Below are 57,671 nucleotides of genomic sequence, written 5' to 3' on the forward strand. Positions count from 1 at the left end.
TCCCATTCCGAACTCAGAAGTGAAACGTGTTAGCGCCGATGGTAGTGTGGGAGTTCCCATGTGAGAGTAGGACATTGCTAGGCTTCTATTTAGAGAAACCCGTAGCTAACGCTACGGGTTTTTTGTCTAGACCTTATGACTTAGCTAATTTTTAAATTAATTAACTCATAAAGTTTTTTGTCTGATGACAATAGCGACATGGTCCCACCTGATCCCATTCCGAACTCAGAAGTGAAACGTGTTAGCGCCGATGGTAGTGTGGGAGTTCCCATGTGAGAGTAGGACATTATCAGACTCCTATTAGAGAAGCCCGATTCGAAAGAGTCGGGCTTTTTGCTGTCTACTATTTAAATATTATAATAAGCCAATTTGAAATCAATATAGTGACTTAACTCTAATCTACTTGATGTTCTTCTTGCGGTCTAAGCGTTAACTAATAACTGCTTTATAGCATAGACTTACACAACATTAGTACTTTCGTATGTTGTGTATATAAGTAACTAGAGTTAAAGATGAATTTTTCTCTCTTGATATCAGGTCGTTCAAAGTTATCAATGCTGCCAATACTTTGATGAAACTACTGACCAGTGTAAATTATTATTTGAGCACATTTATACGCTTAAATTAATAGTAAATTTACTTACCCGTTTATCAGACTGTGATTAAACTAGCTTAATTTTAACGTGCTGTATTTTTTGCGGTCTGTATTTATTTCGTTTAAAGTATGGCTCTTTTAAATTCTAAGCTTATAGGTAACTGCATTTATGTCATGGCAACCGAGTATGAATTGGTCACATGCCAAGCAACGGGCACAGGTTTTAGGTCACATAAGAGCATTTTTCCTAGCACGAAATGTGATTGAGGTTGAAACCCCAATACTTGCTCATGCAACCGTAACCGATGCACATTTAGATGCTTTCGTAACTCACTATAATTACTCACAAGATAGCCATTGCGATGAGTCGATAAATTTATTTGCCCAAACTTCACCAGAGTTTGCGATGAAGCGCCTTTTAGCCAGTGGCTATGGTTGTTGCTATCAAATTTGTAAAGCGTTCCGCCATGAAGAGCAGGGTCGTTATCATAATCCTGAATTTACTATGTTGGAATGGTATCGAATTGATTTTGATCATTTCCAATTGATGGATGAAGTTGCCACGTTAATAGAATTAATCTTAGGTTGTGACCAAGCTGAACGTATTAGCTACCAAGCACTTTTTATTCAAGAAGTTGATATTGATCCCCTCATGACCAATAAAGAGCAATTAATTGCTCTTATTACTGACCGTGGTAAGTTGAGTGATTGGCTAGAAAAAGAAGACTCACTTGATACTTTACTGCAATTTGTCATGGCTGAGTTAATAGAGCCCAATATAGGTAAAGATGCGCCTTGCTTTGTTTATAATTTCCCAGCAAGTCAAGCATCGTTAGCTAAGATTAGTTCACAGGATCTGCGTGTTGCAGAACGCTTTGAGTGTTACTTTAAAGGTATTGAGCTTGCGAATGGCTTTCATGAGTTAACCGATGCTAAGCAACAAAAATTACGTTTTGGGCAGGATAATGAAATTCGTGCACAATTAGGTAAAGCTAAGCATATGATTGACGAAAATTTTATTTCAGCACTTGAGCATGGTCTGCCATCCTGTGCTGGTGTTGCTCTTGGTATTGATAGACTGATTATGCTTGCTCTATCAGCGAGCAAAATTGATCAAGTTATTACCTTTTCGATAGCAAATGCTTAACCAACATATATGAATGTAATTGCCAAGGGATTGTGTCGGTATAATTACCGAGTGATTTTGTCGTCAATAGCACATTAGCCATTTGTTAAACTGGCTAATGTGCTATTTCTTTCAACTTACATTATTGTGTTACCCGATTCATTAGCTAATCAGGCAGATTTAATTCTTTTAATTTTCTTGTTAAAGTGTTCCTCCCCCATCCTAAGCGTTTGGCCGCTTCTTGTTTATGTCCTTGGGTGTATTTTAAGGCACTTTCTAGCAATATCTTTTCAAATTCAGGTAGGACTTGTTCGATAATATTACTTTTACCTGATGACAGCTCTTTGTCGAGCCAAGTTTTTAAGTTATCTTGCCAGTTATCATGTGAATTTTTCACACTGAGTGGTTTTACATTAAGTTCACTAGGTAAATCTGACATTAAAATTTCTTTACCACTGGCCATAACAGTGAGAAACCGACATATATTTTCTAATTGTCTAACATTACCTGGCCATTCGCATTGCTCTAAATAGTCTAGGGTACTTTTGTGTAATGTTTTAATTTCAACGGCTAATTCTTTTGCCGCCTGTTTTAAAAAGTGTTGTGCTAATTGATTAATATCTTCCTTTCTTTCGCGCAGGCTAGGTATTTGGATCCTAATGACATTGAGTCGATGAAATAAATCTTCACGAAAGTCACTGCTATTAACCCGTTCTTCTAAATTTTGATGCGTGGCGGCAATGATTCTTACATCCACTTTTATCGGGGAATGACCACCGACTCGATAAAATTGACCGTCTGATAGCACTCTAAGTAGTCTTGTTTGAATATCGAGTGGCATATCACCAATCTCATCTAAGAAAAGTGTACCTTGATGCGCTTGTTCGAAACGGCCATGTCTTACGGCATTTGCGCCAGTAAAAGCGCCTTTTTCGTGACCAAATAGCTCTGATTCTATTAAGTCTTTCGGTATAGCAGCCATGTTTAGTGGTATAAAAGGTGCTGATGAACGTGGACTGTGCATATGTAATGCGTGTGCCACGAGTTCTTTGCCCGTACCTGACTCGCCATTGATCAGTACACTAATACTTGAACGAGATAGTCGGCCAATAGTCCTAAATACTTCCTGCATAGATGGCGCAGCGCCAATTATGCCAACAGTGTCAACAGATGGGGTATTAAGTTGTTTTGTTGACTTTAATTCTCTAGCATGAGTTAAAGCTCTTTTGGCCAGAGTCACTGCGTCAGTAATATCAAAAGGCTTTGGTAAATATTCGAATGCTCCACCTTGATAAGCATTTACTGCACTGTCTAGATCTGAGTGAGCGGTCATTATAATGACAGGAATGTGGGCAAACTGGTCATTGATTTTACCTAATAAGGTCATGCCATCAATATTTGGCATACGAATATCAGAAATAATTACCTCGGGTTGGTGATGTTCTAAAGCAATTAAAAGATCTTCTGGATTATGAAACGTACCTACACTTATATTGGCGTTCGACAGGGCTTTTTCTAGCACCCATCTGATTGAACTATCATCATCGACGATCCATACTTGTTCGGTGATCATTAATTTTTCTCACTTTCAAAAGGTATTAAAATAGTAAACTCTGTATGCCCAGGTCGACTTTTACAGGATAATTTTCCATGATGCTGATGGATAATAGTTTGGCAAATGGAAAGTCCTAAGCCGGTACTCGAAGCACTACCTGACACCATAGGATAAAATAATGTACTGCGAATATGCTCCGGTATACCGGGTCCGTTATCAATTATGCTTATTTCTGCACAAAGCTTGATACGCTTGCCATTAATAGTTTTATTGCTTGCTGCACGAGTTTTTAAGGTGATTTTACCTTCACCATTTAATGCTTGCATGGCGTTATGGACAATATTGATAACGGTTTGTTGGAGCTTGTCTTGATCAAAGGTTAATTCAGGTATGGAGGGGTCATAATCACGGGCTAAAGTAATATCCTTGGGGTTATCAAATTTTGACAGTTGAAATACTTTTTCAATCACGATATGAATATTTTGTAACTTCATTAGAGGCCGGTTGTTAGGCCCTAACAAACGGTCAACTAAATTGGTTAATCTATCGGCTTGTTCTATGATCATTGCGGTGTATTCTTTTTGTTCGAGATTAAGTTCTAAATCCAATAATTGTGCTGCGCCGCGCAGGCCACCGAGGGGGTTTTTAATTTCATGGGCAAGACCACGAATAAGGTCGCGTGCAGACTCCCATTGTTGTTGTTGAAATGCTTCTGCACTGATCTGTTTTTGTTGATCAATTTGTTTAAACTCAAGCAAAATGTGTGGACATTGTTCAAAGGTAACTGAAGAGGCAGTAATTTCAACAGTGATTTGTCGCTGATCAAAAAACTCAATCGTTACATCGCTATCACTAAACTCTTGTCCTGTCGTCAGTAGTTGTTGTAAACGATTATTATTAATTGGGGTATTATAAAAAACTTGGTCAATGGGAAGTCGGTATATTTTACTTAAGCTCTTAACTAGCAATGCTTCAGCAGCAGGATTGACATAGCAAATAGCCAGTTCATGGTCTAACACAACAACAGCTGTTACCATTTGGTTAGGTAACGCTTGTTGATAATGCTTTTTTATTTTGTTTAAATTGATCACATTATTAAACATCACTTTTCCTTGCACTAAGATGGTGCGTTAAGTAACGAGTGTAAATAAAGTTGGTGCAATATGCACTGAAATCCGGTTAGTTTGCCTTGTTAACCGATATTCTGTGCATATAAAACGTTACTGGAGAAGACGTTGCAATAACCTTGCCTTTATCATTAAGTAAGGCCATTTTTATTTGATGTTCACCACGGTCAATATTTCGCAGAACAAACATTGAATGTGTTTGTGGCTTCTTATAGGGCTTGTCATCTAAATATAATTGTATGGTAAGACCAAGCTTGAAAATAGGCTTAACTCGTCCTGAAACATAAGCTGAACCCGTATTATCTCTAATGGTAGCTTTGTCCTCGGGTTGAATGATTTCTACTTGATAATTGTTATCTATGGCTTTGGGTTTTATGTCTAAAATTGAGGTATCGATTGAGGATTTTATGGTGTTAGCTTCTTTGACATCTAATTCTACCGCACCAGGTTTAGGGCTATCAGAAAAAACCAGTACTCCTTGCTCGCTGCGCCAGACATAAACTTGAGCTGAGCCTGCAAATACAGCACAAGCCTGCGTTAGCAAGACAATAAAAATGCAAAAACGTGCGGTATGAATCAAAAATAATATTCCTTTTAAAAATATCCAATCTTAATCTATCCAAATAACACCTAATTTACCACAAAAAAAGCTCACCGAAGTGAGCTTTTTACTTATCTATCTATTTGCAACGTTATACGCTGTAGTACATATCAAATTCAACTGGGTGAGTTGTTAAATTCAATAATTCTACTTCGCTACGTTTGATGCCTATGTAGGCCTCGATCATGTCTTTATCCATAACACCCCCTTCAGTTAAGAAGTCCATGTCATTTTCTAAGGCGTCTAATGCTTCAGTTAACGAAGTGGCCACTTGTGGAATTTCTGCTGCTTCTTCCGCAGGTAAGTCATATAGATCTTTATCCATGGCATCACCAGGGTGAATTTTGTTTTTAATACCATCAAGACCAGCCATCAACATAGCTGAGAAGCCTAAGTAAGGGTTCATTGTTGGATCAGGGAAACGAACTTCGATTCGCATGGCTTTTGGTGATGGCACAATTGGAATGCGAATAGATGCAGAACGGTTACGTGCTGAGTAAGCTAGCATTACAGGTGCCTCGAAACCAGGTACAAGGCGCTTGTATGAGTTAGTAGAGGCGTTAGTAAAAGCATTGAGTGCTTTGGCATGCTTGATGATACCACCAACATAGTAAAGTGCCATCTCAGATAATCCGCCGTATTTATCACCAGCGAATAAGTTAACACCGTCTTTAGCAAGAGATTGATGGACATGCATACCTGAACCGTTATCACCTACTAATGGCTTAGGCATGAAAGTTGCTGTTTTACCGTAGGCGTGTGCAACGTTGTGAACAACATATTTATATATTTGCACTTCATCGGCTTTCAATACCATAGTATTAAAGCGACAAGCGATTTCGTTTTGACCTGCAGTAGCGACTTCATGGTGATGCGCTTCAACGACTAAACCCATTTCTTCCATCACTAAACACATGGCTGAGCGAAGATCTTGTGATGAATCTACTGGTGACGTAGGGAAATAGCCGCCTTTTACGCCAGGACGATGTCCCATATTGCCTTCTTCGTATTCTGTACCCGAATTCCAAGACGCTTCTTTATCATCTATTTTATAAAATGAACCACTCATGTCAGTGTGGAAACGAACATCATCAAAAACAAAAAATTCTGGTTCTGGACCAATTAAAACGTTATCTGCAATACCGGTGCTGCGCATGTAATCTTCAGCACGTCTTGCCACTGAACGAGGATCACGGCTATAGCCTTGCATTGTTGTAGGTTCAAGGATGTCACAACGAACATTCAAGGTAACTGCTTCAGTAAAAGGGTCAAGTACCGCAGACTCAGCAATAGGCATCATCACCATGTCTGATTCGTTAATACCTTTCCAACCTTGAATTGAAGACCCATCGAACATTTTTCCGTCTTCAAAAAAATCTTCTGTTACTTGATGATGAGGAATTGAAATATGTTGCTCTTTACCCTTGGTATCAGTAAAGCGTAAATCAACAAATTTGACGTCATGTTCTTTAATTAGATCTAAAACTGCGTTTGACATTGAATGTCTCCAGTGTAGTTAGTACTTAAATACTCAAAAACTTAATTCTCTATTACTTGTGCTTAAGCGAATACTGTGCCAAAGCTAAAGCCATTGAAATATATGATTTTTATATTTTTTATTAATTTAATCTGCACCATCACAGTGCGTTATTTGCTGTATTTTGGTGCGTGTACTCTAATCTGATCATCGGCAGTATAACAACTGAATAATATTTTGTTGGTTATATTTTTCTATTGCGGTGTATTTGCTGAGACTTGTGCTGTATAATATGCGCCCAATTGTAGCCCTATTCGTTAATTTGCCGAAAGTAGCAATAAACGAAAGTAAAAGCGAGTAACGCCAGTGTTAGATAAATTAAGAAATGTGGCAATTATTGCACACGTTGACCACGGAAAAACCACTTTAGTTGATAAATTATTAGAACAGTCCGGTACGCTAGACGCCCGAGGCGGTCTAGAAGAACGTACAATGGACTCAAATGATATCGAAAAAGAACGTGGTATCACAATCTTAGCTAAAAACACGGCTATTAACTGGAATGGCTACCGTGTAAACATCGTAGATACTCCTGGCCATGCTGATTTTGGTGGTGAAGTTGAACGTGTAATGTCAATGGTCGATTCAGTTTTACTGATAGTTGATGCACAAGAAGGCCCTATGCCACAAACGCGTTTTGTTACCAAAAAAGCGTTTGCTCAAGGTTTAAAGCCAATTCTTGTTATTAACAAAGTTGATAAGCCTGGCTCTCGCCCTGATTGGGTTATGGATCAAGTCTTTGAATTATTTGATAACCTGGGTGCAACTGATGAACAACTTGACTTTAAAGTTGTTTACGCTTCAGCAATCAATGGTTGGGCTACGCTTGAAGAAGGCGCAACTGGCACAGACATGACTCCTTTATTTGATACTATTCTTAAAGAAGTGCCAGCACCAATCGCAGATCCTGAAGCTCCATTTCAAATGCAAATTTCTCAACTTGATTACAGCTCTTACTTAGGTGTAATTGGCGTTGGCCGTGTTACACGTGGTTCAGTTAAGCCGAATCAACAAGTGACTATTAAATTAGCGACTGGCAAGGTTCATAACGCTAAAGTAGGTAAAGTGTTTGGTTATTTAGGCTTGGAAAGACTAGATATCGAAGAAGGTTTTGCTGGTGATATTATTGCACTTACTGGCTTAGGCGAATTAAAAATATCTGATACTGTTTGTTGTCCAACAGCTGTTGAAGGTTTACCAGCGTTATCTGTTGATGAACCTACTATCAATATGACGTTCCAAGTTAATACCTCACCATTTTGTGGTAAAGAAGGTAAATATGTTACTTCACGTAACATCAAAGATCGCTTAGAAAAAGAGCTTGTTCATAACGTTGCTTTACGTGTTGAAGAATTACCTGATGCTGATAAATTTAAAGTGTCAGGTCGTGGTGAACTTCACCTAGGTATTTTAATTGAAAATATGCGTCGTGAAGGTTTTGAATTAGCGGTATCACGTCCTGAAGTTATTATTCGTGAAATTGATGGTGAAATACAAGAACCTTACGAAAACGTAACTATTGATGTTGAAGAGCAGCATCAAGGACCTATCATGGAAAGAATGGGTGTTCGTAAAGCTGAATTAACTGATATGGCACCTGATGGAACGGGCCGTATTCGTATGGACTTCATCATGCCAAGCCGTGGTTTGATTGGTTTCCAAACTGAATTTATGACTTTAACTTCAGGCTCTGGCTTAATTTATCATACATTTTTTGAATACGGACCTCACAAGGGTGGTGATATTGGCCAACGTAAAAATGGTGTAATGATCGGTAATGCTACGGGTAAAGCCTTAACTAACGCTATCTTCAACTTACAATCTCGTGGTCGCATGTTGATCGGACACGGTGTTGATATTTATGAAGGTCAAGTTATTGGTATTCATAGTCGTGACAACGACTTAACCGTAAACGCGCTTAAAGGTAAGCAGTTAACTAACGTCCGTTCATCAGGCACTGATGAAGCACAAACGTTAACGCCGCCTATCGTTATGTCACTTGAGCAAGCGCTTGAATTTATTGATAACGATGAGTTGGTAGAAGTAACACCACTAAACATTCGAATTCGTAAGAAATTTTTGAAAGAGAATGACCGTAAGCGTGAAGGTCGTGGAGCAAAATAACCTGATAAGCTAATATTTATATAAAGCCACCTAAAGAAATTTAGGTGGCTTTTTTTTTCAATGTTGTAAAAAAAGCCTCGAATAGTTCTAAATACCTCTAAATTCTTTCATAGATAACCTTGATGACGTTAGGCCTAAGGTAAAATTATTGAGATTATGACTACCGTTATTTTAGTCATTGCCTTAAAATAAATATAATGGTTCTAACTAGTAATTTATATGCACCCGAGAATAGAAGAAATAAAGCAGCATAGCTACGTCAAATCAATACTTGGCTTTTTGTTATTGTTTTTTAAAAATTTTCAAAAAGAACGTATTCATGTCACTGCCGGCTATTTATCTTATGTTACCTTGATGTCTTTGGTGCCTTTGATGGTGGTGATGTTATCGGTGATGACCGCTTTCCCTATTTTTTCTGAAATAAGAGAATTGATAGAAAATTTTATCTATCAGAACTTTGTCCCAGCTTCTGGTGATGTTGTGCAAGAGCATATTACTGGCTTTGTCAGCAACGCCTCTAAAATGTCGGCTATAGCTATTACTGCGCTATTTATTTTTGCCATGTTACTTATTTCAGCGATTGATCAATGTTTAAATAAATTATGGCGAGTAAATGAAAAACGTCGAATCATCACTTCATTTTCAATGTATTGGATGGTGTTAAGCTTAGGTCCGGTATTAGTGGGGAGTAGTTTGGTCATGACCTCCTATATTCTGTCTTTGGTATCGATAGGGGATTATGATTTATTAGGGCTAAGCAATATTGCTGTTCAAGCTCTGCCGTTAGTCGCTTCAATAGCCGCTTTTTTTATTTTATATATGGTAGTGCCCAATAAGGTAGTTCCTGCTAGATTTGCGCTTGCGGGTGCGACCTTAGCCGCGGTTTTATTTGAGATAGCAAAAAAATCTTTTGCAATTTATGTGACACAACTTCCTTCTTATGAGGCTATATATGGTGCATTATCAAGTATTCCTATTCTATTTTTATGGGTATACTTGAGCTGGTTTGTAGTGCTTGTTGGGGCATTATTTACCGTGTCATTAGAAGATTATGACAGCAAAAAAAAAGCAAAATCATCTTAGCAAGATGCTGATTAAATATAAGTAAACTGAATAGATTATCTATAAGGAGCGGTATATGTCTAGAGTGCTTTTCCCCAATATTGCGGTTTATCAACAACAATGGCTTGATGTTGGAGATGGACATCAACTCTACCTCGAGCAGTCAGGTAACCCCAATGGTATTGCCGTGGTATATCTACATGGTGGCCCTGGCGGCGGTACCAGTAAAGATCATCGCCGATACTTTGATCCCGACAAGTATCGTATTATTTTATTTGACCAACGCGGTTGTGGACGCTCTACACCATCGCCCAGTGTTCGCCAAAATACTGCCGCGCATTTAGTTGCTGATCTTGAGCTAATCCGTCAACATTTAAGCATTTCATATTGGTTAGTTACCGGAGGTTCATGGGGCACAACTTTAGCATTGCTTTATGGCATTCAATATCCTGAAACCGTGTTGGGCTTTATTTTAAGAGGAGTTTTCCTTGGCACAACAGCTGAATACGACTGGTTGTATGGTCAAGATGGCGCCGCCGTATTTTTTCCTGAATATTACCGAGAATTTACCGAGCAACTTATCGACGTTAAAGCTGATAATATTGTTCAAGGCTATTATGATGTACTGACTGGAAGCAATGAAATTGCCGTTATTGCCGCCAGTAAAGCTTGGTGCTTATGGGAGCTTAGGTTGTCAACCATTGAACATCACCCTATTGATATCCATCACATAGAAGATTCACATCAAGCCTTATGTATGGCGAAAATATCGAGCCATTATTTTGTCAATAAATGTTTTATTGAGGAGGGCCTGATTTTAGCGTCGATTGAAAAAATTAAAGCGATACCAGCGATTATTTTACATGGCCGCTACGACATGGTTTGCCAATTGGGTAACGCGGATCAGTTGGTGCAAAAATGGCCGAATGCACAATTACAAATATTACCCAAAGCAGGGCATAGCGGCTTTGAATCTCAAACGATTGATGGCTTTTGCAAAGCAACAGACACTATGGCTAATTTTATTGCAGAACGCAGAGAACTTGATTAAATGATAGCCTTGATGCAAAGAGTATCCGAAGCAAGTGTTAGCGTTAATCATAATGTTGTGGGAGAAATCGAGCAGGGGTTGTTGGTGTTTTTAGCCATTGAGCCTGCAGATACCCAAGCAAAGGCTAAGCGCTTAGCTGAACGTGTTGCCGGTTACCGAATTTTTGCTGATGATGAGGGTAAAATGAATTTAAATGTTCAGCAAGTCGGAGGTGAAATATTAGTCGTTTCACAGTTTACTTTAGCGGCGAATACCACAAAAGGAATGCGACCGAGCTTTACTCGTGCAGCACCGCCAAAATTGAGTGCCGCGCTATATCAATATTTTTGTCAGCAATTGCGCGATCTTGGTTTTAGAACTCCCACAGGAGTTTTTGGTGCTGATATGCAGGTGCGATTATTAAATGACGGTCCGGTAACGATAAATCTGCAAAATTAATACAAATAATACTTACTAGTTAGCGCTCATGTGATGACTAAAAAATTTTCGCCATCTAAGGTATTGTGTTGCTGGTAGGTAGGATGTCTTTGAACGCTTTTTTAGGTTATCTATCACCCAATGCTTTGGCAACAAATGAATAATCACATTGAGATAGCGTGGAATATGAAAGTAGATAATATGATGCGAACTTTGTAGTTGCCTTAAAATGGTCAAGCATAAGTTAATTTCTTGATCGTCAAGGTCAGGCAAATTAAGAGTTAAACAAGCATCCTCTTGTAAGTTATCTATCAGCGCGGTTAACAGCGCAACTCGACTTTGAAAACTATTAGCATGGTGTTGATAAACATCACAAATTAACCAATCAGCGGTTGACTTTGCTGGACATTGTCTTTGTTGCAGCCAAGCTAAGGCTTCGCTATTTTCAATCACTATCTGCTGTTGTTGCGGATTAAAATAATGTTGAAAGCATTCGATCACCGCTTGAGACAGTTCGATACTCGTGACTTGGATATTAGGCTGTAGCGCACTTAAGAATCGACTCAAATTTCCGCCACCAAGACCCAATTCTACCACCTGATTTGGTTGAAAAAACAATAAAGGCATTAAAGCCGCGTAGTGATGAGGCAAGGTTAGTTTGTTGGGACACCGTAAATGCATAACACTTTGAATAACGTCGTCAAATGCTAACCAGCGATAATGGGTATTTTCACTAATGGCTATTCGGTCTGTAGTGTTACTAAGGTACACTAGTTGACCTTGGTTAACATGTTGGTTAAGTTTCACGTGTTGTTAAATTCCTGAAATAAATATATTTCACTTGCCATAAGATGAATAATAGACGATGTACAAATGTAGAGCGCCAAAAAATCAAGCTGAACTAGCACAATATTACCAACTACGCTGGCAAGCACTTCGCCAGCCATCGCAACAAGCTATGGGTAGCGAAAAAGATGAGCTTGAGGAGCAATCATACCATCGGGTCATCGTGGACGATATGGATAACATTGTTGGTGTTGGGCGATTACACAATGTTAGTCAAGCGCAAGCACAAATTCGCTATATGGCGATCAGTGATCCTGTCCGTGGTCAAGGGCTGGGTAAATTACTGATTAGTGAGTTGGAACGGATTGCAGCAGAAGTTGGGGTGAAAACCATAGCGTTAAATGCGCGCGTTAATGCGATTAGTTTTTATCAGCGACTTGGTTATAGTGATGAAGGATATTCACATACACTTTTTGGTGACGTAAAGCACAACAAAATGATTAAGAGCATAGTAAAACCCGATAGTCATTTAGCTGAACTTGCCGACAACTTACAACAACTTTGGCATCAAACTATTCCGCTTAGTAAAGCCATGAATATTAATATTTGCTATTTTGATCAACAAAAACTGCGCACTAATTGTGAGCCAAACTTTAATAAAAATCTTCATAATACGATGTTTGCAGGCAGCATTTATACTTTGGCAACCCTAACAGGTTGGGCTTGGGTGTATTTGGCTCTGCAAGCACAAGCACAGCAAGCTGACATTGTATTAGCGGAAGGAAATATTCGCTATATTGCGCCGCTGCTTGGTGTTGCCTATGCCCAAACGTCGTTAAATCGAGTTACGGGTAGCTTAGAGCCATTACTAGATGGGAAAAATGCTCGCTTTAATATCGAAGTTGAAGTGTGTTGTGATGATAAGGTGGTAGCACTTTTTACCGGAGCTTATGTCGCCATGGCAAAACGACAATAACCTGTTGGCTGTGGTACTCAAGGTAATAACCTTGCTCGCATAACACTATTTCTGAGTTATTATTGAGTGAAAAATTAAAAGTAGATCAATATGTATAAAATTTTTGTCGGATTTATATTTTTCAGCTTCTTTGCCACGGCAACTGTGCCGGTAAACAGCGAACTGAATGCGGTATTAAATAGTTTTCATCAAGCGGCAGGCGAAGCTAACCATAAAAAATATCTTGGCTTATTGGCAGAAGATGCTATTTTTTTGGGTACAGACAGTGCTGAACGTTGGAATAAAAGCGAATTTTCAGCTTTTGTAAAACCTTATTTTAGTTAAGGTAAAGGTTGGTTATATCAGCCAGTTAAACGTCATATAACACCAACTCAAGCGCGTAATATTTTCTTTTTTGATGAGTTGCTGGAAAATAAAAATTATGGCCGGTGTCGTGGCAGTGGTTTGTTAATTAACACTGAAAATGGATGGAAAATATTGCAATATAATTTATCTATTCTGGTGCCAAATGCTATTGCTCTGCAGGTGGTCGCGTCTATTAAGGGCTATCAAGCCACTACTATTACAAAATAAAGTCAGCTTAATCATCACGGTTAGTGGTGTAATTTTATGGAGAGATTTTAATGACCAGTGTTAGTATTATTGGCTGTGGTTGGTTAGGGCAGGCGTTAGCGCAACGTTTACTTGCCAGCGATACCAAGCTTATTGCCAGCTACCAATCAGCGCAAAGCTATGACAAACTTAAGGCGCTTAATATTCCAGCCACTCAGCTTACTTTACCGCTTGTTGATGATGTGATGAGCTGTAAGCAACTAGATAATATTGCTGGCGTTGACCCCAAATTATTTCAACAAAATGTGCTGATTATTGCCATACCACCCCAGTTGAAAAAAGGTCGGGTAGATTATCCCTTGAAAATTCAACAGCTAGTGCATCTGGCTGAACTTGGCAAAACTCAACATATCATTTTATTGAATTCGACAGCCATCTATAATGGTTTAGTGGGTAAAGTAGATGAAGCCAGTCAGTTAAATATGAATGCTGAAAAAGTCGCTAGCTTACTGGCAGCAGAGCAAGCGGTTAAAAGCTTCTCTAAACGAGTGCATATTTTAAGGTTAGCTGGATTGGTTGGGCCTGATCGACATCCAGGTAAATTTTTACAAGCAAAGCGTGTTTTTGAAAATGCTAGTGCGACAGTGAACCTGGTTCACCAAACCGATGTCGTGAATATTCTAGACAATCTTATTCATCTTGATAGTGCTGATAGTAAACAAAGCATTTATAATGTGGTCAGTAATACCAATAGCGATCGCCAAGGTTATTATCAGCTAGCCGCGCAAGCCTTAAATTTACCGATACCACAATTTGCCATCGAGCAAGAGCAAAGCTCAGGTAAAAAAATTATTGGTGTCACATTGCGTGACGAATTGGCTTATCACTATTGGCATGACGACTTATTATCTTGGTTAAAAAAGTCTGCCCCCATCGACTTAGATAGCGCTTAACCTGTGGTTTTGAAGAGATTAAGGTGTAAAAACTATGGCAAATAATGTCATGACCAAAATGTTAAAAGCAATTTATCAATATAAAATGACCTTGTTATTTTTTATTTTGTGGGCGCATGTTTCATTGTTGAATTTATTTTATGTTAATTACCGTGGGCCGATTTTTCTCTGGCAAGAAAATAGCGAATTACGGACTATTCAAACACATTTTTTAATTGCCTTAATCACAACAGTGTTCTTTGTAGCTATCACAAAATTAAGAAAAATAAGCGGTAATAAAGCGTTTAAAACCAATGGAAAATAGCCAATAAAAAACCCGACTTTATTATGTCGGGTTTTTGCCTACTTAAGCTGTGCTAGGGTTTATTGTGAATACCTGCCGTTGTTAGCCATTGTTTAAAATCAAGCAAATTCGCGGGTAGAATAACTTTGGTTGATGGTTGACTCAAGCCTTTCATCTGTTGCAGGTATTGCTCACTTAATTGCATATCTAAAGCTTGTTGACCACCAGGTTGCTCAATAACTGCCGCTAACTTACTAATAGAGTCGCCAGTGGCTTGTGCAATCGCCAATATTTCCGCCGCCTTACCTTCAGCCGAGTTAATTCTGCGCTGCTTTTCACCTTCAGACAAATTAATCAATTCGGTCATTTTTCCTTCAGAACGATTAATGCGGCTGGCTCTATCACCTAAACTTTTGGCTAAAATGGCGCGGCGTTCACGTTCAGCGTTAACCTGCATTTCCATCGCATTGCGAACGGTCATTGGTGGGGTAATGTTTTTAATTTCGTAGCGGTGTACTTTTATGCCCCAGCTTTCGCCAGCTTTATCAAGCACCTCTACGACTTTCGCACTAATGACATCACGCTCTTCAAAGGTACGATCCAACTCTAAAGTACCGATGACTGAGCGGGTAGTGGTTTGGGCAAGTTGCATAGCAGCGAAGCGGTAGTCCGTTATACCGTAGCTTGCCTTTACGGCATCAATTACCTGGATGTAAATAACACCATCAACTTCGACGTAAACTTCATCTTTTGAAAAGCACTCTTGAGGTGGCACATCTATGGTTTCTTCTTTTTGGTCTTGAATAAATGCCACGCGATCAATAAAAGGTAAGAGTAAATGAAAGCCCGCTTCTAAGGTGCAACGATACTTCCCTAAGCGTTCAATAATATAAACTGATTTTGTCGGTACTAAACAAATAGCTTGGAAAAACTTAAAGGCTAGAAACAAGAAGATAAATGCCCAAATAGCCAATACCGCTAAATCGATAGTGTTTGCATCAATAGCTATCATGATTTTTCTCCTTGAATATTTTGTGTTACTTTTTCCATACCTTGAAAAAAGCCTTCTAATTTAGCCACTTCGTTTGGCACGATTGAAACATCAGCATTTTGGAGAATATTACCGGTTTGGGCAATAAACTGTTCTAATAAACGCATTTTTATCGCTTTTTCGCCACCTGGCTGGGCTGCTGCTTTGGCAATGAAGTTAATACCTTCTGCCGAAGCTTGCGTAAGGATCGCTATCTCTTGTGCTCGGCCATGGGCTTCGTTAATTTGTTTTTGTTTATCGCCTTCAGACAAGTTGATCGCTTCTTGGCGGACACCTTCGGATAGATTAATCGTCGACTCTTTTTCCGCTTCTGCTAAGGTAATTTCAGCACGCTTTTGCCGCTCAGCTTCCATTTGTTTTTCTAGGGTATGAATAACATTGTCAGAGGGGGTAATATTGCGCACTTCATAGCGTAATACTTTAATGCCCCAAGGGTCTGAGGCTTTATCAATTTCACGCACAATAGTTTCATTTAGAGTGTCGCGCTCAGAAAATGTTTGGCTTAAGTTTAATTTACCAATTTCAGAACGCATGGTTGTTTGCGCTAAATTAACGCTAGCGCGACGGTAATCTTCAATACCATAACTGGCTTTAGCACCATCCATTACTTGGATATAGACTAAGCCGTCAACATTAATTTGAATATTGTCGCGTGAAATACAACTTTGCGCCGGTATATCCAACACTTGCTCACGGGTTTCATGACGATAAGCGACGCGGTCAATAAAAGGGATTAAAAAATGCAGCCCCGGTGGCGTAATGGCGCGAAATTTTCCTAAACGTTCTATGACACAAACCTCTTTCATTTGCACTATGAGTACTAGCTTGACGACAATAAATAGTAATGCTAGAAAAATAAAGGTAACCGTAGCTAACATAAGGATGCTCCTGCTCTTATTTTATAGTTTTTAAATGGCTTTAAATTGAGGCGTTAACCTCCATGGTCTTATCTGATAGGTTCAACCACTAAAGAAATGTTTTCTTTACAAACAATAGTGGCTTCACTACCCGCTTGGATAATAGAGCCATCACTTAACGCCGTCCATGTTGTGCCTTGATACTCAACTCTACCTGCTTGTGTACCTGGGCCTATTTGTTCGAGTACATGTACTTTTTTACCATAAATATCGACTTCTTCATAAATATTTTCAACAATCGTTTCACCAGCAAAAAATCGCTCGGTAATAAAATAAACTAAAATCAGTAAAAATGTTGCGAGGATGAACCAGGTGGTGAGGGTTAATACCCAAGTATCAAGTATTTGTTGTTGCACACCGACAGCGACAAGCAATGATGCTATGCCTAAATTAAGTAAAATACCGCCTGGAACAAAAATCTCTAAACAGGCGAACAAAATAGCTAGGATGAGCCAAGTTTCAAAAAACAGTATGTATTCCATTGCCACCTCTATGATGTATATGCGGTTAATTTGACGTTAACAGAGATCCATTTAAAGTAGCAAGTACGACATATTATGTCAAGTAATTCAAGTTATAGGTAATTATGTGAAAGAAAGCTGGCGCTAAGTATTATTTGATAAATTAAGTTATCAATCAGGTATAAGTATGGTTTAGTTAATGAAGGAACTAATGCCTGACAAGGCAGGATGTCTGAGAAAAGCCTAAACATCGTCACTCTTTCACATCCATGTGATCGCAACATACCGTTCATCCTGAACATAAAAAAGCCAAACATGGATGTTTGGCTTGATACAGTTAACTTAAATTTAACTAGAACTGGAACTAGAAGCTAGGTAATAAGGCTTCAGGCATGAAATTGTTGAACTCACCTTCAGCAATAATCGACGATGCGTCAGCAATATCTGGGGCAAAGTATCTGTCTTTATCATAAAAACTGACAACTTGACGTAAAATTGATTTAGCCAATTCAACATTTTTAGAACCTTTTAATGGCGCTCTAAAATCTAGACCTTGTGCGGCCGCCAAGTATTCAACAGCTAGCACACCGTTAGTATTTTCAGCCATATCAGCAAGACGACGACCGGCAAAGCAAGCCATTGAAACGTGATCTTCTTGGTTTGCTGAAGTGGGTAAGCTATCAACAGAGGCTGGATGTGCTAATGATTTATTTTCTGAGGCTAAAGCGGCAGAGGTGACTTGTGCAATCATAAAGCCAGAGTTTATCCCGCCATTATCAACTAAAAACGCCGGTAATTTACTGAGGTTTGCATCGATTAATAATGCCATTCTACGCTCTGATATTGAACCAATTTCGGCAATCGCTAACGCTAAGTTATCTGCTGCCATGGCAACAGGCTCTGCATGGAAGTTACCCGCAGAGATAAAGTCACCTTCGTTGGCGAAAACTAACGGGTTATCGGTCACACCGTTGGCTTCAACATGGAGTACTTCAGCCGCTTGGCGAATTTGTGTTAAACATGCGCCCATCACTTGTGGCTGACAACGCAGTGAGTAAGGGTCTTGCACTTTTTCACAATCAAGATGCGAAGAGCCTATGGCTGAGTTGTGGTCTAAGATGTGACGGTATGCGCGAGCGACATCGATTTGTCCGCGTTGACCACGAGCTTGATGTACGCGATCATCAAAAGGGGCGCGAGAACCCATGGCCGCTTCAACTGACATAGAGCCAATAACCACACCAGCAGCAAATAAGTCTTCCGCGTGAAATAAGCCTTCTAATGAAAATGCCGTTGACGCTTGTGTGCCATTGAGTAGTGCTAAACCTTCTTTTGCTGCTAAGGTCATTATCTCAAGACCGGCTATTTTTAAGCCTTCAACCGCTGAAATAACTTCATCGTTATGCGACATTTCGCCTTCACCCAATAAGGGTAATACCATATGAGAAAGCGGTGCTAAATCACCAGAAGCACCAACAGAGCCTTTTTTAGGTACACATGGATAGACTTCTGCGTTTAATAGAGTAATTAACGCTTGAATAACTTCTAAGCGAATACCAGAAAAACCGCGTGATAAGGAGTTGATTTTTAATACCATCATTAAACGAACAGTAGCATCATCCATATACTCGCCAAAGCCGGCAGAGTGAGACAATACGATTGAGCGCTGTAATAATTCTAATTGGTCATTTTGGATACGGGTACTGGCAAGTAAACCAAAGCCGGTATTAATACCGTAAACCACGCGATCTTCCGCGATAACTTTTTGCACCGCTTCAGCACTTTTGTTAATACCTTCAAAGGCACTTTCATCTAAGCTAAATTGTATACCTTCATACTTTGTTACGGCGCGTAATTGTTTTAGTGTAAGCTGGCCTGGAATAATATTTAATGTGTTAATTACTAACATGTTGTCTGTCCTATTTTTAAATTTTTATGAATTCAATGAAAACTGCACCAAGATCATCGTTAAAAAAGGTGCAATTATGCGTTAAGCTAAACAGGTTGTTACTAAACCTTGCCGTTAGCACCATCAATCATAGGTAGGTCTAGGCCTTGTTCTTTTGCACAATCAATTGCAATGTCGTAACCGGCATCGGCATGACGCATAACACCGGTAGCAGGGTCGTTCCATAATACACGACTAATGCGTTTTGCCGCGGCATCGGTACCATCAGCGACAATAACTACACCAGAATGCTGACTAAAGCCCATGCCTACGCCACCACCGTGATGTAGGCTGACCCAAGTAGCTCCGCCTGAAGTTGACAACAAGGCATTGAGCAGTGGCCAATCAGATACCGCGTCAGAGCCATCAAGCATGCTTTCAGTTTCACGATTGGGTGAAGCAACTGAGCCAGAGTCTAAGTGATCACGCCCAATGACAACGGGTGCTGATAATTCGCCAGTTTTTACCATTTCGTTAAAGGCTAATGCTAAGCGAGCACGGTCTTTTAAACCTGCCCAACAAATACGAGCAGGTAAGCCTTGAAAAGCAATACGTTCACGCGCCATATCTAACCAGTTATGTAAGTGTGGATTGTCTGGAATAAGCTCTTTCACTTTGGCGTCAGTTTTATAGATATCTTCTGGATCACCGGATAATGCTACCCAGCGAAAGGGTCCAATGCCTTCACAAAATAGTGGTCTAACATAAGCAGGGACGAAGCCAGGAAAATTAAAGGCATTTTTCACCCCTTCGTCTAAGGCCATTTGACGAATGTTGTTACCGTAATCTGTGGTAGCAGCACCAGCTGCTTGTAGATCAAGCATGGCTTGTACTTGCACAGCCATTGAATGTTTAGCGGCTTTTACAACCCCAGCTTCGTCTTCAAGACGCATTTTTTCCGCTTGCGCCATGCTCCAGCCTTGTGGTAAATAACCGTTGAGCGGATCATGTGCTGAAGTTTGGTCTGTGACGATGTCGGGGGTAACACCACGTTTAACTAATTCAGGGAAAATATCAGCAGTATTACCTAATAAACCCACAGAGATGGCTTCGCCATTTGCTGTGGCATCATTAATCATTGCTAATGCTTCATCTAACGAGGTGGCTTTTTTATCAACGTAGCGGGTCTTTAGGCGAAAATCGATACGAGACTCATCACATTCAACAACTAATGCAGAAAAGCCCGCCATAGTTGCTGCTAGTGGTTGAGCTCCACCCATGCCACCTAAACCACCAGTAAGTACCCATTTACCTTTAGCGTTACCAGCAAAGTGCTGTTTTGCCATGGCGACAAAAGTTTCATAAGTGCCTTGCACTATGCCTTGCGAGCCAATGTATATCCATGAACCGGCGGTCATTTGGCCATACATCATTAAACCTTGTTTATCTAACTCATTAAAGTGCTCCCAATTTGCCCAGTGTGGCACTAAGTTTGAGTTAGCAATTAATACCCGTGGTGCATCGGCGTGAGTTTTAAAAACGCCAACCGGCTTACCTGATTGCACCATCAAGGTTTCGTCATCCTCTAGGCGATCCAATGTTTCTATAATTTTGTCGTAACATGCCCAATTACGTGCAGCACGGCCGATACCACCATAAACCACTAATGACTGTGGGTGTTCGGCAACTTCTTCATCTAAATTATTCATTAGCATGCGTTTTACCGCTTCAGTTAACCAGCTTTTTGCGGTGATTTTACTGCCACGTGCGGCACGAATTTTACGGCTAGTGTCGATTCTATTATTCATTGTCATGGTGGACCTCTACAAATGTAACTTGTTGACTGAAATGAGAATTTTTCTCTCTTCAATATGCGTAAATTAAAAAATTAAATGACTACCTAAACGGTATTTATTTCCTGGTGAGGTTAAGGTGGCTAAACTCACCACACCTTGGCTTGACCAGGTGCGACGTTTAACCTGTAAACAAGGGGTAATATGGCTAATCGCTAATAAATGGCCAATCTCTTGACTGGCTAATATGGCTTCCACCTCATGTGTTGCTTCGGTCAAGGGGGCTTCGGATGATAAATACTCATGTGGCGTTATTTGTGTAAAGTCTTGTTCAAGATAATTAGCCACTAATTTTGGATTAACAAATCGTTGCTCTAACTGTATGGGAGCATTATTTTCAAAATGCAGTACGCTTGAGTAATAGGCGATATCGCCGGCTTTAAGGGCTAATAAAATTGCCACTTCTTCGTTGACTTTAACGGCCTCTAAGATAAGTTGTTGAGCACGATATTGATGACCACGCTCTTGTATTTCATCAGCTATATTGCGAATTTCTAATAATGAAGACTGTGACTTAAAGTTTGCGACAAAAGTACCAGAGCCTTGAGAACGTACCAATAAACCTTGCTCAGTAAGTTCTTGTAAAGCACGTCGAGCGGTCATTCTACTGACCGAAAACTGCTCGGTAAGCTCATTTTCTGAAGGGACTTTACTGTGTTCAACCCACTGGCCAGATTCTATTTTTTCACAGATGTGCTGTTTGATAACACGGTATTTTGCGGTTTTTACTTGTGTCATTGTCATACCTAATACGGGATAATGTGCAGAGTAAACTCTTACTTGTATATACAATCTCATTTTTTCTCTGCGAGGTCAAGAGTTGTATATACAAGCTTGCTTGTTAATTTGCTATCAGTTAAAGTGAAATTATAAATAAACGCTGAGCTTTGTTGGGTCATATTTATATGCCATAAGTCATGGCATATTGAAAAGTATCCTAAAAATAGTATTAAGGTTAGTGATAAATAAGCAATTTGGAATTTTATGTCGACGAAAACACAACACTGGCAAACCCTTTGGACTCATGTCAATTTAGCCACTATGACCGATGGAGCAAAAACTTACGCCGTGATTGAAAATGGTGCTATAGCGATTACGAATGGAAAAATTGCTTGGCTGGGCACAATCACCGAACTGCCTGACTTTGATACTGCTAAGGTAAAGGTAATTGACGGCAAGGGCGCTTGGTTAACGCCCGGCTTTATCGATTGTCATAGCCATATTGTTTATGGTGGCAACCGCGCGAATGAATTTGAAATGCGTCTTGAAGGTAAGGGCTATGAGGAAATTGCCAAGGCTGGCGGTGGTATTATTTCAACGGTTAAAGCAACCCGTGCTGCTAGTGAAGATGAGTTATTTAACAGTGCATTAAAACGTTTAACGGTTTTGCATCAAGAAGGTGTTACTAGTATCGAAATTAAATCGGGTTATGGTTTAGACACAGATACTGAAATTAAAATGCTCAATGTTGCTACTAAACTAGGGCAAACATTACCGGTCACAGTACAAAGAACATTTTTAGGTGCGCATGCGCTACCTGTTGAGTATCAAGGTCGTGCGGATGAGTATATTGATTTGGTCTGTAAAGAGATGATACCGCACATGGCAAAAAGTAAACTAGCTGATGCAGTTGATGTATTTTGTGAAGGTATTGGTTTTAATTTAGTGCAAACCGAAAAAGTGTTTGCGGCAGCCAAGGCGCATAATTTACCAATAAAAGTGCATGCCGAACAGCTGTCTAACCTTGGTGGCACTAAGTTAGCAGCAGAATACCAAGCGCTATCTGCTGATCATATTGAATTTATAGACGAGGCAGGTATCGTGGCAATGAAAGTGGCTGATATGACCGCGGTATTATTGCCGGGTGCATTTTATTTCCTACGTGAAACCCAGTTACCCCCGATTGAGCTATTGCGTAAACACGGCGTGAGTATGGCTATTGCTACCGATGTAAATCCAGGCTCGTCGCCGATTAACTCACTGCAGCTAATGCTCAATATGGCTTGTACATTTTTTAGGTTAACGCCGGTTGAAGTTCTTGCGGGAGTGACCTGTCACGGTGCTAAAGCGCTAGGGATGTCGAGTAGTAAAGGGCAGTTAGCCGTGGGTTATGATGCGGATATTGCTTGTTGGGATATTAATCAGCCGGCTGAGTTATGTTATCAGTTTGGTGTGAATCCGCTGATTCATCTAATGAAAGCCGGGGAAATAGTGATTTAGTCTAGAGCGAGTTAACTTGAAATGGCATGGGTAATTGGAACAGCTAGTGAGCACTCAGCCTACTTAGTCTGCGTAACGGGCACATTAATATAATCGTAATCGTCAAAACCTTGATCACGACAGATAAGGTCTTTGTTTAAAGCAACCACTATAGCAAAGATAAACAAGTATATATTGCCATACAGTTTAAGTATGGCAGCCGAATTATGAATAGTATTTACACATTCAAATTAGATTAAACTAGTCAATATCTAAGGGGTCAGGCGATAAAATAACGCCGGTATTATCGGCATAAATATGATCATCAGGTAAAAAGGTTACGCCGGCAAAGTTTATTGCCAAGTCGCTTTCACCAATCTTGCTGGTACTGGCACCAACGGGGATCGACAATAAACCTTGTATGCCAATATCAATATCTTCTAAGGCGTCAACGTCTCGTACGCTACCAAAACAAATAATGCCTTCCCAATTATTTTTTGCTGCTTGTTCAGCAATACTAATATTAATCAGTGCGCGACGTGTTGAGCCACCGCCGTCAATAACCAAGACCTTGCCGGTACCGTCAGTGTTAGCTAACTCGGCAATTAAGCCATTATTCTCAAAGCACTTTACTGTGACAACTTTACCGCCAAAAGAACTTCTGCCACCATAATTACTAAATAAGGGCTCAAGTACATCGATTAAATCAGTGTATATATCACACAGCTCTGAGGTGTTGTATTCCATAGTCAGTTTTCCCTAGATCGCATTTCTTATTAACTAGTATAACGGTTGAATACACAGGCACAACCGCTAAGCCGCTATAGATGCTAAATAAATCTAGCGAAAGCATAAATAAAAAGTGTGACTTAACCATCGTTATTAGCTTTTAATAAGCGTTATATTTATGCTTGTTAGGAGGGACCTTGTGCTTGATTTTCATCCGAAAGCTATGATAGTGCAGTAAATAAACGGATTATTGTCAGTTCTTAGTAAATCGCTCTTGGTAAATGGCTTTAGCAAAAGTAGGATAAATTTACTAACCATGATGGTTATTAGGTTATATAGCTAGTGATGCTGTTTAAGGGGATTTGATCAGAAAGGTGACTTTACCAGTAAGGCACGAGGCGTTTACTCAGTATCTAAAGCGTAAAAAATTTTAATTAAAATTTTTAAATTTAAAATCAGTGACGCTTTACTGTGCTGGCCGTTATTATAGTGCCTAAGAGTTATTACTTAACTTCTTTAATTTCTATCGAAGCTTCTCGGCTATTTACCGTTGAGCCTGTACTTTGTAAGTAATTTTGCCAACGCTGTTGATATTCCGTGCCGAGTGTTTTTAAGTAATCACTATTATAAACACTGCTATGCTCATCATCAAAAATAAATCGGTAGCCATGTTTGCCCACCGATTCTATTTTTAGCAGACGTACCTGCTTTTTATGATAAACCTTTGGCGCTGAACCTGCAGCCTGACCTTTGTCTGTGGTTGGAGCAAAAACACGTAAATATTCGAATTTTAAATCAATCACTTCACTGTTTTTTTGTTTAATATCTTTAAGCTCAGCCCTACTAAAAGAAACCGATAAACTCGCTGTAGCATTATTGATCACAAAGCGGTTAATTTTACTCATGTATTACTCCTAACCGTATTTTAGCTATTATAAAATAAAGCGACTTAGATCTTCATCTTTAATCAGATCAGACAAAATATTAGCAACAAATTCAGCATCAATTAGAATGCTTTCGCCGGCACGATCATTGGCGGTAAACGAAAGCTCTTCGATTAACCGTTCCATCATGGTATGTAAACGCCGAGCACCAATATTTTCAGTACTTTCGTTAACTTGCCACGCGGCATTAGCAACCGCTTTAATGCCATCTTCACTAAATGAGATATGCACGCCTTCAGTCGCTAACAGAGCAATATATTGCTCTGTTAAAGAGGCATTAGGCTCAGTGAGTATGCGCACAAAATCTTCAGCAGTGAGCGGCTTTAACTCAACACGGATCGGTAGTCGACCCTGTAATTCTGGAATTAAATCAGAGGGCTTTGACATTTGAAAAGCGCCAGAAGCGATAAATAAGATATGGTCAGTTTTAACCATACCGTGTTTAGTGCTAACGGTAGAACCTTCAATTAATGGTAACAAGTCTCGTTGTACACCTTCTCTTGATACGTCAGGACCTGAGCTTTCACCGCGCTTACAAATTTTGTCTATTTCATCAATAAAGACAATACCATTTTGTTCAACCGCGTATATTGCTTTTTCTTTGATGTCGTCTTGATTAACTATTTTCGCCGCTTCTTCTTCTTGCAAGGCTTTGAAGGCATCTTTAATTTTCAGTTTACGTTTTTTGGTTTTATCACTCGACATGCTTTGGAACATGTTTTGTAATTGTGAAGTCATGTCTTCCATGCCAGGAGGTGCCATAATTTCAACGCCAACTTGTGGTGCGGCTAAGTCGAGTTCAATTTCTTTGTCATCAAGTTGACCTTCGCGTAATTTTTTACGAAAAGCTTGACGAGTTGAGCTGTTTTCTGGCTGCTCGTCGTTACCTGAACTGTTGCGAGCTGGCGGTAGTAATATATCTAGAATACGTTCTTCAGCAGCTTCTTCGGCTAAGTGTTTTACACGTGCCATTTCCCGCTCTTTGGTCATCTTAATGGCCATATCAGCAAGGTCACGAATAATAGTTTCAACTTCTTTACCGACATAACCGACTTCGGTAAACTTAGTTGCTTCCACTTTAATAAAGGGTGCATTAGCTAGTTTCGCTAAGCGTCGAGCTATTTCTGTTTTACCAACACCTGTGGGGCCAATCATCAGAATGTTTTTCGGGGTAACTTCATCGCGCAACTCTTCGTTCAGTTGCATTCTACGCCAGCGGTTTCTCAGTGCTATTGCAACCGCTCGCTTGGCATCGCTTTGACCAACAATGTGGTTATCGAGTTCGTGAACTATCTCACGTGGTGTCATATTCGACATATTAATTCCTTACAAATTGGTGGTTATAGTTCATCAATCACATGTTGTTGATTGGTAAATACACAAATGTCACCAGCAATTTTCAATGATTTTTCAACAATCTCTTTGGCAGAAAGGTCAGTGTTTTCAAGTAATGCTGTGGCTGCTGATTGGGCAAAATTTCCACCACTACCAATGGCAATAAGATCGTTTTCTGCTTGGATAACATCACCATTACCGGTAATGATCAGTGAGGCTGTTTCATCGGCAACCGCTAATAAAGCTTCTAGTTTGCGCAGCGCACGATCACTGCGCCAATCTTTTGCTAACTCAACGGCCGCTTTAGTTAAATGGCCTTGATGCATTTCTAGCTTGCTTTCAAAACGTTCAAATAGAGTAAATGCATCAGCTGTGCCGCCAGCAAAACCTGCAAGTACTTTGCCATTATATAAACGGCGCACTTTGCGTGCATTACCTTTCATTACAGTGTTGCCAAGGGAAACTTGACCATCACCACCAATGGCAACTTTGCCATTACGTCGGACAGAAACAATAGTAGTCACAATTAACCTCTTCTATATTGCCAACTGAGATAGTCGGCTTGTCTAATGTAGATTAGATAAGGGGTGGCTTAAGCTTTTTCAAGGGAGCGGTGATGAATAATAGTAAACAGACAACTTTAATAGGTTTTAAGTTTGCTGTTGTCTGTTTAAAAAAATATCGTTCAGAGTTAAGTTAGTTTTTAGCTCTTAGATTAAGTGACTATTTTTATGATTGGCTATCGGTACTTTATTGTTAGCGTTTATCAATATTAATACTGATAAACTGAGCAAGCATTGAGCCAGTTTTTTCAATACATAGTTAGTATTTGTCGCTTTAAATGGGGTGCTAGTTGACCACGCCAAGTTATGCCTTGGAACTGATGGTTTAATACTAATCTAGATACCTTTATAAATTGGCTGAAAAAGGCCTGAAGCAATATATAAAGACATACGTTGCTAAAGTACCAATCTTAAGTTAGTCCCAACCCCAAATTTTACAAGCGTGGATCGCGTTGTTTTTTAATTTATGTTTATCTTTTTCTGCGTTACGTTTTTTATCGTAAGGGCCTAAATAAACTTTATACCAAGTTGACGAGCTACCAACAGATTTACCCACTTGCGCTTCTAGGCCGGTGAAGGCTATTTTTGCCTTTAAGGACTCTGCTTGTTTACGGGTTCTAAATGAACCACATTGCATTTTATAGGGGCCTTTTTTCTTTACTTCGTACTGACCTACTTCAACTTGTTTACTTTTTAGGTCATCAACGTAGGTCCACTTTTCCTGTGGTAGTTCAGGTAATTCAACTACCTCTGTGGTCTTTTTTACCTTGATGATTTTAGGGGCAATAACGACTGCAGGTTGCTTGTCTTTAATGCTCCACAGCAGGTAGCCAAAACTGGGCAAAGCGATCACTAAAAAAGTGGAAATTAATTTTATTTTCAATGAGCTACCTTGAGCTGGTTCAATATTTTTTTTATATGGGCTTTGTTTTTTATTTTTTACTCGAGAGCGGGAAACGTAATCTTGATGTGCCATGAAAAACTTATACTAGAAAACTTTCATCAATTCTAACCAACTACTAAAGGAATATCACCCATTGAGTGCATTAATTGCATAAAACTCACCCTAGGTGGAGCATAAGTTTGGATTAAGAGTAGTTTAAAGACAAGTTTTTAGCTGTCAGCTGTCAGCTGTTAGTAAGTTAAAAGAAGTTTTAAGCTTGGTTTTGCTCCCACTTTACTTCTGGTTAAATAGGCTTGTAAGCTGTGCTTTGCGCAGCATCAATTACCAGCTTAAGTCTACTGGATCGATATCAATTGACCATCTAACTTTTGATTGCCATTCATTTGTGGCGCTATGGTGAATTAGCTTAAATACGGCTTGATGCAGCTGCTTTCTAGACTTGGCTTGTAAAATTAAGTGGAATCTAAATTTACCGGCCTTTTTCCCCATTGCCGCGGGGACAGGCCCAGCAAACTGGCAACCTTCAAAGGCTATTTGGGTCATAGCGCGTAAAAATTTTTCCGGGTAAGAAGGGTAGTTTGCTTCAGCTCTAAACAATGCTTGAAAGCTAAAGGGTGGCAATAAGGCTTGTTGGCGTTCAATAAGCGCTTGTTTAGCAAAGTGTTGATAACCATTTTGTACTAGGTCTTGCAGTAATGGATGATCAGGGAATTTACTTTGTACCATCACTTTACCAGGCTTACTTGCTCGACCGGCTCGGCCTGACACTTGTACTAAAAGTTGTGCCATATGTTCAGCCGCACGAAAGTCGTAGCTAAATAAAGCACCATCAACATCAAGCACAGCAACTAAGGTGACATCAGGAAAGTGATGGCCTTTTGCGAGCATTTGTGTGCCAATCAAGAGTTGATGCTCTTTATTACTTACCTCGGTTAATAACTTGGCTAACGCACCTTTTTTACGCGTGCTATCTCGGTCAATGCGCACGGTAGAGTAATCAGGAAAAAATTCACCAATTTTTTCTTCTAATTGCTCTGTGCCTTGTCCTAAGGGTTTAATGCGAACACTGCCACAACTTGGGCATTGTGGTGGAATGCGTTGTTGACTGGCGCAATGATGGCAAATCAGCAACCCTTGGCCCTGATGTAAAGTAAAAGCTTTATTACAGCGTTGGCAATCAGCAATCCAATGGCATTCTTGGCAGTTAATGGCGGGGGCATAACCACGACGATTAAGAAAAATTAATGCTTGCTCACCACGAGCTAAGGTATTTTTTATGGCTTGTTTTAAGCTACCGGAAAGGCCATGTTCCATTTGTTGTTGCGCCACATCGATTAAGCTGATTTTTGCGGTTGAGGCATTACCGGCACGTTTGCGTAATTGATGATAATGATATTTTCCGCTCAAGGCATTTTGCAGTGACTCAAAACTGGGTGTGGCAGTGCCGAGTATAATGGGAATATCAAGTTGCCTAGCTCTGAGTATGGCAATATCGCGCGCATGATAGCGAAAGCTGTCTTGCTGTTTAAATGAAGCATCGTGTTCTTCATCAACAATGATCATGCCTAAATCATTAAGCGGAGTGAAGATAGCTGAACGGGTACCAATAACAATCGCCGCGGTTCCTCGTTGTGCTTCTAGCCAAGTTTGTAAACGTTCTTTGTTGTTCAAACCTGAGTGATGCAGGCTTATCGGCACATTAAAGCGTTGTTCGAAGCGACTTAAGGTTTGCGGTGTTAAGCCAATTTCAGGTACTAAAACTAGCACTTGTTTGTTGTTGGCCAATATTTGCTCCATGGCCTGCAAATAAACCTCGGTTTTACCACTACCGGTTATACCATCGACTAAGTGACAAGAAAACTGCGCTTGCATTTCCTTCACGGTGGCGACAATTAGCGCTTGTTCCGCTGATAATGCTAGCCGGTTATCTTGCTGTAATGCTTGCTCTTGCCATTGAAATAAAGTTACCGCACGGCTTTTACTATAAATGAATTCTTTTTTCTCAAGGGCATTAAGCTGTGCTTTATTAAAGCCAAGGGTTAATAACTCTGACCACGTCATGCCTTGATGCTGCTTGAGCATAGTGAGTAACTCAGCCTGTTTCGGGGAGCGTTTGGCGGTAGTTGTTTGTTCCTCTTCGCTTAAGTCTGTTTTTGTTAACCAAACTAGCGGTAGTTCAACATCAGGTTGTTTTATTTGTCGCAATAAAACCGGTAATGCTTGCTGGAACACATCGCCAATAGGATGATGATAGTAATCGCTACAGCGTTGAATAAAATGCAGCAATTGGGGTGAAAAACTGAAGTTGTCATTAACGCGACTGAGCACTAATTTTAATTTTTTAGCCGCATATTCAGTGCTTTCATCTATCGACAAAACAATACCAACCACTTGGCGAGAGCCAAAAGGCACAATAACTCGTTCACCTAACTGCACGGCGTTAGTGTTCAGTTCCGCCGGTAGTTTGTAAGTAAACAACTGGCGCATAGGAACGGGTATTGCAACTTGCAGGTATATATCTGTTGAAGTTATTGCCAAAAATACTGCCATATAGAAATAAAATGTTATGCATATTCTACTGCTTAATGACGCAATGCCAAGCTCGAAAATTAGACTAGGGGGATTTTTATGAAATTAAGCGATTTATTGCTCAATTTTTTAGCAATTTTCATTGCCATAGGAAGAGCGATACTATAACATTCGCCTCCATTATTTTAAACTCGTATGGTGCTTGGCAGCAATAATGACTGACCGAGTGGCGATGCGGCCTTAACAGAGGTTTCCCATGAAAGACGGTATCCATCCAAATTATGCAGAGTTCAAGGCAACTTGTTCTTGTGGTAACATTATTACAACTCGTTCAACTGTAACTAAAGACATACATCTTGACGTGTGTTCAGAATGTCACCCATTCTATACTGGCAAGCAAAAATCTGCTGAGACCGGTGGTCGTGTTGATAAATTCAACAAGCGTTTTGGTGCTCTTAGCAAGAAGTAATTCTGCTAATAGACCAGTAGAAAAAAGCACCTTTAGGTGCTTTTTTTTTGTCAAAGTTTAAGTTGGCATGTCATGTTAACTCAACATTTTTATCCTCTTAATGTCGCTTAAAATCAACTTTGTTACTTTATTTAACTGTCAAGAGCGCTTCAAGTTACCCATTATGGCCAAATCAAGTGCTTAATTTAATGGTCATATACCAGAGTTGCTAAATACCCTAAAAAATATAAATACGCCTTGATCTCGACGCTTTTAAATAGCTAAATAGAGGGTTGAATACGCTTAGTCATGCTTGATTTATTGACGTTATAACTAATAAGTTGAATCCTTTTTAGCGTCTAAAATAGTGGGATATTTCTTGTTAATATCATTTTGCTTACGGGGAATTTCTGCTATATTTGCTCTCTTTATTTTCGAATAATTTTATAAAGTTTATTGCGCCAATATGCTCGCCAATAAGCAGAGATTATCGCCAAGCATTCAAGGTGTGATATGGCCGATCGCAAGCCAACCAAGTTTAGTAAAAACAATCAGTTTCCTCGAGACAAGCAAATTGATGAATTAAAAGTTCCGCCGCATTCTTTAGAGGCAGAGCAATCAGTGCTAGGTGGTTTATTGTTAGATAACGAAACTTGGGATCGCGTAAGTGAACGAGTTGTTGCACAAGACTTCTATAGTAGATCACATCGTATAACCTTTGAGACTATTGGTCGGCTAATTGAATTAGGTGAGCCGGTCGATTTGATCACTTTATCTGAAGCACTTGAAAATGATCAAAAACTGGATGATGTTGGTGGTTTTGTTTATCTCGCTGAAATGATGAAAAACACCCCAAGTGCTGCCAATATTACCGCTTATGCGACTATTGTGCGTGAACGTGCAGTAACGCGCGAAATGATCAGTGTAGCCAACGAAATTGCAGAAGCGGGTTATGATCCACAAGGGCGAAGTAGTGCGGATTTACTTGATTTTGCCGAAACTAAGGTTTTTGCGATTGCCGAGCAACGTGCTAATAAGTCGGAAGGCCCAGAAAATATTAATTCAGTCTTAGAAAAAACAGTTGATCGTATTGAGAAACTTTGTGCATCACCGACTAATGGTGTTACTGGCGTTTCAAGTGGCTTTACTGATTTAGATAAAATGACCGCAGGTTTTCAAAAATCAGATCTCATCATTGTTGCTGGCCGTCCGTCTATGGGCAAAACGACTTTTGCCATGAACTTGGCTGAACATGCTGCCATGACTGAAGATAAACCCGCGTTAATCTTCAGTTTAGAGATGCCGTCAGAGCAACTAATGATGCGTATGCTGGCGTCACTTGGTCGTATTGACCAAACTAAAATTCGTACTGGCCAATTAGAAGATGAAGATTGGGCGCGGTTATCATCAACTATGGGCTTATTAATTGAAAAAGGTAAAATGTTTATTGATGATGCGGCGGGCTTAACACCGACAGACGTGCGTTCGCGAGCACGACGTATTGCCCGAGATCATGGCGGTATTAGTATGATCATGATCGATTATCTGCAATTGATGCGTGCGCCACAATTTTCTGATAACAGAACCTTGGAAATTGCTGAAATATCTCGTTCATTAAAAGCGTTGGCAAAAGAATTAGAAGTGCCCGTTGTGGCGTTATCTCAACTTAACCGTGGCTTGGAGCAGCGTTCTGATAAACGACCAATAAACTCAGATTTACGTGAATCAGGCTCAATTGAGCAAGATGCCGACTTAATCATGTTTATTTATCGTGATGAGGTTTATCACGATGATTCTGAATACAAAGGTATGGCTGAAATTATCATCGGTAAGCAGCGTAATGGCCCCATTGGTCGAGTACCTTTAACCTTCCAAGGGCAATTTTCTCGTTTCGATAATTATGCTGGCCCGCACGTATTAGGTGAAGATTAAGCGCCCATGACATTGCACACAGCCACAGCGATTATTGATTTAGATGCACTAAGTGATAATTACCAGCTTATTCAGTCATTATCGCCTAAGGCTAAAGTTCTCACTGTGCTTAAGGCTAATGCCTATGGCCATGGTTTAGAGCTGATTGCTAAAGCACTGCCTAATGCCGATGCTTTTGGTGTCGCACGTATTGATGAAGCGCTCGCACTTAGAGCCGCCGGTATTGTAAAACCTATTGTATTGCTTGAAGGTTTTTTTGCTAAAGAAGATATTGATATATTGGCGGCGAGTAACTTACAAACTATAGTGCATAACGAGCAACAGCTGGCTGCTATTTTGGATGCTAAGCTGGCCACTCCACTAAAGGTTTGGTTAAAAATTGATACTGGCATGCATAGGTTGGGTATTAATCCTGAGCAACTAGCACACTTTTATAAAGCGTTAAGTCAAGCAAAAAATGTCCAGCAGCCAATAGTGCTGATGAGCCACTTAGGTTGTGCGGATGATAAAAACAACTTAGCTACAGCAAAACAAATTTCATTATTTGATCAACTTAGCGCTGATTTACCCCTCGAAAAAAGCCTAGCTAACTCTGCTGGCGTTTTACTTTGGCCAGCAAGCCATTATCAATGGATTAGACCTGGACTATTACTTTATGGTGTTTCACCACTAGCAGCAGATAGCTACATAGACGGTATTGCCCCAGTGATGACTTTGCAATCAAGTTTGATCTCTGTACGTGAAATCGCGGCAGGATCTGCGGTTGGCTATGGTGGTGCCTGGGTGAGTGAAAGTAACACTATTATAGGTGTAGTTGCTATTGGTTATGGTGATGGTTATCCCCGCCATGCCCCTAGCGGTACACCGGTTTTAATTAATGGTCGGCGTGTGCCACTTATTGGCCGGGTAACTATGGATATGATCACGGTAGATTTAGGCGCTCAAAGCCAAGATAGCGTTGGCGATATTGCCACGTTATGGGGCAAAGGTTTAGCGGTTGAAGAAGTGGCTGAATTTGCTACAACTATTCCTTACGAACTTTTGTGTAATATTACCCGTCGTGTGCATATTCAGCTCGCAAAGTAACCATTCACTATTCAAAAGTTATAAAAAGTGACTAGACTATGATAGTAAAGCCGTTCTACATTGCATGTTATGATAGCGCAGTAGTAAGTCGTGCACTTTGCCTTTCGCTATGAGCACAAAAAATAGCGACTACAGCCATGTAGATGGCTTAGTCGCTAGATAAAAAAGCCCGTTACTTGGCTGTTTTTTCCCAAGCGAATGGCTTGAATGCATCATCAACAGGTGTTTCGGCAATATGATTGGTGTAATTGCTGATCACTTTTTGTGATAAACCTAAAATGATCTCCAACAACTGTTGCTCACCGTAACCAGCAGCATAGAATGCCGCTAATTCTTCATTAGTAACATTGCCTCGATTACGAACAATAATTAAGGTCATATCAAGTAAAGCTTGCAGTTTAGCTGTAGGCATTGCTTGTTGATCACGCAAGGCTTGCGTTAAATTAGGGTTTACTTTCATTGAGTGTGCAATGCCGGTATGAGCTGGAACACAATATGTGCAGCCGTGTTCAACATTAATACCTTGCCAAACTACGGTGAGTTCTTCTGCGTCAAATGAAGAGTTAGCAAAAAGCTCATGTAATGTTTGGTATGCGCTTAATAAACTGGGTGATGAAGCTAACACGCCGTGCAAGTTAGGTAACATACCGTATGCACTAACTGATTTTTCTAATAGTGCTTTACTTGCTTCTGGTGCTGATTCAATAGTGTGTGTAGTTAATGTCGTCATATCGAATTTCCTCTATAAAAACAAACACATTGCGGTTGCAACAAGCTTATTGTTATTTAATGATTAAAAAATTGACCAACCAGCTAAGAATATATTTAACATGCCGGTCGGTAAGTAATTGTCTATTATTGTACCGATCGGTATATTTAAGTCAACAGCTAGCTATATAAATAATTTATTTTACAGGAGCTTTGTTGAGTTAAAATCTATTAAGTCGTAAAATCAGATGGTTATGTTTATGCTTGGTGTTTAATGTTACCTTGGCTATTAGCAATGAAAGTTGAGCAAGGAAATAAAGCGTGGGCAACTGTAGAGTTAAGCTGAACTTATAACAATGCATATCAATGGGGATATGACCATCGAATATCAGCCGTAAAGTTGAGGCAGGTAGTAGAGAAGACTATGGTGATTTTGGGCTCGGCGCAGTATGGTTTTTACTGGTATTAAATACGCCAGTCAACATAGTATCAATAACAAATTCAAGTTCTGTTGGCGGTACTTTTGAGCGCGCCATCGACGCGGTGCCTTTCAGTGCTGTGTATAAACTTAAGGCGTTACCGGTTGAATTTTCATTTAAGCCTAAGGATATGGCTTCCTTATCAGTGGAAAATAATTCAGCTAATAAAGTTTTGGGCGCTGCTTCTATTTTGATAAGTAACTTTGCCGCTTCTGCTGGAATATCACCACCAGCGACTTCTGATTGACACAGCACTAAATAACAACCTTTGGGTTGCTCAGTGCTGCATTGCATACCGACAATTGACATCATATAGTTTTTTAAACGCGTTTTTAATGGTATGTTTGCTGCGTATAAAGCGCCAAGGTGGGCTTTCATATTATTTTCTATATAGTGCTGAGTCGCTTTAATGAATAAGCTTTCTTTATTACCAAACGCGCTATACATACTAGGTTTGTTAATATTCATACTCTTGGTTAAATCAGTTAAAGAAGCGCCTACAAAACCTTTAGCCCAAAACACTTCCATTGCTGCTTGCAATGCAGTTTGCTCATTAAATTTGCGTTTGCGACCACTAACCACAACAATATCCGTTCATTTTGTTTGAATATCCATATTGTACCAAAGGGTATTTTTAAGTTCAATCTATCAAATAGTCATGGAAAAGCACTTATAAAACTGTGCTTCGATAGCCGATAAATAGCCATTTTTTAAATTTTAACAACAAGAATCTAGTGTTTAGTTGAGTAATATGGCGATACATTACTCGCCACTAATGGTCAGTATTAGGGTTCTTGAACTGCTATGAATACGGTGCTCACCTAGATAAATCCCTTGCCAAAGTCCTAAGTTCATTTGGCTGTTTTTTAAAGGAATACTGACGCTACTGCCCAACGTACTTGCTTTAATGTGGGCCGGCATATCATCGGGGCCTTCATAAGTGTGACGATAATAAGCGGCATTTTCTGGGACAAAGTGATTAAAGTGTCGTTCCATATCATCACGCACTGTTGGGTCAGCATTTTCATTAATTGTTAATGATGCTGAAGAATGTTGGATGAAAAGATGTAATAAACCAAAACTCACGGGGGAGAGCTCTGCGAGTGCTTGCTCAATATCAGTTGTGATTAGGTGAAAACCACGTTGATAAGGTTGTAGTGTTAACTCTACTTGCTGCCACATAAGGCTTCTCCAAAGATAATTTTAATTAACGTATTATAGTTTATAGGTTTTTACATTGAGGTGTAAGTTATGAGATGAATATAGGTCGTTAGAGTCAAGCCTTAACATACACCTTTGTAGTCGTTAATTGTTGCCGTCTCAGATGAAATTAACTGGGTCATTTGCATTTGATCCATCACGTTGACAAACTGAAGTCTGACCGAGCAAAAATCGCCAAACACTATATGGTCTGCCATAGGTGCTATGTTTAATATAGATTAATGTTGGATTAGACCATAAACCTGTGCCGAGATGGATTTTGCTACTTGTGTTGCTACTTGTGTTGCTACTAGAGCGAATAAGTCGTATTTTTAGGTAGGTACTTAGTTTTATCTGAACACAAAAAAAAACCGTATTAAACGAGGCTAAATATTGTTATGCAAATCGATTATTTATTGAAACTAAATTCAATATAGGCAGTACCGTATTTAGACGTTAGTGGCATAATAATAACCGGTCCGTCAGCCTTGTGCTGAATCGTGTGATCAATGCCAGAAACAACTATAGGGGTTGCCATATCAAACTCAATGCCTTTTTCACTCAGCATACGTTTTGCGCCACCAGAAACCATATTGGTAATTTCACCCACTAAATCAGTAATTTCGTCATTGATTACATCTGGGCCTTCACCAACCATTTTCTTCATAGTGGCCAGTGCTAACTTGGCTTCAAAGGTAATAGATAAAGAACCTTTAGTTTGTTTTCCCACCATACCAATTAAACCTGAAACATCGCCTTTTGCTATTTCATTTGTTTTCAAACGAGGTTTTTCAGGTGTTAATTCCATTTGCGCCATGGTTGACATAACGTTTAGCATTGAAGAAAGAAAGGGGTTAATAAAGTCTACATTCATAAATATTTCTCCAAAGGCATTTTTTAATTTAGTTACTTAATTTTTCACATTTATCAGCATAATTTAAAGTTAACTATATTAATCATTAATTTTAATGTAATTCATAGTAACTGATTTGTTGAAAGTTAGGCTACCTTTTATCATGTTACTGTAAAAATTAACGGTATTAACCTGTTTTACATAACGCTTGGTTAGCAAACGGTTGATTATTTTTAGTCCAATTAACGAATAATCGAACGCAACTTCTTGATAAAGAAAAATGTTGCCTTTATTGATTTTAAATCCGATCCAGTTCAATGGTATTGCTTGGCTTTGATAATAAAGCTGAAAATGCGCTTCAACATATTGGCGAATAATATTTTCGTAATCGGGATGAGCAATTGAGAAGTGAATTTGCTTTGTTTCTGCAATCGCGTTTTCAATATCGTGAGCGGTTATTTGGTGAATAACTTCAATCGACTGAGTACGCTCATTTAAGGTCAAATCTGTCATGCTAAAAAAATAACGGTGGGCCACCGCATTAAAGGCTAGCTCACACAATAGCAAAACAAAAATTCGTTTAGCTAGGTTTAACAACATTATTGCTGTCCAACCTCCGCTTGTTTTTCTGCATTTTTTTCATTAGTACTTTTTAATTCAACGTTGTAATTACGCATCATGTCTTTTTTCTTACGTTTGTATAAATCAAAGCGAGACTTAATTGGACGTGCAGGCCAGTAGTTGTTACTAACATCTACATCAGCTGTTTCCCAGTTAGGGTCAATCGCAATGCCGGTTATTTCTTGGTCACGAATAAATAATTTAGACACTTTTTTGCTGTCACGACGCCAGGTTTCAGCCGGTATTGTTACCTGTTCAACGCTGTTATCAGCATAAGTAAGATCTAAAATAATCGGCATAACTAAGCCACCTTTATTTTCAAAATCAATAACGTAGAAGTTTCTTTCGTCAAGTAGTAGGTCTTTTTGCCATTGTTCTAATTTTTTATGATTTTTGTTATATTTATTATGAGCTTTGTTTGTCGCAGTAAACTTATCATGTTCGTTGTAAAAATCTAACAAGTGAGGTTTATCATCTGTGCGAAGCCACTGGCCATTATTACGAATTTTGCTAATAAAGTCAGGTTGTTCGTTGTATAGTGCTCGTTCCCAAGCTTCTTCCGTATCTGGGTTTTGGCTATTCGGACGGTACAAATGAATGTTACCTAAAGCAATATCAACATGATCTGTGGTGTAAACCAACCACGCCAAAACCAGTCTAAATCGACACCTGAAGCATCTTTCATGGTACGGAAAAAGTCAGCAGGGGTTGGGCGTTTGAACTTCCAACGTTGGGCATATTCTTTAAAAGCAAAATCAAACAATTCACGACCCATAATAGTTTCACGTAAAATGTTTAATGTGGTTGCTGGTTTGCCGTAAGCGTTGTTACCAAACTGTAAAATTGACTCTGAGTTAGCCATTATGGGCACTTGGTTGTCACTTTTCATGTAACTGATCATATTAGCGGCATTACCACGGCGTGAAGGATAGCCTTCTTCCCATGCTTGCTCAGCAACAAATTGTAGGAAAGTGTTTAATCTTTCATCCATCCAGGTCCACTGACGTTCGTCAGAGTTAACAATCATGGGGAAATAGTTATGACCCACTTCATGAATAATAACGCCAATTAGGCCATATTTAGTCTTACGAGAATAAGTTTTTTCACCGGTTTTTTTATCTAACGTCGGGCGTGGGCCATTAAAAGTGATCATGGGATATTCCATGCCACCAACAGGACCGTTTATCGAGATAGAAACAGGATAGGGGTAAGCAAAGGTATACTTATTATATTGTTCCATTGTATGAATAATGGCCTCAGTCGAGTACTTTTCCCATAGCGGATTACCTTCATTAGGGTAGTAAGACATCGCCATAGTGTCAGTTTTCCCACCTTGGTAGCCTTGTGCATCCCAAATAAATTTACGACTTGAGGCAAAGGCAAAGTCACGAACATTTTTCGCTTCAAATTGCCAAGTTTTGGTCTTAGTCGCGCGAGACTTTTCGTTTACTAAAGCTTATTAAGCGATATTAACCCCTGTTATCTATAAAAAAATATTTTTATGTTTTCAAAATTGCTAAAATCAGTGCTAATTTTTAATCGTTCAGAAAATAAAGCGCCAAATTTTATCCTCATCTATCTTTTAATATCATTTGCTTGGCACAATCAAATGATATTACCTTTGTTGTCAGTCATGGTGGTTTTACAGAACGCTTAAATGCTGCATTAGTTGAACATTCTCATCAATATGTGCTAGTGCTATTTTTTACCCTGTTATTTTTATCCTGCGTTTGTCGATGCTTTATTTACTCAATAAAACTGATCAGTTTATTGAAGCAGATGAACCGATGAAAGTTAATGTAGGCAGTGACCAAATAGTTAAAGAAAATAAAGATGTGGTTCGCTTATTATCGCTGTTGGCAGACACCACAGTGCAATTAGCTAAAGTAAAAGCTCGTGAAGTTTTAGCACAGCCAGATAAAAAAAGACGGTCAATAACATCTTGGCTGTGCAAGCCGAATTAGAACTAGCGTTAGCTGATATCGCTATACTGGGTAAGTCTAATGAAGAATTAAGAGGTAAACTTAAGCAGTATTTAGCGGCTTAAGGGATAAGCTGCTCACTAATGATTAGCTAAATTGCATTACTTAATCTTGTCTTATTAGTCATATTTAAACAAAAAACTGCAAGCTATTGGCATTTTCAGTATAACGGCTAAATATTATTTCTTTTGTTTCGCATCACTAAAGCCTTTATAATTAGTTAATATTTCAGTGGTTGTTATCTACAGCTACCTTCGTTTTACACTTAAAGGTTTTTTACCACTTTATGATTTCACACAAACTTTCTATTGCCCCCATGCTCGATTGGACTGATCGCCATTGTCGTTATTTTTATCGTGTAATGTCTAAGCAAACTGTCTTGTATACCGAAATGGTAACTACGGGCGCAATATTGCATGGAAAAGGTAATTACTTGGCGTATAACGAGCAGGAGCATCCATTAGTGTTACAGCTTGGTGGTAGTGATGTAAAGGCGATGACCGAATGTGCAAAAATTGCTGAGCAGCAAGGTTACGATGAAATCAATATTAATGTGGGGTGTCCGTCAGACCGTGTGCAAAACGGCAAGTTTGGTGCTTGTTTAATGGCTGAGCCAGAGTTAGTTGCCGATTGTGTTGCTAGTATGCAAAACGCAACTAAGATCCCGACAACGGTAAAATCTCGTATTGGTATTGACGACCTCGATAGTTATGAATTTTTGCAGCAGTTTTTAACAACGGTTAGTGCGGCGGGGTGTCAGCACTTTATTATTCACGCGCGCAAAGCTTGGCTCAGTGGTTTAAGTCCAAAACAAAACCGAGATGTTCCACCATTAGACTATCAAAGGGTTTATCAACTTAAACAAGACTTTTTGAAGCTTGAAATTTCAATTAATGGTGGCATAACCACTTTTGCACAAGCAAATGAGCACATGCAGCATATTGATGGCGTGATGATGGGTCGAGAAATTTATCAAAACCCTTATATGTTAACCCAGGCTGATAATGATATTTGGCAGGCTGGCGCAGAGGTTAAATCACGACAAGCAGTGCTCAATGAAATGGTTGACTATATTGACCGTCACGTTGCCAACGGTGGTCGTGCCTGGCATGTGGCAAGACATATGTTAGGTTTATGTAATGGCTTAGCAGGCGCTAAACAATTTCGTCGTTATTTAAGTGAAAATGCCAATGGCGAAAATGTGGGTGGTGAAGTGCTGCAACAAGCTTTTGCTAAAGTATTACAACTTAACCCGGATCTCACCATGATCTAAAGGTAATCTAGCCTTAATGTTAGTTTATTAGCACTGAACTAGTTACTTTACATACTGAATACTCAGCTCTACTTAGCGCTTTAAAGGTCCCAATACTGGCAAGTCAGTGCTTGATTTTGGGACTTATCTATCATTTTATAACTAGTACTTTGTTTGATTGATGTTTGCACAAACCTAACTATATAGTAGTAAATTTAACCACATCACAGGGATGTTAACGTCTACTTAGCATAGTTAATGCTTGTGTTGAAATAAATTAACTTTAAAAATAATGGATTAGGTTTGACTTATGCCTTGGCATAACCTTTGTAAGTGTTATAAACAACTTAAAAGGAATTATACCATGCTAAGTTTTACGCTATTATTTACGCTATTTATGTTGCCTAGTGTTTGTGTGTTGGCGACCTCACTGATTGTCGCTCATTTAGAACAAGGTAATTAATCCTTGTTACTTGTTACCTTAAAGCGCAAAGTTAATGAGAAAATGAGCTAATATTTTTTATGGTTTTTTAGTCATATAACTCATCACTTTAACGGCATTTTATACCTGCATTACGCATTTGAAAGCTCTCTTTAGCTAAATACTGTACTTTGGTGTTTAACTCGGCTAATTTTGTTTTATGCTTATCAGCAAGAGTTTAGATTATGACGTATTTTCAGCAATTAATTTCCAGTATCGATTTGCACGCGATACTAGGTAGTAAAGACCTTGTGGTGTTAGATGCGAGTATTCCACCTGTGGGTAACATGGCTGCGCCAGAATATAGTTGGCCTGAATATCGTCTGCCCAAGGCTCGCCGTTTCGACTTAAATCAACACTTCTCAGATTTAGCTAGCGATTTACCCCACACCATGCCATCAGCTACTCATTTTGAACAAGCTGCAAAAGCCTTAGGGATTAACCAGCAAAGCCAAATTGTGGTTTATGATGATTTAGGTTTATTTTCTGCCGCGCGTGCTTGGTATATGTTTAGAGCCATGGGGCATAACAATATTGCCGTATTAGACGGTGGTTTACCTTATTGGCTCAAATTAAAGAAACCGGTCGCGGATCCCCAAACCGATATCCATGTTAAGCTGCACCGAATTATTGGTAATTTTGTTGCCAAAGAGCAAGTGGGCTACTTTTGTGACTGGCGTGAAGTTGACAATCAAACTCGTTCGCAAGCTGAACTTATTCTCGATGCTCGTGCTGAACGTCGCTTTCAGGGCTTAGATGCAGAGCCTCGTGCAGGTGTGCGTAGCGGCCATATGCCAAATGCAAAAAACTTACCCTACAACCATTTGTTCAATCAAGGGCGGTTTAAATCTCCTGATGAATTGGCCGAAATTTTTGCGCATATTAATACTAATAAACAAGCGATGATCATGAGCTGCGGCTCAGGTGTTACCGCCTGCATTTTGGCGCTGGCTGCAGACATTATCTGTCATAAAGAGGTGCGAGTATATGACGGCTCTTGGAGCGAATGGGGCTCGTTACCTAACACAATCGTTGAAACCTCCACGAATAACTTTGAGTAAAAATAAGGCTATCAATACTATCCTGTCTACCTGTCTACCTGTCTACCTGTCTACCTGTCTACCTGTCTACCTGTCTACTTATGATGACACCAGCGTTTATTTTGCTGTCATCATAGCCACAAATCTACCTGCTAATGGCCTAGCTATAAATTTGATTATAGCTACAAAGCGGCCAAGTAAAATCTTAAATTAATTATTGGTCAATTTCACTATTTTCAATGTAGATATTGACCATATTATAGTTTGACATATTATGTCTTACGATGGGGTCTTATCTCTATTATTTTAAAATAACAACAATAACAATTAGTTAAATATTTTTAAGCAATTGGCACAGCACTTGTACTAGTAATATCAGATACCAACATGAAGCGTTAACTATTCACACTTTATGTTACTCACATAAGGATATTAATAATGAAACTATTACAAAGTAAACAGACATTACGCGCCTTTTTATTATCTTGTACTTTGCTATTTACGATCAATACTTATGCACAAGATACTGGCTTAGCGCAAAATTTAACCTTAAGCGTGCAGGCACAAAAACAGAAAGTTCAGCGTGATCTATCTGCAGAACTGGCACATTCAATTAAGGTTGAGCTAGATCGTTTTTCGACGCGCTACAGTACAGTGAAAACTCAAGAGTTAGCGGCAGTTTCCAAGCAAAAAAAATTAGCAACAAAAAAACAACAAACTTCAGCGTATTAACAGGAGAAATACCATGGGCATGTTTACAAGATTTACCGATATTATTAACGCCAATATTAACGCCATGTTAGATAAGGCAGAGGAACCAGAAAAAATGATCAAGTTGATCATTGATGAAATGGCAGAAACCTTGGTTGAAGTGCGTTCAGCAGCGGCTAAGCAGATTGCTGAAAAGAAAACACTGTTGCGCCATATCCGTGTAATGGAAAGTCGCGTTGCACATTGGCAACAAAAAGCTGAACTTGCTTTAAATAAGAGTCGTGAAGACTTAGCCAAATCCGCGCTAGTTGAAAAACAAAGTTGTACACAAAAGCTAGCAGAATTTAATGAAGAGTTAAGCCAATTTGATGAGTACCTAAATGCGCTTCAGCTAGATAGTCAACGTTTGCAAGATAAGTTAACCGAGGCAAAGCGCAAACAGGAAGCCTTTGCAATACGCCAACAATCTGCAGAAGTGTGCTTGAAAGTGCGTGAGAAAGTCGCCATTGATCATATTGACCAAGCGATCAGTAAATTTGAGCGTTATCAACAAAAAATTGACCGTGTTGAAGCGGCAGTTGAAGCCTATGATATGACATCTTCAAAATCTGTAGATAGCCAGTTTCGTGCGCTAGAAAATGATGAAACCATTGAGCAAGCGTTAGCGCAATTAAAGCAAAAAATAGCTAAAGCTTAACAGGCAGTCATTATTAATGCCGCGCTGTGATCTTGGATAATCCTTGGTGTTATTCATATTTTTTAATTTAATATATAAAAGTGCTCAGCTTGGGCACGAGGAGTAAGTGATGCGCTTTAATCGTGAGTATTCGGTGAATAAAACCTTAACTAAAGATGTAGTACATAAAAAATTATCAGGTGTTTGTGGCGGTATTGCTAAGTATTACAACTTACCTCGAATAGCCGTTAGGGTAGGGGCTATTCTCGCTTTATTGATGTTTCCTGTTGCCACCGGCGTCGCCTATTTAGTCGCTACCATGTTAATGCCGACTAAAGCTTAACGCGTTAAATTTGTTTTAATATAGTAAAGGGAGCCAGCTATGTCATTTTTTAAATCATTATTTTTAGCCATTTTTGCCACACTATTTTTAACTTATGTTTTAGGTGTCAGCTTTATAGATTTATTTGATGTTGACATTTATATGGGAGAGCAAATGGTTGAACCATTAAAGGCCATTAGTATTTCAGCACTAGTGGTGGTGCTACTGGTGTTAGTTGCCCTAGCAATAGCGATGAGTGTATTTGGTTCATTGATTTTTATTGTTATGCTCTTGCTAGGTGGCAGCGCTATGTTATTGGTGGGTGTGTTTTGGCCAATATTTTTAGTGGCTGGCGTTATTTGGTTAATCACACGAGATAAAAGCTCTGTTCAATGCTAATATTTTTCTGCAGATATTAATATTAGTCGAGATGAAATCTCAGCAGAAAAGTTAAAAATAATAAAATTTACAACATAGCTACTTGATCTTTTTACTTATTTGTTCACAGAAAAAACACTGACACTAATAGTCATAATAGCTTTCAGCGTTCTATATTGAACCTATGACCCATACAGCTAAGAGCAGAAGGTCGTTAAAATAGTTTACTGATTGTCATTAACTAAATTAGCTACACTTAATAAAGTCATTACCTACACAAAAATACTTTTTTCATCTTGGGTCAATATCCAGAAAATATCATCACAGGTATTCGTCTGAGTAAATAAGCGACAGAGCTCAATATGGATTTTTTTTATTAAGGGGTTAATTGCGATGAGTAGAATACCCTGGGTTTATTTGAAATAATTAAGTTATCCATTTTGCTCAAGCTTAGTTACAATAGTAATAACGAATCATAATATGAATAAAAAGGATGTATAGCAGCTTATGAGGAATGTATTTTTACCCATAATTTCACTGGTGATACTAGTGAGTAGTGTTTTTGCTAATGTAAGCTTGGCAAGTGAGAACACCAAGCTGGTAGTTGAAAATGGCTATGCAAGAGAGAGTATCCCCGGTACGTCGATTTCTTCTGCTTATATGACGATAAAAAATTTATCAGCAAAAAATATTCGACTTATTGCCGCAGCAAGTGCAGTAAGTGACCGGATTGAAATTCATCAACATACCATGTCTGATGGCTTAATGCGTATGCGTCAACGTGACTATGTAGAAATTTCAGCTCAAAATAATACCGTATTTCAGCCTTCAGGTTTTCATTTAATGATTTTTGATTTAAAAAAGCCATTAAAGGCGCAAGAAAATATTATAATCACCCTGTCTTTTGACGATCAATCTAGCATTGATGTAAATTATACGGTTCAAGGTCTTAAACAGAAAAAGCATGAGCACCACTAGGAGTAGTTATGAAAGTTAATATCTCAATAAAAACTGTTATTTCAGGATTTTTAGCGCTATTTTTTGTGCTGTATTTACTTGGCGTTTATTGGAGCTTTGAACCAGAACAATTTGATATTCGTGCTGAAGTGACAAAAGCAGCAACAGCAGAAAATGTTACTCCTGTTGTGGGCTATACCACCACAACGGCATTAATTCGTGTTACTGAAACCTTACTGCATAAGCCAGGTGGTTATTTATCTAATGATGCGCTGCCACCGTCAGTGTTTTTAGATAATATCCCAGCATGGGAGTTTGGCGCACTTGAAATGATAAGAGATATGTCGTTGGTAATGCGCCAAGAATTTAGTCGTTCGCAATCTCAGTCAGTTGAAAACAAAAATTTAAAGGTTGCTCAACCACAGCTCAATATTGATAACACCAGTTGGGCTATTCCTAGCGCTGAAGGTGAATACCAAAAAGCAATTAATGAGTTATATGCATACAGAACGGCATTGACTCAGATAAATAATCAATCAGCTCAATTTTACACGCGTTCTGATAACCTACGCGCTTGGATCCAAGAAGCCACTAAACGTTTAGGCAGTTATTCTCAACGCTTAAGTGCCAGTGTTGGCCGTGAACAAATTAATGTTGATCTTGCTGGCGATAGAGTCGCAAAACAATCGACATCAAGCGCAGCAAGCATGGAGTTAAAAACAAGTTGGTGGGTTATAGATAATGAATTTTATGAAGCCCGTGGCGCTTGTTGGGCCTTGTTGCACTTTTTGAAGGCCATCGAAATAGACTTTAATGATGTCCTAGGACAGAAGAATGCTAAAGTAAGTGTACAACAAATTATTCGCGAACTAGAAGCTAGCCAAGAAGCCATTTGGAGTCCGATAATTTTAAATGGTGATGGCTTTGGTGTGCTGGCAAATCATTCGTTAGTCATGGCTAATTATATATCACGTGCAAATGCAGCACTGATTGATTTAGACGACTTATTGAGTCAAGGGTAATAAAACATGAAAAAAATAGTACTAGCAGCAGCACTTGCATCGATTTTATCCACTAATGTTCAAGCGGATGCTTTAGGTATTTATTTGGGCGGTCAACTATGGGACAACCAAGCTTCTGGCACTTTTGGCGATGGTAGTTCACAAATTGATTTTAACTTAGCTGATGAAAAACAAAACAGTTTTTTTATTGCCTTTGAGCATCCTTTGCCGTTAATTCCAAATATACGTATTGCCTCTACTTCCTTAGAGACTATAGGAAACACAAGCTTAACGGCTGACTTTGAATTTGAAGGTGAAACTTTTAGCACAGATACTAATGTGAATGCTAATTTTAATGTCAGTTATCTTGATTACACACTTTATTATGAGTTATTTGATAATGATCTATTATCATTTGATTTTGGTTTGACCGCCCGTGATTTTGACGGTGACGTAACAGTATCAGCACAAGCCAATTCAGGCGCTGAATCGGTTACACAATCAGCTAGCATTGAAGTGACTGACGTAGTACCTATGTTATATGCGAGAACTAACGTCGGCTTACCTTTAACGGGTTTAAATCTATATGCCCAAGGTAACTTTTTATCATTTGATGATCATACACTTTACGACTACGAAGTCGGCGTGAGCTATGAGCTTGTTGATAACTTAGTGGTTGATGTAAATATTAATGCCGGTTACCGAGCCGTTAAATTAGAGCTTGACGATTTAAATGACCTGTACAGCAATATTGAATTTGACGGTGTGTTTATTGGTACCACTATTCACTTTTAATACTTAACGTTAGACGTTAATAAAAAGCAGGGCTGAGCAATCAGTCCTGCTTTTTTATTGTCTAAACAATCTGTATCTCATATTTTATTTTGGCATAAAAGGAGTGAAAAAACTTCTACCTAAACGCCGTGTACAAGAGTTAACAGTTAACAGCATAAAAGAACAGCCTAGATTATTGCAAGTGCATTAAAAAAATGAGATAAGATGATGTTGATAAAAATGTAGTAAGATCATTAGTAAGATCATATTGATATTTCAGTGTTAAAAGTAAACTAAAATAAAAAGGAAATACAATGAGTTTTAATAAAAATAAAAGGGAATGTAATGAATTTTAATAAATCTGTAATCGCCAGCTTTGTTGGTGCAGCTTTAGCTACGACCGCATTAGGTGTAGCGGCTAATGACAACATAGCATATAAATCTTTTTCAGTTGATAACGTTGCTGAAACTAATGCGCGCAGTAAAGTGCAAACTGCAAGTGGTATGATTAATCAATATGATTCTGTTTTGGGAAAAACCACTTTTCAATGGGCAGGTAAAAATGCTGAAACAGCAGATTTAGGACCAGTAGCAGCGGCACACCGAGTTACCCATGCTGCGGACTTTTACCTAAATAAACTAACAGGTTTGTCATCAATTAAGTCAAATGTTGCACAAGTTAAATTAGCTAACATCCATGATTTGGGACGCGGAGCGATTGTTGCAAAATATAAGCAGGAAGTCGCTGGTGTTGAAGTATTCAATCGTGAATACAATATCATGATGGACCGCGAGTTTAATTTAGTTGCCTCATCAGGCTATTTAGCTGATAAACGAGCAGCTAAGTCTCTTTCTTCGGCCATTAAAAATATCTCTGCAGAATTCGGAGATTCTTCGCGCTCTATCAATGCCGCATTTACGGCAATGGGTGGCAATGCTAGCACCGTTGCACTAAAAATTAAGAGTACTGATGGAAAATATGATAAGTTCTCTGTCGTTAATTCAGCAACTGATAAAGTCCTCGTTGGTGAACCTCGCGCTAAAAAAGTCTTTTTTGAACATAAGAATAAACTAGTTGCTGCACATTATGTTGAAATTGAAACTAGCGCTATCGATAGCGTTGATTCCGAATATGTTAGCTACGTTGTTTCAGCTAAAACCGGTGAAGTATTATTTAAAAATAACCTAACGAGTCATGCAGCTGATTTCAATTACCGTGTCTATGCTGATGCAAGTGGCAAACCTTTAGATAGTCCTCACGGTGAAGTAATGCCAGCTCCAGCTGATGCTGATCCGAGTGCGTTTTTAACTGCGGGATACATAGAAGCTCCGTTAATAACATTGAGCCATGGTCCTATCAGCACAGAGGATGCTTGGTTAGCCGATGATGCAACATCTACTTCCGGTAACAATGTTACTGCGTATGTAGATGGTATAGCGCCGCAGGGTTTAACTAACGGCGATTATATGGCGGAGGTTAGTAGTGCTAATACTTTTGATTACAAGTATAACGTTGATGAAGCAGAGTATTCTTTAAATAACCGTAAAGCAGCCATTGTTAATTTATTCTATGTGAATAACTATTTACATGATGACTATTATGAACATGGCTTTGACGAAGCAGCCGGCAATGCCCAAGCTTTAAACTATGAACGCGGCGGTGTTGAAGGTGATTCACTAAATGTAGAAGTACAAGACAACTCAGGTTTCAATAATGCCAACATGTCTACACCCGCGGATGGTGCTTCTCCTCGTATGCAAATGTATCTATGGGAAACAACTCAAGCCACCAATGGTGTTGACTATGGTGTGACAGTGACTTCGCATGATGATATTGGCCTTGTTTTAAATACTCAAATTTCATCGTTTGGCCCAGAAATTTATGAATTGTCTGGCGATGTGGTACGTATTGATGATGCAACTGATGTGGTAACTGATGGCTGTGAAGCTGCAGCAAATGGTGCTGCTTTAGCCGGTAAAATCGCCATCATTGATCGTGGTGCTTGTGCATTTACGCAAAAAGTTAAAAATGCGCAAGATGCCGGTGCTATCGCTGTACTTATTGCGAACAATAATAACAATGGAACCCCTGCCCCAATGGGAGGTGCTGATGATACAGTAACTATTCCTAATATTGGTCTTACTTTTGCGGTTGGCGAGAGTATTTATAGTAAGCTTGCAGCCAATGAAACTGTTTCAATCGACATGTTTAAAAACGACCTTTCAAGAGCCTTTAAGGACAGTTCGTGGGATAACGCTATTGTCGCGCATGAGTGGGGTCACTATATCAGTAACCGCTTAGTGGGTAATGGTTCAGGTTTAAGTAGTCAACAAGCCCGTTCTATGGGTGAAGGTTTTGGTGATTTCCATGCATTAATGCTTACGTCTAAAGTTGAGGATAACTTAGTCTTAGGTAATGAAGCATATGATGGTGGTTATGCTGCTATAACTTATGTCTCAAGTTTCGTAAACGGAATACGTCCATACCCTTACTCGACAAATAAAACTATTAACCCATCAATGTTTGCGGACATCGGTCTATACCCTGACCTAGTTCATTCTCCTGGTTCTATATGGGCTAACATGTTATGGGAATCTTTTGTTAGCATGGCGAATGACGAGCGTCATACTTTTGATGTAGCTAAGAGCCTAATGAAAGATTACTTGGTCGCTGGTTACAAAATGATGCCAATGGCGCCAACCTTTACTGAAGGTCGCGATGCTATATTAGCGGCAGCGTATGCCAACGATAAGGAAGATTACAAACTTTTATTAGCGGCATTTGCTAAACGTGGTATGGGTCTAGGCGCAGTATCACCAAGTCGATTCGCCACTGATCATGCCGGTGCGGTTGAATCTACTAAAACAAACTTAGCTACATTCTCAGTGGCAGACCACGTATTAAATACTAACTATGAAGGTTTAATGACTGGTTATTGTTCAAATGACAATATTTTAGATAAAGGCGAAACTGGTACGGCTAGTTTTACCCTGAAAAATGGTGGTAATTCAGCGTTAGTAGGCCTTAGGGGGACTGTTGAAGTCGTCAGTGACCATGAGGTAACTTTTGCAAACGAAGGTGTTGTATCATTTGATGATATTGCCATACTTGGATCAGCAACGAGTACACCACTTGAATTCACCTTGAATGAAGCGGGCACTGGTGATGAGCTAGTTCTTAAATTTGTTCCAACACTAGCAGACGGAATGGAAGCTGATGAGTATACATTCTCAACGACAACGAACGTTGACTTTGTTGAGCGTGAGCTTGTTGGTACGTCTCAAGTTGAAGACTTTAATACCTTATCGCGCTTGAATGACTTTACAGAGGTGGTGATGGCAGGTAGCGATCAAGCTGTCAGTACATGGTATCTTAAACAATGGGATGCAAACGATGGACTCATTGCGGCAACAGGTCATAGCTTTACGTCTGATGTAGCTTATGAAACACGTACTATGTTAGTTGGCTTTGATGGTGACTACAGCATTACATTCTGGCATTTGTACAATCTTGAAGCCGAGTATGATGGTGCTGTTGTTGAGGTGAGTGTCAATGGTGATGATTGGGCTGATATTAGCGAAATGGGAGGTACTTTTTTTGGTGATGGTTACACTGATATAGGGCTTGATAATACTGGAACGGCCATCGCAGGTCGTAATATGTTTTCCGGAATAAATTATGGTTGGGAAACTATTAACTTCGGTGAGAGCTTAAATGGCAACGAAGTACAGTTCCGTTTCCGTATCGTTACAGATAGTGGCTCTGCACCGGATCCATTTTCAGGCTTCTCATCAGGTTGGTATATTGATGACATGACGTTTACCAATATGAAAACTAGCATTTTCTCAGATGTAGTTGCTGGTGATAGCCTTGCTTGTGATAACCGAGCGCCAAACGTGAGTGCTGCCTCTGCAACAGAGGTAACGGTTACTGAAGGTGGAAGTGTTAGCTTGAGTATAGCAGCATCAGATCCTAATGCAGATGTACTAACGTATAATTGGGAGCAAACTGCTGGAACAGCGGCAACATTGACAGGTGGCGACACTGTTGCGGTTTCATTTACCGCACCGAATTTAGCATTAGGTAGCGAAACGCTAACATTCGTTGCCAGTGTTAATGACGGTACTGAGACAGTTACTCAGAGCTTTTCAGTAACAGTGAATGATGTACCAGCACCAGTTGCACCACCTAAGAAAAAATCAAGTGGTTCTACAGGCTTATTGGCATTTTTATTATTACCTTTAGCGTTACTACGTCGTCGTAGATAATGTAAAGTAATCCAAATAGCTGATTGATGATTCAATCAGCTATTTTTATAGGTATTGGTTTTTAAATATTGATAAAATAAAAGGTGAGGTTATGAAAAGTAAATTAATGAGCGCTGTGGTTATTTCGACATTTATAGTTGGCTGTAATAATGCGAATGATCATGAACATTCGGTCGAGCAGCATGAAGTAAAAGCGTTAAATAGTGTCGAAAATAATAACGACAATGAAAGGGTCAATTTAAAAAATGAAATGGGTGATCACACGCTGCTAAATAAGGCGGCACAGAAAATCAATCAATCAATTAGCCTAAATGGTAATAAGTTTACATTAGTGGATGGTAAATTTGAACAAGGTGCACAGGTATATAATATATTAATGCATGAGTATGGAACTATTAAAGGTAGCCTAGTGCTAGTGCTATCAGATGAAGGTGTTTTTAACAAAAGTCATTTTAAAGCAGTGAAAAAAATCGCCAAAAAAACCTTTCGTGTTTGGCCTACTAAAAAAGATGATTTGTATCTTGTCTATCAAGATTTAACGCGTGATGCTAACTTCTCTGTTGTGGAGCTAGAGGTTGACTATTCCCCAATATCTAAGCAGCAGACTCACTAGCAATACACAGCGAGTCTGCACTATATGTTTGTACTTTTTTAGTGAGTTGTACCGTCAATAAATGGCGCTAATTGAGTGCGCTTAAATTCATAAGTGGTCAGACAATAATCACAAGTCATCGACACACTACCTTGCTCTGCAATAATACTTTCAAGTTCGCTCGGTTCAATTTGAGAAATGGTATTTAAACACTTTTCTTCTGAGCAACTACATTGATAGCTAACGGCTTGCGGTTCAAAGAGTCTAACCTCTTCTTGGTGATATAACCGGTAAAGTAAGTCTTCGCTAGCTAATGAAAATATCTCTTCAGATTTAATCGTATTGGTGAGTTGGCACAAGTGCTCAAAATCGGCTTGTTGTTGCTCTTTATCATCACCATCAGGTAGTAATTGAATTAAGGTGCCTGCTATTTGCGAGCTTTGCTCATCACTAAATAGCCAAATTTTAGTGGGGATTTGTTCTGAAACATCAAAGTAGTGTTCTAAGCATTCGGCCAGGGTATCTTGCTCAAGCGCTACAACACCTTGATAAGGTTCGCCATTGCTTGGCCGAATAGTGATGATCATATTGCCTTTACCGATAAGGTCTTTCAGCGCTGTTGCATCGGTTTCGCTCACCATACGTGCAATACCACGCATTTCCTGGCGATTATTACCATTTACGGCTAAATAACCTATTGGGCCATCACCTTGAAGTTGTACAGCGATTTCACCTTCAAATTTTAATGTTGCTGTTAATAGGCAAGTTGCTGCCACTAATTCACCTAACAATTGCTTTACGCCCAGCGGGTAGTCGTGTGCAGCAACAATGTCTTGGAAGGTTTGGCTTAAGTTAACCAATTCGCCTCGAGCATGTAAGTTGTCAAATAAATAGCGATTTAAGATATCTTTTTGCATGGTCACTGTTTATATCCTTTCTTTTAATTGCCGAATTTGTCGACGTTGTTTTTTATCAGGTTTAGTGTCACTGGCTGGGCTGAGCAAAATACCCTGCTGGCGAGCTAAGTTGTTTTTCTCACGGGTTTTAACGCTTTCAGGCGTTTCTTGATAAAGTGTTTGAGCAAAACTTGCATCTCGGCGTCTATCTGCCAAGGCGATAACAATGACATGTTTTTCTTCAAAACCTTGTCTAATGGTGATGCGATCACCTAAAACCACGGCTTTGCCTGATTTACTGCGCTGGCCATTATAAAATACTTTACCGCCATCGATCATCTGTTTTGCTATCGCTCGGGTTTTATAAAAGCGCGCCGCCCACAACCACTTGTCTAAGCGAGTTGACTGGGTATTGTTTGTCTCAATAACGTTAGGTTTGGTCATTGTTTTGTTTATATTCCGTGCAGGCATTATAAATTGGCGAAAGTTAACATAACGGTAATGTTTACGCTAGTTAGAATGCATTTGGTTACATTTTGTAAGCTTATACTAAGGTCATTAAATTATTGTCCGCTCTTACTGGTTAAAGTACACTAGGGCCGCGGCGGTTATCTTTAATGTGAAACAATAAGCACTTGTCCTGATTTACTTTTGCTGTGCGCAACTAGATCACAAACTTCATGAAAAACAGCATAATTATAGGTAAAAAATAATATCACGTCTTGTTGCCAGACGTTTGGTCAAGTATCATCAAAGTGACTTGAAATTTCCAGATAATAAAAAATTATAAAAAATGACATTATCGAATAACCTATCAAACGCGTTTGAGCAGCTTGCTAAGCTACCGCAACAAAAAATTATCCAAGTAATTATCTTGGTGTTGCTTAGTCATATTGCCTTTCTCTTTGCGCAAATAACCTGGCTAGGTTTAGCGGAGAGTGATCATAATGCGAACTTAACACTCAATAACTTATCATCTGCTTCACTAGCGCCAAAAGAACAAGTGCAGGTGAAAGCCATTCAAGCACTCAATCTTTTTGGTGCTTTTTCTCAGCAAAACGTAAATCGTGTTGAAGAGCTTGTTGAAGACGCCCCAGAAACACGGCTGCAACTCACTCTAACCGGTGTGGTGGCCAGTACTAACAAAGCGACTGCCGCGGCAGTAATAGAAAGCAGAGGAAAGCAAGAAACCTATAGTATCGGTGAAAACATTAAAGGTACTCGGGCCGTGTTAGCAGATGTTTTTAACGATCGTGTTCTGTTAAAAGTATCGGGTGGCTTAGAAACCTTAATGTTTGAAGGTTTAATATTTGATAAAAAAATTAAGATTATTAAACCACGTTACAACCAGCAAGCCGTGACGCAGCCAACAAAAAATACCAGTCAAAATTTTTCACCCACCAATATTGTTGATCAACGAGATAATAGAAGGCTAGCCCAAGTGACCAAATCGCTACGAACAGAATTGGCTAGCGACCCCGGTAACATTACTGATTATTTAAAAATCTCCCCTAAACGAGAAAATGGTAAAATTACCGGCTATCAATTAATGCCAGCAAAAGATCCAACTTTTTTTCAAAGTGCGGGTCTTAAATCAGGTGATGTTGCGGTACAAATGAATGGTTTCGATTTAACCGCGCCACAAGAGGCAGCTCAAGCGCTACAATCTTTAAAAGAACAACGCGAAGTTTCGCTGTTACTTGACCGTAATGGTGACATAACAGAAATACTCTTCAGTATAGACAATTAGAATAAAAGGAATAATAAATGCGCAAATTATTAAGCGCACCTTGGTATAAGCGAAGCCTTACCGGGGTTGTTACTGCAGTTTTACTCAATAGTGTTTTGCTTTCTGCCAATATCAGTGCTGCAGAATATTCGCCTAATTTCAAAGGGACAGAAATTGGAGAATTTATTAATATTGTTGGTAAAAACTTAAGAAAAACTATGATTGTCGATCCGAACGTACGTGGCAAAGTTAATGTCCGTAGTTATGACTTATTAACTGAAGAGCAATATTATCAATTTTTCCTAAATGTTCTAGAAGTCTATGGTTTTTCTGCCGTATCAATGGACAATAATATTGTCAAAATCATTCGAAATAAAGATGCAAAAACCTCATCTATCCCAGTAGTCGGTAATGAAAACCCCGGTGCAGGTGACGAAATGGTTACTCGTGTGATTGAAGTTAAAAACGTTACAGTTCGAGAGCTTACGCCATTGCTGCGCCAATTATCAGATCAAGCCGGCGGCGGCAACGTGGTTAACTATGATCCGGCCAACGTTATTATGTTAACGGGCACAGCGGCGGTAGTTAATCGCTTGGTGAAAATTATTGAACGGGTTGATAAAGCGGGCGATCAAGACGTACAAATCATTAGCCTTAAATATGCATCAGCTGGTGAAATGGTCCGTATTATTGAGGCAATGAACAAATCTGGCCAAGGTAAAAGCTCTAGTACACCAACTTTTTTAATCCCTAAAATTGTGGCTGATGAACGCACCAATAGCGTTATTGTTAGCGGCGAAGTCAAAGCGCGTGAGCGTGTGGCAAGATTAGTGTCGCGTTTGGACAGTGAATTAGAGTCAAACGGCAACACACGGGTTTATCATCTAAAGTACGCAAAGTCTGAAGACATGGTGAAAGTACTTCAAGGGGTTAGTGAATCTATTGAAGCAGACTCCTCTACAACCAGTTCATCATCGCGAAAAAGTAACACACGTAATGTCAGTATTGACGCTCATGAAGATACAAATACTTTAGTTATTACCGCCCAACCAGATATGTTGCGCTCATTAGAAGCGGTTATTCGCCAGTTAGATATTCGTCGTGCTCAAGTACTTATTGAAGCCATCATTGTCGAAGTATTTGAAGGTGACGGCGTCAATTTAGGCGTGCAATGGTATAGCGAACAAGGTGGTGTTACCCAATTTTCAAACGGTGTTGCACCGATTAGTTCTGTGGCGGCGGCTGCAGAAGCAGCTCGCGCAACCCCTGGAACAAAAGGTTCAACAGTCACTTCAGAGAGTGGAGCGGTTACTATTAACCCTGATCAAGCCGATACTAAAGGTGATTATAGTTTACTGGCCCAAGTATTAGGCTCTGTTAGTGGCACTATGTTCGGAATTGTGAAAGATGACTGGGGCGCGATAGTCCAAGCGGTAAGTTCAGATACTAATTCAAACTTATTGTCTACGCCAAGTATTACTACACTAGATAATGAAGAAGCCTATTTTATTGTCGGTCAAGAAGTGCCTATTATTACTGGCGCACAAACGGGCAGCAACAATAGTAATCCCTTTCAAACGGTCGAGCGCCAAGAAATAGGTATTAAGTTAAAAGTAACACCACAAATTAATGAAGGTAGCGGTGTGCAGTTAACCATTGAACAAGAAGTGTCTTCGGTCAGTGGTGCTACGGGTGTTGATATCTCAATCAATAAACGTGAAATTAAAACCACCGTGATGGCTGATGATGGCGCAACTGTTATCTTAGGTGGCTTGATCGATGAAGATGTGCAAGAAAGTGTGCAAAAAGTACCTTTATTAGGCGACATTCCATTTATCGGTCACTTGTTTAAATCTACCAGTAATACCACGCGCAAGCGTAATTTGATGGTGTTTTTACGGCCAACTATTGTCCGTGATGGCAAATTGATGAATGACCTGAGTAGAGAAAAGTACAACTATATTCGCGCGCTAGAAATTCAAAAGAAAGCCGCGGGTCTTGAATTAATGTCGGATGAGAAGTTACCTATTTTGCCAAAATGGAATGATCAATTGGCATTACCGCCGTCGTTTGACGAATACATGAAAAAGCGTGATGAAGAAAATTTATCTGCTGAAAACGAATAGTTATGAGTGACATTGCCCCACAAACACAAGTTCTTGTTAACGCAAATGAACAAAGTGCTGCCAGTCAAAAGACCTTAGCAGCTGATAAGTCATCAACGATTGCCGTTAGTGACATTTTGAAAGATGAAAATGTTCGCTTTCGCCTACCCTTTGGTTTTGCTAAGCGCCATAGCGTGTTAGTGACAAATGACCAAGGTGTATTACGTTTAGTTTGCACTGATTTGCTAAGTGCTAATATTTTGTTGGAAGTACGTCGTGTACTCAAAGCCCCTTTTACTATTGACGTAAAAAGTGCCCAAGAGTTTGAACAATTGTTAACCATTGCTTATCAGCGCGACTCATCAGAAGCGCAACAAATGATGGAAGACATTGGCAACGAGGTTGACTTATATTCCCTTGCCGACGAGATAACCGAAACCGAAGACTTATTAGAAAACGAAGACGATGCACCGATTATTAAATTGATCAATGCCATGCTCAGTGAAGCCATTAAAGAAAATGCTTCTGATATTCATATTGAAACCTTTGAACAAGCGTTGCAAATTCGCTTCCGTGTTGATGGCGTATTACGTGAAGTGTTAAAACCTCATCGTAAATTAGCTTCATTACTTGTTTCACGTATCAAGGTTATGGCCAAGCTTGATATCGCGGAAAAACGCATTCCTCAAGATGGTCGTATTTCGTTAAGAATAGCAGGTCGGGCCGTTGATGTGCGCGTTTCCACCATGCCTACAGGCCATGGTGAACGTGTAGTTTTGCGCTTACTTGATAAAAACTCAACACGTTTAGACTTACAAGATTTAGGCATGAGCGATGGTAATCGAGCACGTTTTTCTGAATTAATTGAAAAACCCCACGGCATTATACTGGTGACGGGGCCAACAGGATCAGGTAAAAGTACCACTTTGTATGCTGGCTTAAGCCAAATTGATAGTAAAGAACGTAATATTCTCACGGTTGAAGATCCCATCGAATACGCTATTGAAGGTATTGGACAAACACAAGTTAATACCAAAGTTGATATGACTTTTGCCCGAGGT

General features: G+C 39.4%; 53 protein-coding genes, 2 rRNA genes and 1 pseudogene (1 of these 56 running past the window's edge). 30 read left to right on the plus strand and 26 right to left on the minus strand.

Features of this window, described 5'->3' with window-relative positions; translation table 11 throughout:
- The 3 genes from rrf (H4J46_RS07260) to epmA form a co-directional block, all read left to right on the plus strand.
- Positions 1 to 83: ribosomal RNA gene (gene rrf, locus H4J46_RS07260) — 5S ribosomal RNA — on the plus strand; the annotation flags it as partial.
- A gap of 97 nt (positions 84 to 180) precedes the next feature.
- A 5S ribosomal RNA gene (rrf, locus tag H4J46_RS07265) occupies positions 181 to 295 on the plus strand.
- A gap of 469 nt (positions 296 to 764) precedes the next feature.
- Positions 765 to 1,742 carry an elongation factor P--(R)-beta-lysine ligase gene (gene epmA, locus H4J46_RS07270; protein WP_182232867.1) on the plus strand — a complete coding sequence of 326 codons (978 nt, stop codon included), beginning with the start codon at positions 765 to 767 and terminating at the stop codon, positions 1,740 to 1,742.
- 145 nt (positions 1,743 to 1,887) lie between these two features.
- Here the strand turns inward: epmA and glnG are convergent, their stop codons facing one another.
- From glnG to glnA, 4 genes are all read right to left on the minus strand, one after another.
- Entirely contained in the window at positions 1,888 to 3,294 is a 1,407-nt protein-coding gene (glnG, locus tag H4J46_RS07275; RefSeq protein ID WP_182232868.1) for a nitrogen regulation protein NR(I), read from the minus strand.
- Complete coding sequence (gene glnL / locus H4J46_RS07280) at positions 3,294 to 4,379, minus strand: nitrogen regulation protein NR(II) (RefSeq protein WP_182232869.1); 1,086 nt, start codon at positions 4,377 to 4,379, stop codon at positions 3,294 to 3,296. The genes glnG and glnL overlap by 1 nt, the downstream gene beginning before the upstream one ends.
- Before the next feature lie 76 nt (positions 4,380 to 4,455).
- Positions 4,456 to 4,983: a DUF4124 domain-containing protein gene (locus H4J46_RS07285; RefSeq protein ID WP_220462974.1), complete on the minus strand. Its 528-nt coding sequence runs from the start codon at positions 4,981 to 4,983 to the stop codon at positions 4,456 to 4,458.
- A 112-nt stretch (positions 4,984 to 5,095) separates the two neighbouring features.
- On the minus strand, positions 5,096 to 6,502 hold the full coding sequence (gene glnA, locus H4J46_RS07290; protein WP_182232870.1) for a glutamate--ammonia ligase: 1,407 nt from the start codon (positions 6,500 to 6,502) through the stop codon (positions 5,096 to 5,098).
- A gap of 345 nt (positions 6,503 to 6,847) precedes the next feature.
- Between glnA and typA the strand changes: the two genes are divergently transcribed.
- The 4 genes from typA (at position 6,848) to dtd (ending at position 11,216) form a co-directional block, all read left to right on the plus strand.
- A complete protein-coding gene (gene typA, locus H4J46_RS07295; RefSeq protein WP_182232871.1) occupies positions 6,848 to 8,665 on the plus strand; it encodes a translational GTPase TypA in 1,818 nt (605 codons plus the stop codon).
- Between the two features lie 219 nt (positions 8,666 to 8,884).
- Positions 8,885 to 9,748 (plus strand): virulence factor BrkB family protein, encoded by an 864-nt coding sequence (locus H4J46_RS07300; RefSeq protein ID WP_182232872.1) that lies wholly within the window; start codon positions 8,885 to 8,887, stop codon positions 9,746 to 9,748.
- A 55-nt stretch (positions 9,749 to 9,803) separates the two neighbouring features.
- Complete coding sequence (pip, locus tag H4J46_RS07305; protein ID WP_182232873.1) at positions 9,804 to 10,778, plus strand: prolyl aminopeptidase; 975 nt, start codon at positions 9,804 to 9,806, stop codon at positions 10,776 to 10,778.
- Positions 10,779 to 11,216 (plus strand): D-aminoacyl-tRNA deacylase, encoded by a 438-nt coding sequence (dtd, locus tag H4J46_RS07310; RefSeq protein ID WP_182232874.1) that lies wholly within the window; start codon positions 10,779 to 10,781, stop codon positions 11,214 to 11,216. It abuts the gene before it with no gap.
- A gap of 15 nt (positions 11,217 to 11,231) precedes the next feature.
- Here the strand turns inward: dtd and H4J46_RS07315 are convergent, their stop codons facing one another.
- The gene (locus H4J46_RS07315; RefSeq protein ID WP_182232875.1) at positions 11,232 to 12,002 is read right to left on the minus strand and encodes a spermidine synthase; all 771 of its coding nucleotides are present in this window, start codon (positions 12,000 to 12,002) and stop codon (positions 11,232 to 11,234) included.
- Positions 12,003 to 12,060: 58 nt separating this feature from the next.
- Between H4J46_RS07315 and H4J46_RS07320 the strand changes: the two genes are divergently transcribed.
- The 4 genes and pseudogenes from H4J46_RS07320 to H4J46_RS07340 all read left to right on the plus strand — a co-directional run bounded on the left by H4J46_RS07320 (position 12,061) and on the right by H4J46_RS07340 (position 14,766).
- Positions 12,061 to 12,957 (plus strand): bifunctional GNAT family N-acetyltransferase/hotdog fold thioesterase, encoded by an 897-nt coding sequence (locus H4J46_RS07320; RefSeq protein ID WP_182232876.1) that lies wholly within the window; start codon positions 12,061 to 12,063, stop codon positions 12,955 to 12,957.
- 90 nt (positions 12,958 to 13,047) lie between these two features.
- Positions 13,048 to 13,530, plus strand: a pseudogene (locus H4J46_RS17160) (nuclear transport factor 2 family protein).
- 50 nt (positions 13,531 to 13,580) lie between these two features.
- Positions 13,581 to 14,462 carry an SDR family NAD(P)-dependent oxidoreductase gene (locus H4J46_RS07335; RefSeq protein ID WP_182232878.1) on the plus strand — a complete coding sequence of 294 codons (882 nt, stop codon included), beginning with the start codon at positions 13,581 to 13,583 and terminating at the stop codon, positions 14,460 to 14,462.
- Positions 14,463 to 14,496: 34 nt separating this feature from the next.
- Positions 14,497 to 14,766 (plus strand): hypothetical protein, encoded by a 270-nt coding sequence (locus tag H4J46_RS07340; protein WP_182232879.1) that lies wholly within the window; start codon positions 14,497 to 14,499, stop codon positions 14,764 to 14,766.
- 52 nt (positions 14,767 to 14,818) lie between these two features.
- On the opposite strand, the gene H4J46_RS07345 is transcribed toward H4J46_RS07340, so the two are convergent.
- The 6 genes from H4J46_RS07345 to hutC form a co-directional block, all read right to left on the minus strand.
- Positions 14,819 to 15,757: an SPFH domain-containing protein gene (locus H4J46_RS07345; protein ID WP_182232880.1), complete on the minus strand. Its 939-nt coding sequence runs from the start codon at positions 15,755 to 15,757 to the stop codon at positions 14,819 to 14,821.
- Entirely contained in the window at positions 15,754 to 16,674 is a 921-nt protein-coding gene (locus tag H4J46_RS07350) for a stomatin-like protein (RefSeq protein ID WP_182232881.1), read from the minus strand. The genes H4J46_RS07345 and H4J46_RS07350 overlap by 4 nt, the downstream gene beginning before the upstream one ends.
- Positions 16,675 to 16,742: 68 nt before the next feature.
- Entirely contained in the window at positions 16,743 to 17,195 is a 453-nt protein-coding gene (locus H4J46_RS07355; protein WP_182232882.1) for an NfeD family protein, read from the minus strand.
- Between the two features lie 343 nt (positions 17,196 to 17,538).
- On the minus strand, positions 17,539 to 19,083 hold the full coding sequence (gene hutH, locus H4J46_RS07360) for a histidine ammonia-lyase (protein WP_182232883.1): 1,545 nt from the start codon (positions 19,081 to 19,083) through the stop codon (positions 17,539 to 17,541).
- Between the two features lie 101 nt (positions 19,084 to 19,184).
- The gene (gene hutU, locus H4J46_RS07365) at positions 19,185 to 20,870 is read right to left on the minus strand and encodes a urocanate hydratase (protein ID WP_182232884.1); all 1,686 of its coding nucleotides are present in this window, start codon (positions 20,868 to 20,870) and stop codon (positions 19,185 to 19,187) included.
- Between the two features lie 72 nt (positions 20,871 to 20,942).
- Positions 20,943 to 21,653: a histidine utilization repressor gene (gene hutC, locus H4J46_RS07370; protein ID WP_182232942.1), complete on the minus strand. Its 711-nt coding sequence runs from the start codon at positions 21,651 to 21,653 to the stop codon at positions 20,943 to 20,945.
- A 246-nt stretch (positions 21,654 to 21,899) separates the two neighbouring features.
- Between hutC and hutI the strand changes: the two genes are divergently transcribed.
- Positions 21,900 to 23,135: an imidazolonepropionase gene (gene hutI / locus H4J46_RS07375; protein WP_182232885.1), complete on the plus strand. Its 1,236-nt coding sequence runs from the start codon at positions 21,900 to 21,902 to the stop codon at positions 23,133 to 23,135.
- 240 nt (positions 23,136 to 23,375) lie between these two features.
- Here hutI and rraA read toward each other — a convergent pair whose 3' ends face one another.
- From rraA to priA, 6 genes are all read right to left on the minus strand, one after another.
- On the minus strand, positions 23,376 to 23,861 hold the full coding sequence (rraA, locus tag H4J46_RS07380; protein ID WP_182232886.1) for a ribonuclease E activity regulator RraA: 486 nt from the start codon (positions 23,859 to 23,861) through the stop codon (positions 23,376 to 23,378).
- 485 nt (positions 23,862 to 24,346) lie between these two features.
- Entirely contained in the window at positions 24,347 to 24,748 is a 402-nt protein-coding gene (locus H4J46_RS07385; RefSeq protein ID WP_182232887.1) for a gamma-butyrobetaine hydroxylase-like domain-containing protein, read from the minus strand.
- Positions 24,749 to 24,775: 27 nt separating this feature from the next.
- Entirely contained in the window at positions 24,776 to 26,104 is a 1,329-nt protein-coding gene (hslU, locus tag H4J46_RS07390) for an HslU--HslV peptidase ATPase subunit (RefSeq protein WP_182232888.1), read from the minus strand.
- A 23-nt stretch (positions 26,105 to 26,127) separates the two neighbouring features.
- Entirely contained in the window at positions 26,128 to 26,646 is a 519-nt protein-coding gene (gene hslV / locus H4J46_RS07395) for an ATP-dependent protease subunit HslV (protein WP_182232889.1), read from the minus strand.
- Positions 26,647 to 27,100: 454 nt separating this feature from the next.
- Complete coding sequence (locus H4J46_RS07400) at positions 27,101 to 27,661, minus strand: SPOR domain-containing protein (protein WP_182232890.1); 561 nt, start codon at positions 27,659 to 27,661, stop codon at positions 27,101 to 27,103.
- A 249-nt stretch (positions 27,662 to 27,910) separates the two neighbouring features.
- Complete coding sequence (gene priA, locus H4J46_RS07405; protein ID WP_259365728.1) at positions 27,911 to 30,127, minus strand: primosomal protein N'; 2,217 nt, start codon at positions 30,125 to 30,127, stop codon at positions 27,911 to 27,913.
- 247 nt (positions 30,128 to 30,374) lie between these two features.
- Between priA and rpmE the strand changes: the two genes are divergently transcribed.
- The 3 genes from rpmE to alr all read left to right on the plus strand — a co-directional run bounded on the left by rpmE (position 30,375) and on the right by alr (position 33,584).
- Positions 30,375 to 30,587, plus strand: a complete 213-nt coding sequence (gene rpmE, locus H4J46_RS07410) for a 50S ribosomal protein L31 (RefSeq protein ID WP_182232892.1) — start codon at positions 30,375 to 30,377, stop codon at positions 30,585 to 30,587.
- A gap of 492 nt (positions 30,588 to 31,079) precedes the next feature.
- A complete protein-coding gene (dnaB, locus tag H4J46_RS07415) occupies positions 31,080 to 32,498 on the plus strand; it encodes a replicative DNA helicase (protein ID WP_182137457.1) in 1,419 nt (472 codons plus the stop codon).
- Positions 32,499 to 32,510: 12 nt separating this feature from the next.
- A complete protein-coding gene (alr, locus tag H4J46_RS07420; protein ID WP_182232943.1) occupies positions 32,511 to 33,584 on the plus strand; it encodes an alanine racemase in 1,074 nt (357 codons plus the stop codon).
- A 172-nt stretch (positions 33,585 to 33,756) separates the two neighbouring features.
- On the opposite strand, the gene H4J46_RS07425 is transcribed toward alr, so the two are convergent.
- The 7 genes from H4J46_RS07425 to H4J46_RS17170 all read right to left on the minus strand — a co-directional run bounded on the left by H4J46_RS07425 (position 33,757) and on the right by H4J46_RS17170 (position 38,760).
- A complete protein-coding gene (locus H4J46_RS07425; RefSeq protein ID WP_182232893.1) occupies positions 33,757 to 34,314 on the minus strand; it encodes a carboxymuconolactone decarboxylase family protein in 558 nt (185 codons plus the stop codon).
- Between the two features lie 400 nt (positions 34,315 to 34,714).
- Entirely contained in the window at positions 34,715 to 35,353 is a 639-nt protein-coding gene (locus tag H4J46_RS07430; protein ID WP_182232894.1) for a TetR/AcrR family transcriptional regulator, read from the minus strand.
- A 180-nt stretch (positions 35,354 to 35,533) separates the two neighbouring features.
- Positions 35,534 to 35,953 carry a secondary thiamine-phosphate synthase enzyme YjbQ gene (locus H4J46_RS07435; protein ID WP_182232895.1) on the minus strand — a complete coding sequence of 140 codons (420 nt, stop codon included), beginning with the start codon at positions 35,951 to 35,953 and terminating at the stop codon, positions 35,534 to 35,536.
- Between the two features lie 427 nt (positions 35,954 to 36,380).
- Positions 36,381 to 36,845 (minus strand): chemotaxis protein CheX, encoded by a 465-nt coding sequence (locus tag H4J46_RS07440; protein ID WP_182232896.1) that lies wholly within the window; start codon positions 36,843 to 36,845, stop codon positions 36,381 to 36,383.
- Between the two features lie 78 nt (positions 36,846 to 36,923).
- Complete coding sequence (locus H4J46_RS07445) at positions 36,924 to 37,424, minus strand: DUF6702 family protein (RefSeq protein ID WP_182232897.1); 501 nt, start codon at positions 37,422 to 37,424, stop codon at positions 36,924 to 36,926.
- A complete protein-coding gene (locus H4J46_RS17165) occupies positions 37,424 to 38,095 on the minus strand; it encodes a hypothetical protein (RefSeq protein WP_259365729.1) in 672 nt (223 codons plus the stop codon). The genes H4J46_RS07445 and H4J46_RS17165 overlap by 1 nt, the downstream gene beginning before the upstream one ends.
- Complete coding sequence (locus H4J46_RS17170; protein ID WP_259365730.1) at positions 38,050 to 38,760, minus strand: M1 family aminopeptidase; 711 nt, start codon at positions 38,758 to 38,760, stop codon at positions 38,050 to 38,052. The genes H4J46_RS17165 and H4J46_RS17170 overlap by 46 nt, the downstream gene beginning before the upstream one ends.
- Positions 38,761 to 39,181: 421 nt before the next feature.
- Between H4J46_RS17170 and H4J46_RS07455 the strand changes: the two genes are divergently transcribed.
- From H4J46_RS07455 to H4J46_RS07510, 12 genes are all read left to right on the plus strand, one after another.
- Positions 39,182 to 39,409, plus strand: a complete 228-nt coding sequence (locus tag H4J46_RS07455) for a hypothetical protein (RefSeq protein WP_182232898.1) — start codon at positions 39,182 to 39,184, stop codon at positions 39,407 to 39,409.
- A gap of 304 nt (positions 39,410 to 39,713) precedes the next feature.
- Positions 39,714 to 40,700, plus strand: a complete 987-nt coding sequence (gene dusA, locus H4J46_RS07460) for a tRNA dihydrouridine(20/20a) synthase DusA (protein WP_182232899.1) — start codon at positions 39,714 to 39,716, stop codon at positions 40,698 to 40,700.
- A gap of 645 nt (positions 40,701 to 41,345) precedes the next feature.
- Positions 41,346 to 42,221 carry a sulfurtransferase gene (locus H4J46_RS07465; protein ID WP_182232900.1) on the plus strand — a complete coding sequence of 292 codons (876 nt, stop codon included), beginning with the start codon at positions 41,346 to 41,348 and terminating at the stop codon, positions 42,219 to 42,221.
- A gap of 417 nt (positions 42,222 to 42,638) precedes the next feature.
- Entirely contained in the window at positions 42,639 to 42,932 is a 294-nt protein-coding gene (locus tag H4J46_RS07470) for a hypothetical protein (RefSeq protein ID WP_182232901.1), read from the plus strand.
- A 13-nt stretch (positions 42,933 to 42,945) separates the two neighbouring features.
- Complete coding sequence (pspA, locus tag H4J46_RS07475; RefSeq protein ID WP_182232902.1) at positions 42,946 to 43,608, plus strand: phage shock protein PspA; 663 nt, start codon at positions 42,946 to 42,948, stop codon at positions 43,606 to 43,608.
- Between the two features lie 109 nt (positions 43,609 to 43,717).
- Positions 43,718 to 43,930 (plus strand): PspC domain-containing protein, encoded by a 213-nt coding sequence (locus H4J46_RS07480; RefSeq protein ID WP_182232903.1) that lies wholly within the window; start codon positions 43,718 to 43,720, stop codon positions 43,928 to 43,930.
- Positions 43,931 to 43,969: 39 nt separating this feature from the next.
- Entirely contained in the window at positions 43,970 to 44,308 is a 339-nt protein-coding gene (locus H4J46_RS07485) for a hypothetical protein (RefSeq protein ID WP_182232904.1), read from the plus strand.
- Between the two features lie 528 nt (positions 44,309 to 44,836).
- Complete coding sequence (locus H4J46_RS07490; protein ID WP_182232905.1) at positions 44,837 to 45,265, plus strand: copper chaperone PCu(A)C; 429 nt, start codon at positions 44,837 to 44,839, stop codon at positions 45,263 to 45,265.
- An 8-nt stretch (positions 45,266 to 45,273) separates the two neighbouring features.
- Positions 45,274 to 46,266 (plus strand): DUF2333 family protein, encoded by a 993-nt coding sequence (locus H4J46_RS07495; RefSeq protein ID WP_182232906.1) that lies wholly within the window; start codon positions 45,274 to 45,276, stop codon positions 46,264 to 46,266.
- A gap of 6 nt (positions 46,267 to 46,272) precedes the next feature.
- Positions 46,273 to 47,040, plus strand: coding sequence for a TIGR04219 family outer membrane beta-barrel protein (locus H4J46_RS07500; RefSeq protein ID WP_182232907.1), 768 nt, complete (start codon positions 46,273 to 46,275; stop codon positions 47,038 to 47,040).
- A 324-nt stretch (positions 47,041 to 47,364) separates the two neighbouring features.
- Positions 47,365 to 51,288 carry a rhombosortase-dependent M36 family metallopeptidase gene (locus H4J46_RS07505; RefSeq protein WP_182232908.1) on the plus strand — a complete coding sequence of 1,308 codons (3,924 nt, stop codon included), beginning with the start codon at positions 47,365 to 47,367 and terminating at the stop codon, positions 51,286 to 51,288.
- Positions 51,289 to 51,379: 91 nt separating this feature from the next.
- Positions 51,380 to 51,901: a hypothetical protein gene (locus H4J46_RS07510; RefSeq protein WP_182232909.1), complete on the plus strand. Its 522-nt coding sequence runs from the start codon at positions 51,380 to 51,382 to the stop codon at positions 51,899 to 51,901.
- A 38-nt stretch (positions 51,902 to 51,939) separates the two neighbouring features.
- On the opposite strand, the gene hslO is transcribed toward H4J46_RS07510, so the two are convergent.
- A complete protein-coding gene (hslO, locus tag H4J46_RS07515) occupies positions 51,940 to 52,797 on the minus strand; it encodes an Hsp33 family molecular chaperone HslO (RefSeq protein WP_182232910.1) in 858 nt (285 codons plus the stop codon).
- A 9-nt stretch (positions 52,798 to 52,806) separates the two neighbouring features.
- Complete coding sequence (gene hslR, locus H4J46_RS07520) at positions 52,807 to 53,220, minus strand: ribosome-associated heat shock protein Hsp15 (protein WP_182232911.1); 414 nt, start codon at positions 53,218 to 53,220, stop codon at positions 52,807 to 52,809.
- Positions 53,221 to 53,569: 349 nt separating this feature from the next.
- Here hslR and gspC point away from each other — a divergent pair, with 349 nt between their 5' ends.
- The 3 genes in view from gspC to gspE are tightly spaced (at most 17 nt apart) and all read left to right on the plus strand, a layout consistent with a single transcriptional unit that may run on beyond the window.
- Positions 53,570 to 54,526 (plus strand): type II secretion system protein GspC, encoded by a 957-nt coding sequence (gene gspC / locus H4J46_RS07525; protein WP_182232912.1) that lies wholly within the window; start codon positions 53,570 to 53,572, stop codon positions 54,524 to 54,526.
- 17 nt (positions 54,527 to 54,543) lie between these two features.
- Entirely contained in the window at positions 54,544 to 56,631 is a 2,088-nt protein-coding gene (gene gspD, locus H4J46_RS07530) for a type II secretion system secretin GspD (RefSeq protein ID WP_182232913.1), read from the plus strand.
- Between the two features lie 2 nt (positions 56,632 to 56,633).
- On the plus strand, positions 56,634 to 57,671 hold the 5' portion of the coding sequence (gspE, locus tag H4J46_RS07535) for a type II secretion system ATPase GspE (RefSeq protein ID WP_182232914.1). Its footprint extends 558 nt past the window's final position; only the first 1,038 of its 1,596 coding nucleotides appear in the window; it begins with the start codon at positions 56,634 to 56,636; its stop codon lies off the right edge, out of view.

Origin of the sequence: Colwellia sp. MB02u-6 (genome assembly GCF_014077095.1) — a bacterium.
Lineage (GTDB): Bacteria > Pseudomonadota > Gammaproteobacteria > Enterobacterales > Alteromonadaceae > Cognaticolwellia.

What these genes read in the sequence shown, in the direction of transcription:
- pspA (WP_182232902.1), top strand. Translation starts at nt 42,946, where the DNA reads ATGGGCATGTTTACAAGATTTACCGATATTATTAACGCCAATATTAAC.
- H4J46_RS07505 (WP_182232908.1), top strand. Translation starts at nt 47,365, where the DNA reads ATGAATTTTAATAAATCTGTAATCGCCAGCTTTGTTGGTGCAGCTTTA.
- H4J46_RS07445 (WP_182232897.1), bottom strand. Translation starts at nt 37,424, where the DNA reads ATGTTGTTAAACCTAGCTAAACGAATTTTTGTTTTGCTATTGTGTGAG.
- glnG (WP_182232868.1), bottom strand. Translation starts at nt 3,294, where the DNA reads ATGATCACCGAACAAGTATGGATCGTCGATGATGATAGTTCAATCAGA.
- H4J46_RS07385 (WP_182232887.1), bottom strand. Translation starts at nt 24,748, where the DNA reads ATGAGTAAAATTAACCGCTTTGTGATCAATAATGCTACAGCGAGTTTA.
- H4J46_RS07350 (WP_182232881.1), bottom strand. Translation starts at nt 16,674, where the DNA reads ATGTTAGCTACGGTTACCTTTATTTTTCTAGCATTACTATTTATTGTC.
- epmA (WP_182232867.1), top strand. Translation starts at nt 765, where the DNA reads ATGTCATGGCAACCGAGTATGAATTGGTCACATGCCAAGCAACGGGCA.
- H4J46_RS07400 (WP_182232890.1), bottom strand. Translation starts at nt 27,661, where the DNA reads ATGGCACATCAAGATTACGTTTCCCGCTCTCGAGTAAAAAATAAAAAA.
- H4J46_RS07340 (WP_182232879.1), top strand. Translation starts at nt 14,497, where the DNA reads ATGGCAAATAATGTCATGACCAAAATGTTAAAAGCAATTTATCAATAT.
- H4J46_RS07480 (WP_182232903.1), top strand. Translation starts at nt 43,718, where the DNA reads ATGCGCTTTAATCGTGAGTATTCGGTGAATAAAACCTTAACTAAAGAT.
- H4J46_RS07470 (WP_182232901.1), top strand. Translation starts at nt 42,639, where the DNA reads ATGAAACTATTACAAAGTAAACAGACATTACGCGCCTTTTTATTATCT.
- hslR (WP_182232911.1), bottom strand. Translation starts at nt 53,220, where the DNA reads ATGACCAAACCTAACGTTATTGAGACAAACAATACCCAGTCAACTCGC.
- dusA (WP_182232899.1), top strand. Translation starts at nt 39,714, where the DNA reads ATGATTTCACACAAACTTTCTATTGCCCCCATGCTCGATTGGACTGAT.
- H4J46_RS07500 (WP_182232907.1), top strand. Translation starts at nt 46,273, where the DNA reads ATGAAAAAAATAGTACTAGCAGCAGCACTTGCATCGATTTTATCCACT.
- H4J46_RS07510 (WP_182232909.1), top strand. Translation starts at nt 51,380, where the DNA reads ATGAAAAGTAAATTAATGAGCGCTGTGGTTATTTCGACATTTATAGTT.
- hutC (WP_182232942.1), bottom strand. Translation starts at nt 21,653, where the DNA reads ATGACACAAGTAAAAACCGCAAAATACCGTGTTATCAAACAGCACATC.
- pip (WP_182232873.1), top strand. Translation starts at nt 9,804, where the DNA reads ATGTCTAGAGTGCTTTTCCCCAATATTGCGGTTTATCAACAACAATGG.
- H4J46_RS07355 (WP_182232882.1), bottom strand. Translation starts at nt 17,195, where the DNA reads ATGGAATACATACTGTTTTTTGAAACTTGGCTCATCCTAGCTATTTTG.
- hslU (WP_182232888.1), bottom strand. Translation starts at nt 26,104, where the DNA reads ATGTCGAATATGACACCACGTGAGATAGTTCACGAACTCGATAACCAC.
- hslO (WP_182232910.1), bottom strand. Translation starts at nt 52,797, where the DNA reads ATGCAAAAAGATATCTTAAATCGCTATTTATTTGACAACTTACATGCT.
- H4J46_RS07440 (WP_182232896.1), bottom strand. Translation starts at nt 36,845, where the DNA reads ATGAATGTAGACTTTATTAACCCCTTTCTTTCTTCAATGCTAAACGTT.
- dnaB (WP_182137457.1), top strand. Translation starts at nt 31,080, where the DNA reads ATGGCCGATCGCAAGCCAACCAAGTTTAGTAAAAACAATCAGTTTCCT.
- dtd (WP_182232874.1), top strand. Translation starts at nt 10,779, where the DNA reads ATGATAGCCTTGATGCAAAGAGTATCCGAAGCAAGTGTTAGCGTTAAT.
- H4J46_RS07495 (WP_182232906.1), top strand. Translation starts at nt 45,274, where the DNA reads ATGAAAGTTAATATCTCAATAAAAACTGTTATTTCAGGATTTTTAGCG.
- rpmE (WP_182232892.1), top strand. Translation starts at nt 30,375, where the DNA reads ATGAAAGACGGTATCCATCCAAATTATGCAGAGTTCAAGGCAACTTGT.
- H4J46_RS07465 (WP_182232900.1), top strand. Translation starts at nt 41,346, where the DNA reads ATGACGTATTTTCAGCAATTAATTTCCAGTATCGATTTGCACGCGATA.
- H4J46_RS07300 (WP_182232872.1), top strand. Translation starts at nt 8,885, where the DNA reads ATGCACCCGAGAATAGAAGAAATAAAGCAGCATAGCTACGTCAAATCA.
- H4J46_RS07485 (WP_182232904.1), top strand. Translation starts at nt 43,970, where the DNA reads ATGTCATTTTTTAAATCATTATTTTTAGCCATTTTTGCCACACTATTT.
- hutU (WP_182232884.1), bottom strand. Translation starts at nt 20,870, where the DNA reads ATGAATAATAGAATCGACACTAGCCGTAAAATTCGTGCCGCACGTGGC.
- H4J46_RS17170 (WP_259365730.1), bottom strand. Translation starts at nt 38,760, where the DNA reads ATGGCGATGTCTTACTACCCTAATGAAGGTAATCCGCTATGGGAAAAG.
- hutI (WP_182232885.1), top strand. Translation starts at nt 21,900, where the DNA reads ATGTCGACGAAAACACAACACTGGCAAACCCTTTGGACTCATGTCAAT.
- H4J46_RS07425 (WP_182232893.1), bottom strand. Translation starts at nt 34,314, where the DNA reads ATGACGACATTAACTACACACACTATTGAATCAGCACCAGAAGCAAGT.
- glnA (WP_182232870.1), bottom strand. Translation starts at nt 6,502, where the DNA reads ATGTCAAACGCAGTTTTAGATCTAATTAAAGAACATGACGTCAAATTT.
- H4J46_RS07435 (WP_182232895.1), bottom strand. Translation starts at nt 35,953, where the DNA reads ATGTGGCAGCAAGTAGAGTTAACACTACAACCTTATCAACGTGGTTTT.
- glnL (WP_182232869.1), bottom strand. Translation starts at nt 4,379, where the DNA reads ATGTTTAATAATGTGATCAATTTAAACAAAATAAAAAAGCATTATCAA.
- gspD (WP_182232913.1), top strand. Translation starts at nt 54,544, where the DNA reads ATGCGCAAATTATTAAGCGCACCTTGGTATAAGCGAAGCCTTACCGGG.
- H4J46_RS07335 (WP_182232878.1), top strand. Translation starts at nt 13,581, where the DNA reads ATGACCAGTGTTAGTATTATTGGCTGTGGTTGGTTAGGGCAGGCGTTA.
- H4J46_RS07345 (WP_182232880.1), bottom strand. Translation starts at nt 15,757, where the DNA reads ATGATAGCTATTGATGCAAACACTATCGATTTAGCGGTATTGGCTATT.
- gspC (WP_182232912.1), top strand. Translation starts at nt 53,570, where the DNA reads ATGACATTATCGAATAACCTATCAAACGCGTTTGAGCAGCTTGCTAAG.
- hutH (WP_182232883.1), bottom strand. Translation starts at nt 19,083, where the DNA reads ATGTTAGTAATTAACACATTAAATATTATTCCAGGCCAGCTTACACTA.
- rraA (WP_182232886.1), bottom strand. Translation starts at nt 23,861, where the DNA reads ATGGAATACAACACCTCAGAGCTGTGTGATATATACACTGATTTAATC.
- H4J46_RS07320 (WP_182232876.1), top strand. Translation starts at nt 12,061, where the DNA reads ATGTACAAATGTAGAGCGCCAAAAAATCAAGCTGAACTAGCACAATAT.
- H4J46_RS07455 (WP_182232898.1), top strand. Translation starts at nt 39,182, where the DNA reads ATGCTTTATTTACTCAATAAAACTGATCAGTTTATTGAAGCAGATGAA.